The organism is Micromonospora sp. NPDC047812 (assembly GCF_040704175.1).
Classification (GTDB): Bacteria; Actinomycetota; Actinomycetes; order Mycobacteriales; family Micromonosporaceae; genus Micromonospora.
Genome location: NZ_JBEYRY010000002.1, coordinates 112936 through 168578, shown reverse-complemented (window position 1 = coordinate 168578; position 55643 = coordinate 112936). Strand labels below are relative to the sequence as shown.

Annotated in this window: 57 protein-coding genes (2 of these 57 only partly in view); 33 read left to right on the top strand and 24 right to left on the bottom strand. The window is 75.0% G+C overall.

Annotated features, from left to right (window positions below; genetic code table 11):
- A protein-coding gene (locus AB0883_RS08475; RefSeq protein ID WP_366640592.1) for an HNH endonuclease crosses the window boundary here: on the top strand, positions 1-666 show its end. The gene continues 1059 nt to the left of window position 1, outside the view; 666 of the gene's 1725 nt are visible here — the last part of the coding sequence; its start codon lies off the left edge, out of view; the stop codon is at positions 664-666.
- A 43-nt stretch (positions 667-709) separates the two neighbouring features.
- Here AB0883_RS08475 and AB0883_RS08470 read toward each other — a convergent pair whose 3' ends face one another.
- The 3 genes from AB0883_RS08470 to AB0883_RS08460 form a co-directional block, all read right to left on the bottom strand.
- Complete coding sequence (locus AB0883_RS08470; protein ID WP_366640591.1) at positions 710-1030, bottom strand: GYD domain-containing protein; 321 nt, start codon at positions 1028-1030, stop codon at positions 710-712.
- A 140-nt stretch (positions 1031-1170) separates the two neighbouring features.
- Positions 1171-1932, bottom strand: coding sequence for a hypothetical protein (locus AB0883_RS08465; protein WP_366640589.1), 762 nt, complete (start codon positions 1930-1932; stop codon positions 1171-1173).
- Positions 1914-4451 (bottom strand): hypothetical protein, encoded by a 2538-nt coding sequence (locus AB0883_RS08460; RefSeq protein ID WP_366640587.1) that lies wholly within the window; start codon positions 4449-4451, stop codon positions 1914-1916. The genes AB0883_RS08465 and AB0883_RS08460 overlap by 19 nt, the downstream gene beginning before the upstream one ends.
- A gap of 200 nt (positions 4452-4651) precedes the next feature.
- Here AB0883_RS08460 and AB0883_RS08455 point away from each other — a divergent pair, with 200 nt between their 5' ends.
- From AB0883_RS08455 to AB0883_RS08440, 4 genes are all read left to right on the top strand, one after another.
- Positions 4652-5491, top strand: coding sequence for a sugar phosphate isomerase/epimerase family protein (locus AB0883_RS08455; RefSeq protein ID WP_366640586.1), 840 nt, complete (start codon positions 4652-4654; stop codon positions 5489-5491).
- A gap of 32 nt (positions 5492-5523) precedes the next feature.
- Positions 5524-6870 (top strand): AAA family ATPase, encoded by a 1347-nt coding sequence (locus tag AB0883_RS08450; protein ID WP_366640584.1) that lies wholly within the window; start codon positions 5524-5526, stop codon positions 6868-6870.
- A gap of 116 nt (positions 6871-6986) precedes the next feature.
- Entirely contained in the window at positions 6987-7631 is a 645-nt protein-coding gene (locus AB0883_RS08445) for a hypothetical protein (RefSeq protein WP_366640583.1), read from the top strand.
- 186 nt (positions 7632-7817) lie between these two features.
- Positions 7818-8723 carry a hypothetical protein gene (locus tag AB0883_RS08440; protein WP_366640581.1) on the top strand — a complete coding sequence of 302 codons (906 nt, stop codon included), beginning with the start codon at positions 7818-7820 and terminating at the stop codon, positions 8721-8723.
- A gap of 77 nt (positions 8724-8800) precedes the next feature.
- On the opposite strand, the gene AB0883_RS08435 is transcribed toward AB0883_RS08440, so the two are convergent.
- Complete coding sequence (locus AB0883_RS08435; protein WP_366640579.1) at positions 8801-9694, bottom strand: cellulose binding domain-containing protein; 894 nt, start codon at positions 9692-9694, stop codon at positions 8801-8803.
- 468 nt (positions 9695-10162) lie between these two features.
- Here AB0883_RS08435 and AB0883_RS08430 point away from each other — a divergent pair, with 468 nt between their 5' ends.
- The 3 genes from AB0883_RS08430 to AB0883_RS08420 all read left to right on the top strand — a co-directional run bounded on the left by AB0883_RS08430 (position 10163) and on the right by AB0883_RS08420 (position 15540).
- Entirely contained in the window at positions 10163-13594 is a 3432-nt protein-coding gene (locus AB0883_RS08430; protein ID WP_366640578.1) for an AAA family ATPase, read from the top strand.
- A gap of 93 nt (positions 13595-13687) precedes the next feature.
- Positions 13688-14212 (top strand): SigE family RNA polymerase sigma factor, encoded by a 525-nt coding sequence (locus AB0883_RS08425; protein ID WP_366640577.1) that lies wholly within the window; start codon positions 13688-13690, stop codon positions 14210-14212.
- Entirely contained in the window at positions 14209-15540 is a 1332-nt protein-coding gene (locus AB0883_RS08420; RefSeq protein ID WP_366640576.1) for a hypothetical protein, read from the top strand. Before AB0883_RS08425 ends, AB0883_RS08420 begins: the two co-directional genes overlap by 4 nt.
- A 60-nt stretch (positions 15541-15600) precedes the next feature.
- Here AB0883_RS08420 and AB0883_RS08415 read toward each other — a convergent pair whose 3' ends face one another.
- From AB0883_RS08415 to AB0883_RS08405, 3 genes are read right to left on the bottom strand one after another with little or no spacing between them, the layout of a single operon-like run.
- On the bottom strand, positions 15601-16452 hold the full coding sequence (locus AB0883_RS08415) for an ABC transporter permease (RefSeq protein ID WP_366640575.1): 852 nt from the start codon (positions 16450-16452) through the stop codon (positions 15601-15603).
- Positions 16449-17459 (bottom strand): ATP-binding cassette domain-containing protein, encoded by a 1011-nt coding sequence (locus tag AB0883_RS08410; RefSeq protein ID WP_366640573.1) that lies wholly within the window; start codon positions 17457-17459, stop codon positions 16449-16451. The genes AB0883_RS08415 and AB0883_RS08410 overlap by 4 nt, the downstream gene beginning before the upstream one ends.
- Positions 17460-17488: 29 nt before the next feature.
- Positions 17489-18043 (bottom strand): NAD(P)H-dependent oxidoreductase, encoded by a 555-nt coding sequence (locus tag AB0883_RS08405; protein ID WP_366640571.1) that lies wholly within the window; start codon positions 18041-18043, stop codon positions 17489-17491.
- 130 nt (positions 18044-18173) lie between these two features.
- Between AB0883_RS08405 and AB0883_RS08400 the strand changes: the two genes are divergently transcribed.
- Positions 18174-18674: a GNAT family N-acetyltransferase gene (locus AB0883_RS08400; RefSeq protein WP_366640569.1), complete on the top strand. Its 501-nt coding sequence runs from the start codon at positions 18174-18176 to the stop codon at positions 18672-18674.
- A gap of 63 nt (positions 18675-18737) precedes the next feature.
- Here the strand turns inward: AB0883_RS08400 and AB0883_RS08395 are convergent, their stop codons facing one another.
- On the bottom strand, positions 18738-19694 hold the full coding sequence (locus AB0883_RS08395) for a LysR family transcriptional regulator (RefSeq protein ID WP_366640567.1): 957 nt from the start codon (positions 19692-19694) through the stop codon (positions 18738-18740).
- Positions 19695-19752: 58 nt separating this feature from the next.
- On the opposite strand from AB0883_RS08395, the gene AB0883_RS08390 reads away from it, so the two are divergent.
- Together AB0883_RS08390 and AB0883_RS08385 are read left to right on the top strand one after the other, a co-directional pair.
- On the top strand, positions 19753-20715 hold the full coding sequence (locus AB0883_RS08390) for a serine hydrolase (RefSeq protein ID WP_366640565.1): 963 nt from the start codon (positions 19753-19755) through the stop codon (positions 20713-20715).
- 154 nt (positions 20716-20869) lie between these two features.
- Positions 20870-21844: an MBL fold metallo-hydrolase gene (locus AB0883_RS08385; protein ID WP_366640563.1), complete on the top strand. Its 975-nt coding sequence runs from the start codon at positions 20870-20872 to the stop codon at positions 21842-21844.
- Positions 21845-21931: 87 nt separating this feature from the next.
- Here the strand turns inward: AB0883_RS08385 and AB0883_RS08380 are convergent, their stop codons facing one another.
- Positions 21932-22471, bottom strand: a complete 540-nt coding sequence (locus tag AB0883_RS08380) for a DUF1697 domain-containing protein (protein WP_366640562.1) — start codon at positions 22469-22471, stop codon at positions 21932-21934.
- Positions 22472-22738: 267 nt separating this feature from the next.
- Here AB0883_RS08380 and AB0883_RS08375 point away from each other — a divergent pair, with 267 nt between their 5' ends.
- The gene (locus AB0883_RS08375) at positions 22739-24730 is read left to right on the top strand and encodes an endo-1,4-beta-xylanase (RefSeq protein WP_366640560.1); all 1992 of its coding nucleotides are present in this window, start codon (positions 22739-22741) and stop codon (positions 24728-24730) included.
- Between the two features lie 281 nt (positions 24731-25011).
- On the opposite strand, the gene AB0883_RS08370 is transcribed toward AB0883_RS08375, so the two are convergent.
- Positions 25012-25467: a Rho termination factor N-terminal domain-containing protein gene (locus tag AB0883_RS08370; RefSeq protein ID WP_366640558.1), complete on the bottom strand. Its 456-nt coding sequence runs from the start codon at positions 25465-25467 to the stop codon at positions 25012-25014.
- Entirely contained in the window at positions 25464-26396 is a 933-nt protein-coding gene (locus tag AB0883_RS08365) for an AAA family ATPase (RefSeq protein ID WP_366640557.1), read from the bottom strand. The genes AB0883_RS08370 and AB0883_RS08365 overlap by 4 nt, the downstream gene beginning before the upstream one ends.
- Positions 26397-26501: 105 nt before the next feature.
- On the opposite strand from AB0883_RS08365, the gene AB0883_RS08360 reads away from it, so the two are divergent.
- The 7 genes from AB0883_RS08360 (at position 26502) to AB0883_RS08330 (ending at position 32632) form a co-directional block, all read left to right on the top strand.
- Positions 26502-27014, top strand: coding sequence for an ArsR family transcriptional regulator (locus AB0883_RS08360; protein WP_366640555.1), 513 nt, complete (start codon positions 26502-26504; stop codon positions 27012-27014).
- Between the two features lie 23 nt (positions 27015-27037).
- On the top strand, positions 27038-28507 hold the full coding sequence (locus AB0883_RS08355; protein WP_366640553.1) for a serine hydrolase domain-containing protein: 1470 nt from the start codon (positions 27038-27040) through the stop codon (positions 28505-28507).
- Positions 28508-28680: 173 nt separating this feature from the next.
- Positions 28681-30318 carry an AAA family ATPase gene (locus tag AB0883_RS08350; RefSeq protein ID WP_366640551.1) on the top strand — a complete coding sequence of 546 codons (1638 nt, stop codon included), beginning with the start codon at positions 28681-28683 and terminating at the stop codon, positions 30316-30318.
- Positions 30319-30348: 30 nt separating this feature from the next.
- A complete protein-coding gene (locus AB0883_RS08345) occupies positions 30349-30801 on the top strand; it encodes a hypothetical protein (RefSeq protein ID WP_121396379.1) in 453 nt (150 codons plus the stop codon).
- Positions 30801-31013 (top strand): DUF2997 domain-containing protein, encoded by a 213-nt coding sequence (locus AB0883_RS08340; protein WP_366640549.1) that lies wholly within the window; start codon positions 30801-30803, stop codon positions 31011-31013. Before AB0883_RS08345 ends, AB0883_RS08340 begins: the two co-directional genes overlap by 1 nt.
- On the top strand, positions 30997-31956 hold the full coding sequence (locus AB0883_RS08335; RefSeq protein WP_366640547.1) for a helix-hairpin-helix domain-containing protein: 960 nt from the start codon (positions 30997-30999) through the stop codon (positions 31954-31956). Before AB0883_RS08340 ends, AB0883_RS08335 begins: the two co-directional genes overlap by 17 nt.
- On the top strand, positions 31949-32632 hold the full coding sequence (locus tag AB0883_RS08330; RefSeq protein WP_366640545.1) for a 4Fe-4S cluster-binding domain-containing protein: 684 nt from the start codon (positions 31949-31951) through the stop codon (positions 32630-32632). The genes AB0883_RS08335 and AB0883_RS08330 overlap by 8 nt, the downstream gene beginning before the upstream one ends.
- On the opposite strand, the gene AB0883_RS08325 is transcribed toward AB0883_RS08330, so the two are convergent.
- From AB0883_RS08325 to AB0883_RS08305, 5 genes are all read right to left on the bottom strand, one after another.
- Entirely contained in the window at positions 32596-34017 is a 1422-nt protein-coding gene (locus AB0883_RS08325; RefSeq protein WP_366640543.1) for an amino acid permease, read from the bottom strand. The genes AB0883_RS08330 and AB0883_RS08325 overlap by 37 nt on opposite strands.
- A 125-nt stretch (positions 34018-34142) precedes the next feature.
- Entirely contained in the window at positions 34143-34685 is a 543-nt protein-coding gene (locus tag AB0883_RS08320) for a heme-binding protein (RefSeq protein ID WP_366640542.1), read from the bottom strand.
- Between the two features lie 39 nt (positions 34686-34724).
- Positions 34725-35468, bottom strand: a complete 744-nt coding sequence (locus tag AB0883_RS08315) for a hypothetical protein (RefSeq protein WP_366640540.1) — start codon at positions 35466-35468, stop codon at positions 34725-34727.
- 2 nt (positions 35469-35470) lie between these two features.
- Complete coding sequence (locus AB0883_RS08310; protein ID WP_366640538.1) at positions 35471-36268, bottom strand: ABC transporter permease; 798 nt, start codon at positions 36266-36268, stop codon at positions 35471-35473.
- On the bottom strand, positions 36265-37161 hold the full coding sequence (locus AB0883_RS08305; RefSeq protein WP_366640536.1) for an ATP-binding cassette domain-containing protein: 897 nt from the start codon (positions 37159-37161) through the stop codon (positions 36265-36267). The genes AB0883_RS08310 and AB0883_RS08305 overlap by 4 nt, the downstream gene beginning before the upstream one ends.
- Before the next feature lie 134 nt (positions 37162-37295).
- Between AB0883_RS08305 and AB0883_RS08300 the strand changes: the two genes are divergently transcribed.
- From AB0883_RS08300 to AB0883_RS08290, 3 genes are all read left to right on the top strand, one after another.
- A complete protein-coding gene (locus tag AB0883_RS08300; RefSeq protein WP_366640535.1) occupies positions 37296-38549 on the top strand; it encodes a histidine kinase in 1254 nt (417 codons plus the stop codon).
- On the top strand, positions 38528-39277 hold the full coding sequence (locus AB0883_RS08295) for a response regulator transcription factor (protein ID WP_366641680.1): 750 nt from the start codon (positions 38528-38530) through the stop codon (positions 39275-39277). The genes AB0883_RS08300 and AB0883_RS08295 overlap by 22 nt, the downstream gene beginning before the upstream one ends.
- A 99-nt stretch (positions 39278-39376) precedes the next feature.
- Positions 39377-39820 carry a hypothetical protein gene (locus AB0883_RS08290; protein WP_366640533.1) on the top strand — a complete coding sequence of 148 codons (444 nt, stop codon included), beginning with the start codon at positions 39377-39379 and terminating at the stop codon, positions 39818-39820.
- Positions 39821-39955: 135 nt separating this feature from the next.
- Here the strand turns inward: AB0883_RS08290 and AB0883_RS08285 are convergent, their stop codons facing one another.
- Positions 39956-40744, bottom strand: a complete 789-nt coding sequence (locus AB0883_RS08285; protein WP_366640531.1) for a D-Ala-D-Ala carboxypeptidase family metallohydrolase — start codon at positions 40742-40744, stop codon at positions 39956-39958.
- A 304-nt stretch (positions 40745-41048) separates the two neighbouring features.
- Between AB0883_RS08285 and AB0883_RS08280 the strand changes: the two genes are divergently transcribed.
- Together AB0883_RS08280 and AB0883_RS08275 are read left to right on the top strand one after the other, a co-directional pair.
- A complete protein-coding gene (locus AB0883_RS08280; RefSeq protein WP_366640529.1) occupies positions 41049-41690 on the top strand; it encodes a hypothetical protein in 642 nt (213 codons plus the stop codon).
- A gap of 77 nt (positions 41691-41767) precedes the next feature.
- Positions 41768-42232, top strand: a complete 465-nt coding sequence (locus tag AB0883_RS08275; RefSeq protein ID WP_366640527.1) for a PPOX class F420-dependent oxidoreductase — start codon at positions 41768-41770, stop codon at positions 42230-42232.
- 63 nt (positions 42233-42295) lie between these two features.
- Here AB0883_RS08275 and AB0883_RS08270 read toward each other — a convergent pair whose 3' ends face one another.
- Positions 42296-42937 (bottom strand): NAD(P)H-binding protein, encoded by a 642-nt coding sequence (locus tag AB0883_RS08270; RefSeq protein WP_366640526.1) that lies wholly within the window; start codon positions 42935-42937, stop codon positions 42296-42298.
- Between the two features lie 144 nt (positions 42938-43081).
- A complete protein-coding gene (locus tag AB0883_RS08265; RefSeq protein ID WP_366640524.1) occupies positions 43082-44314 on the bottom strand; it encodes a serine hydrolase domain-containing protein in 1233 nt (410 codons plus the stop codon).
- Between the two features lie 78 nt (positions 44315-44392).
- Here AB0883_RS08265 and AB0883_RS08260 point away from each other — a divergent pair, with 78 nt between their 5' ends.
- From AB0883_RS08260 to AB0883_RS08235, 6 genes are all read left to right on the top strand, one after another.
- Entirely contained in the window at positions 44393-44986 is a 594-nt protein-coding gene (locus AB0883_RS08260; protein ID WP_366640523.1) for a pentapeptide repeat-containing protein, read from the top strand.
- A gap of 46 nt (positions 44987-45032) precedes the next feature.
- Positions 45033-45482 (top strand): pyridoxamine 5'-phosphate oxidase family protein, encoded by a 450-nt coding sequence (locus AB0883_RS08255; protein WP_366640521.1) that lies wholly within the window; start codon positions 45033-45035, stop codon positions 45480-45482.
- Between the two features lie 170 nt (positions 45483-45652).
- A complete protein-coding gene (locus tag AB0883_RS08250; protein WP_366640519.1) occupies positions 45653-46624 on the top strand; it encodes a hypothetical protein in 972 nt (323 codons plus the stop codon).
- Positions 46625-46721: 97 nt separating this feature from the next.
- Positions 46722-47153, top strand: a complete 432-nt coding sequence (locus tag AB0883_RS08245; RefSeq protein WP_366640517.1) for a nitroreductase family deazaflavin-dependent oxidoreductase — start codon at positions 46722-46724, stop codon at positions 47151-47153.
- 118 nt (positions 47154-47271) lie between these two features.
- A complete protein-coding gene (locus AB0883_RS08240) occupies positions 47272-47616 on the top strand; it encodes a DUF1330 domain-containing protein (RefSeq protein ID WP_366640515.1) in 345 nt (114 codons plus the stop codon).
- 148 nt (positions 47617-47764) lie between these two features.
- Positions 47765-48091: a hypothetical protein gene (locus tag AB0883_RS08235; protein WP_366640514.1), complete on the top strand. Its 327-nt coding sequence runs from the start codon at positions 47765-47767 to the stop codon at positions 48089-48091.
- 37 nt (positions 48092-48128) lie between these two features.
- Here AB0883_RS08235 and dacB read toward each other — a convergent pair whose 3' ends face one another.
- A complete protein-coding gene (dacB, locus tag AB0883_RS08230; protein ID WP_366640513.1) occupies positions 48129-49712 on the bottom strand; it encodes a D-alanyl-D-alanine carboxypeptidase/D-alanyl-D-alanine-endopeptidase in 1584 nt (527 codons plus the stop codon).
- 135 nt (positions 49713-49847) lie between these two features.
- On the opposite strand from dacB, the gene AB0883_RS08225 reads away from it, so the two are divergent.
- Both AB0883_RS08225 and AB0883_RS08220 read left to right on the top strand, forming a co-directional pair.
- A complete protein-coding gene (locus tag AB0883_RS08225) occupies positions 49848-50921 on the top strand; it encodes an NAD(P)-binding domain-containing protein (protein ID WP_366640511.1) in 1074 nt (357 codons plus the stop codon).
- A gap of 181 nt (positions 50922-51102) precedes the next feature.
- On the top strand, positions 51103-51384 hold the full coding sequence (locus AB0883_RS08220) for an adhesin (protein WP_366640510.1): 282 nt from the start codon (positions 51103-51105) through the stop codon (positions 51382-51384).
- Between the two features lie 43 nt (positions 51385-51427).
- Here AB0883_RS08220 and AB0883_RS08215 read toward each other — a convergent pair whose 3' ends face one another.
- The 4 genes from AB0883_RS08215 to AB0883_RS08200 all read right to left on the bottom strand — a co-directional run bounded on the left by AB0883_RS08215 (position 51428) and on the right by AB0883_RS08200 (position 55287).
- Positions 51428-52531: a hypothetical protein gene (locus tag AB0883_RS08215; RefSeq protein WP_366640509.1), complete on the bottom strand. Its 1104-nt coding sequence runs from the start codon at positions 52529-52531 to the stop codon at positions 51428-51430.
- Positions 52532-52678: 147 nt separating this feature from the next.
- On the bottom strand, positions 52679-53203 hold the full coding sequence (locus AB0883_RS08210) for a PepSY domain-containing protein (RefSeq protein WP_366640507.1): 525 nt from the start codon (positions 53201-53203) through the stop codon (positions 52679-52681).
- Between the two features lie 114 nt (positions 53204-53317).
- Entirely contained in the window at positions 53318-54595 is a 1278-nt protein-coding gene (locus AB0883_RS08205; RefSeq protein ID WP_366640505.1) for a HAMP domain-containing sensor histidine kinase, read from the bottom strand.
- Positions 54592-55287 (bottom strand): response regulator transcription factor, encoded by a 696-nt coding sequence (locus AB0883_RS08200; RefSeq protein ID WP_366640503.1) that lies wholly within the window; start codon positions 55285-55287, stop codon positions 54592-54594. The genes AB0883_RS08205 and AB0883_RS08200 overlap by 4 nt, the downstream gene beginning before the upstream one ends.
- Positions 55288-55389: 102 nt before the next feature.
- Between AB0883_RS08200 and AB0883_RS08195 the strand changes: the two genes are divergently transcribed.
- Positions 55390-55643, top strand: the 5' portion of a protein-coding gene (locus AB0883_RS08195) for a septum formation initiator (RefSeq protein WP_366640501.1). It continues 232 nt past the right edge of the window; 254 of the gene's 486 nt are visible here — the first part of the coding sequence; the start codon lies at positions 55390-55392; its stop codon lies off the right edge, out of view.

Sequence of the window (55643 nt, the reverse complement as noted above, 5' to 3'; positions counted from 1 at the left end):
CGGATCTGGGCGTACGCCACCGAGCCGCCCGCCCGCCTCGTCGCGGCGGGCGTCGCCTGGGACGACCCGTACCAGCGGGCCACCGAGAGCGGGTTGGAGTGGCGGGTGGCGGTCCGGTGGGACGCCGACCTGACCCGGCATCTCCTCGACAGCGAGGAGGACGTGCCCGTATTGCCACCGGATTCGGCTCGTGGCGTGCGGGGGATGAGCGCGGCCGAGCGCGACCGACTCGTCGACGCGCTTGAGGCGAGCAGGGCGCCGGAGCCCGACGCCCTGCCGGAGGGGCGCCGCCGGCGGCTCGCGCAGGTCACCGCCCGCCAGGGGCAGGCCGACTTCCGGCGCAGGCTCGTCGAGGCGTACGGGGGGCGCTGTGCGATCACCGGGTGCGACACCGAGGCAGCCCTCCAGGCCGCCCACATCTCGCCGTACGACGGACCCGCCACGAACAGGGTGACCAACGGTCTGCTGCTCCGGGCCGACGTGCACAACCTCTTCGACCGTGGCCTGATCTGGGTCGACGGGCAGCTCCGCGTCCGGGTCAAGCCGGAGGCCGCGCACTACGCCGAATGGCACGGCCAGGAGCTGCGTCCCCCGGCCCGTACGGCGGACCGCCCGGACACCGCCGCGCTGCGCGCCCACCGCCAGGAGGTGGCCGGGATGCCGTGACACCCCGGCTCTCCGTCGGCCCTTTCGGCGAGCGGGTCGACGGTCAGGCCCCGGGCGGCTGGTACGCCACCTGCATTCCGAGCGCGTCGTCCACTTCCTCGGGGGCCAGCAGCGGGCTGATCCGGGTGTCCAGGCCGCCGGACGCCCGGATGGTGACGGCCAGGGCGGCGGCGGTCCGAAGGTCCGGAAGGTCGCACACCACGTACGTGTCGTACTGGCCGAACCCGAAGTACAGCGCCTCCATCCGGCCGCCGGCATTCTCGATCAACGCTCGGACCACCTCGGTGCGTCTCGTCCCGCCGTCCTGCCTCAACCCGTGGAGCCCCTCGACCGTGTAGGTCGACGTGAGCAGGAACTTCGCCATCCAGGCATCACCTCCACATTCCGGCGCGCGGGTACCCGGTGTGACGGTGACTAGTCCTGCCGCTCCTCGGCGAGGACTAGTCACCGTCGTTCCTGACGCCGATCCGGCCGGGTGATCGGAACGTCGGGGTGCTCGTAGGCTCACTTGCGCCAGGCAGGGGCCATCCGCTCGGACATCTCGTGCCAGAACGTGCGCAGGTCCTTGCGGTTGACCGCCTGCCAGTCCGCCCGCGCACCCGGCCGGAACCATGTTCCGACGAGGTCGATCTGGTGGGCGCAGAAGACCTCCTCCATCTGGTACGGCAACTCGTCGCCCTTCGGCGGCAGCGGGCACAGCCGGAACGGGCAGTCGTCGATGCAGGTGGAGCCCGGCTGGACGTCGTGGGCCTGGCGTCGGCCAAGGGTGACCCGCATGGCGGTGCGGTCGATGGTGAGGCACGGGGGCAGCTCGGGCCGGCTGGCCCGGGTGAGCCGGCGGGCCCGCTCGATGCTGTCCCGGCCCCGGTCGGCCAGGTTGAGCAGCAGCATCACGTCGGCCAGCAGCCGTTGAGCCCGCGGTTCCAGAACCGCCCAGCCGTGCGAGGCCGGCAGCCAGGAGTCCTGGACCCGGCGGATGCCGGGCTGTGGGCTGACCGTCCCGACCCGTCCGACGATCTCCCGCTCGTCGATCCAGCAGCGCCGCTCGGGGTGACGGTCGACGAGCGACTCGACGCACAGGTCCGCGACCTTGCGGACGAGTGGGTGATCCGTACCGCTGCGGCGGTGCGGGGCGCGGTCGCCGCCGCCGGCGATCGACGTCCAGAAGTCGACCAGCCCGCGCGGGTCCGATCCGTGGCCCCGCTCGCGCAGCGTCTCGCCGGGATCGCGGGGCAGGGCCAGCAGGGTCAGCGCCTGGATGAGCACCAGGTGGGAGTACCAGAACCGGGAGTGCCGCAGTGCCTTCTCGGCCTCCCGATCAGCAGGCTGCGGTGTGCCGGGTAGACCCGGCAGTTCGCCGCGAGGCGGAACCCCTGGGCGAGCGTGAGCTCGTAGACGCGGGCCCCTTCGGTGGCGTCGGTGGCCAGGCGGTGCACCCAGCGCTGCAGGGCCCGGTGGGCCTCCTGCTGCCAGTTGGGTTCGTCGGGGGCGTGCTCGTCGTCGGCGTAGAGGAACAGCGACGGCGTCATCCAGGTCCGCACCTCGTCGAGGCGCTCCTGGCCCGGTGACTCGTCCGCCCGCGGCGGCTCGAAGAGCCGGTCGCGCAGCGCGCGGACGGCCGCGTTGCCGCCAGCGGCGATCTCGCGGGCCGCGGCCAGCCGAGGAAGGTAGGACCCCTCGTCGGCCATCATCAGGAACAGCTGCTGGTACTGCGGGGTGGGCCGCTGCGACCGGAGCCCGGTGGGATCGGGTGGCCGGTCCACGAGTTGCCGGGCGGCGTCGCCGTACCGGTGCACGAGGGCGATCTTGGCGTCTTCGAGGGGGCGGTCGGTGACGGACCCGTCGCCCTGGTAGTGGCACCAGGCGCGGCAGATGGCGTCGGCCAGTCGCCGGTGTGACGTGTGCCCGATGGCGGAGTCCATTTCCAGCGCGGTCGCGAACATCTCCAGCGCCCGGGTGCGGTTGCGGGTGTGGGTCGCCTCGTCGCAGAGCCGCCGCAGGAGATCGACCGACCTCTTCCGGGTGGCCTTCGCGTCCCGGCTTTCCGCGGGCAGTCCCACTTTCTGCCGGACGGCGTCGCCGAGGCGGGGCAGGTTCACGGGCCGGACGGTCGGCTGTCGTCGCCCGTCCAGTTGCTCGAACGCGCCCGCGCTGTGGGTGTGCAGGGTGAGGGCGGCCAGCAGTTCCCGCCCCGGGCCGTGGTGATGGGCGAAGGCACGATCGAGGAAGCCGGGGTCGCGCATGGCGGCGGTGAGAAAGCGCGCGCCGAGGTACGCCTGGATCACCCCGTGCTGGAAGCGCACCCCGTCCTGCCGCTTCACCACGATGTTCAGCGCGTCTCCGGTGGTCTCGGCCAGCCCGACGTCCTGCGCGTTGTCGGCGTCGAGCTTCCGCAGCCGGTTCCGCAGCTCGGTCAGGATCCACCGCCGGCCGGCGTCGGTGGTGTCGTCGGCGCCGGTGAGTTCCGTCGTCCGCACTGCCAGCCGGTTGTCGCGTAGTCCGATGCAGGCGAGGGCGGAGAGCACCTCGATCGCGTCGGACCGTTCCACCTGCGGCAGACCGTAGTCCTCGTAGAGGTCGCCGGCGACGGTGGCGTCGCACCACTCCTCCAGCAGGCACCACCGCAGCGCGGCCCGGCCCGGACCCACCGGCTCGACGCGGTCCAGCCGGTCGACCTCGTGGAGCTGCCCGATGACCCGCAGGTAGAACGGCGAGTCCGCGACGTCGGCGGCCTTGACCAGCTCGGTGATGCGGTCCCACCGGTGGCCCGCATCCGAGCGGCGGCTGCGGGCCTGCACGTATTCGAGGGCGGGGCCCTGGGCGAGCGGCTCCAGTTGCAGCAGCAGCGCGTCCAGCCCACGCAGCGGATCGTCGGGTCGCGACGTGACCACCAGGGGGAGGCGCTCGCGGACCGCGGCACGGACGGCATCCCGCAGCACGCTGTCCCGGTCGGCGGCCCCGCCGGCGTCGGCGAGGCTCTCCTCCAGGCCGTCGGCGAGCACCACGAGGCGGTTCTCCAGCCAGAGTCTCCGCCAGATCCGGTCGGCCTCGCCCGCGGCGCGCAGCCGGGTGTCGATGGTGCGTTCGAACTGTTCGAGGGCGAGCTGGCGGAAGTTCAGCTTCTCCGGGTCGGTGACGCTCCGCAGGTCGACCCCGACCGGTACGACGTCGGCGGTCATCAGCATCTGCGCGAGTCGTGCCAGGGTGGCCGTCTTGCCGGTGCCGATGCCGCCCACCAGCAGCAGCGGGCGCCGGGTCGCCTGGTCGCGGAGCCGCTGGATCAGCAGCTCGCACAGCTCGTCGCGGCCGACCACGTCACCCGGGTCGAGGCCCCGCTCGGCGCTGGGCAGCACCATCCGGCTGTTGCGCATCACGTTGCGCCGGTACCAGCGGCGGACCGGGACGTACCGCCAGTAGTAGAAGAACGCGAGCCCCAGCGCCGCGACCATCAGGGGCTTGACGAAGCCCTGCACCTGCCCGCAGTAGTACACCCTCCGCTCGTTGCCCTCGCACCACCTGGTCACCCGCAGGAAGGGCGGCTCGGTGTCGAGGACCGTCAGGACCAGGGAGAGCAGGGTCCAGCCGAGGAACACCCAGGCGATGGCGACGATGGTCCACCGCAGCCAGCGGCGGTACCGCCACCGCACCCGGTTGCCGACCCGCTCGTCGGACCGCCGGCGGCGGTCCCGTTCCGTCCGGCGTTCCCGTCGGGTGCGCCACCGGCGCCGGCGCTGGCGTAGCCACAGTTGGGCCGCCCAGACCGGACCACGCTTCGGCCCGCGCACGGACACCCCCATGGTCGACATGGCCGGTTGCCGGACGGAGGCGTCACCGCCTCCCCCTCCCGTTCACGTTATGCCCGTTCCCGCAGGTGGGAGTTCAGTTCCGGCATTCTCGGCAGTCCGGCCACGCCCGGTGCCGCACCGGCGACGATCGGCCCTCTACAGTCGACGGTCTCATCGACACCGACGGCGAGAGGGCACAAGTGCGGATCGGCATCAACACGTGGGCGTGGGCGGCACCGCTGACCGACGAGGCGCTCGCCGAACTGGCCCCACGGATCAGGGCGTGGGGCTTCGACGCCGTCGAGCTGACCGTCCAGTCACCGGGGGACTGGGATCCCGCGCGGGCCGCCGACCTGCTCGCCGGGCTGGGCCTGGCCCCGGCCGTCTGCGCCGGCCTGCTGCCCGAGCACGACCTGCTCGCCGACGACGAGGAGGTCGTGCGGCGTACGGAGGAGTTCGTGCGGAACTGCGTGCGGGCCGCGAGCCGGGTGGGGGCCGCCGTGGTGGCGGGCCCGCTCTACGCCCCGGCCGGCCGTCGCTGGCTGCTCGACGCGGACGGCTGGCGGGCCGCCACCGCCCGCCTCGTGCAGCGGCTGCGGCCGCTCGCCGACGAGGCCGCCGGGCAGGGCGTGACGATCGCCCTCGAACCGCTCAACCGGTTCGAGACGAGCCTGCTCAACACCGTCGACCAGGCGCTGGAGGTGGTGGCCGGCGTCCCGGGCCTGGGCCTGGCGCTGGACACCTTCCATCTCAACATCGAGGAGCGCGACCTGCCGGCCGCCATCCGGCTGGCCGGCGACCACCTCGCTCACGTGCAGGTGTGCGGCAGCGACCGCGGGGTGCCCGGCGGCGACCACCTCGACTGGCCGGGGATGTTCGACGCCCTGGCCGGCATCGGCTACGCCGGTCAGGTGAACATCGAGTCGTTCACCGCCGAGGCCCTGGCCGTGCCGATGTCCGTGTGGCGGCCCCTCGCCGCCGACCCCGACGCCCTCGCCACGGAGGGGCTGGCCTTCCTGCGCGGCCTGACCAGGGCGTAGTGTCCCGTAGACCTCGCGGGGAGGGGGAATCGATGCGCTCCGGGCTGGAGGTGCCGCCGGCGGTCGAGGCGGAGCGGGTCATCGCCGCCGTACTGGCCGACCTGCGCTCCGGCGACCATCGCGGCGTGGTGGTCGACTCGCCGCCGGGGGCCGGCAAGTCGACCCTGGTGGTGCGCGCCGCCGTCGAGCTGGCCGCCGCCGGCGAGCCGTTGATCATCATCGCGCAGACCAACGAGCAGGTCGACGACCTCATCGACCGCCTGGCGCGCAAGGCGCCCGAGCTGCGCATCGGGCGGCTCTCCGCCGCCGACTACCGGCCGTCCGAGCGGGTCAGGGACCACGAGACGGTCAGGGTCGCCGCGAAGGTCGCCGACCTCGGCGGTCCGGCCGTCATCATCGGTACGGCCGCCAAGTGGGCCACGGTCGCCGAGGGCTCCTGGCCGTGGGCGATCGTCGACGAGGCGTACCAGATGCGCTCGGACGCCCTGCTGCGCGTGGCCGGGCGGTTCGAGCGGGCGCTGTTCGTCGGCGACCCCGGTCAGCTCGACCCGTTCTCGACGGTGGAGACGGGGCGCTGGACGGGGCTGACCTGGGACCCTATGCAGTCGGCGGTGGCGGTGCTGCTGCGGCACAACCCGGAGCTGCCGGTGCACCGGCTACCGGTGTCGTGGCGGCTGCCCGCCTCGGCGGCGCCGGTGGTCGCGGCGGCGTTCTACCCGTTCACCGGGTTCCGGGCCGGCACCGGCCCCGCCGACCGGGCGTTGCGCCTCGGCGAGCCCGGGGCGGGGGACGCCCTGGACCGGGCGGTGGACCTGGCGGCGGCCACCGGCTGGGCGCTGTACGAGCTGCCGGCGCGGCAGACCCTGCGTACCGATGCCGAGGCCGCCTCGGCCTGCGCGGCGCTGGCGCTGCGGGTGCTTGAACGCGGCGCGGTCGCGGTCTCCGAGCACGCGCCGTCGGGCGCGCCGGTCACCGCCGACCGGATCGCCGTCGGGGCCGCCCACCGCGACCAGGCCGCGGCCATCCGCGCGCGCCTGGGGCCGGCGGGGGCAGGCATCACCGTCGACACCGCCAACCGGCTCCAGGGCCGGGAGTACGACGTGACGATCGTGCTGCACCCGCTGTCGGGGCGGCGCGACGCGACCGCGTTCCACCTGGAGTCGGGGCGGCTCTGCGTGCTGGCGTCGCGGCACCGCCAGGCGTGCGTCGTGGTGGCGCGCGCCGGGATCGGCGAGCTGCTGGACGCCCACCCGTCGACGGAGACCGTGCACCTCGACGTGCCGGTCAAGTTCCCGGACGGCTGGGAGGCGAACCAGACGATCCTCGCCCTGCTCGCCGGCGCCGGCGTGCCGGCCGACGGTATCCGGCATCCCGGCTGACTCGCCTCTGGCGGGTCCGCCCGCCGTTGGAAGCGCAGTCGAGGGGCTTTCGGACCCATCGATCACCGTGAGATGGTGCTACCCAGGGTGTGTGGGCGAGCACATGAGGTGATGGTGTGGATGCTTCCGGCGGTCCATCCCGGTGGTCGGTCGAGAGGTTCGGCCACCCGCTGGCGGCGGCCCTGCGCCAGGAGATTCCGGCCGCCCTCCATCGGGCCGTCGAGCTGGCGCGAGGCGCGCGCGAGGCGTCGGCACTCGACACCGACCACGCGTTCGGGCCGGTGCGCTGGAAACAGCAGTACGAGGTACTGCACGAGCACCTGATGGAACTCCCCGGCGTGACGGACGTCCATCCTCCCCGCGCCCAGGTGCGCCTCACCATCTGCCGCGACCATCTCCTGTTGCCCTGGCGGTACGCGAAGCGCGGCGACGTCGACATGAGGGACGTCCGGCCGGGCAACGACCTCAGCCGGTTGATCCGGGACCTGCTGATCCTCTTCGGTCCCGAGCCGAGCCACCGGGAGGTGCCGTTGCCGCTGATGCCGCTGACGCCCGAGGAGGAGCGGGACCGCTCGGCCCTTCGGGAGGCCATCAAGAAACTGGCTCCCCGGCCGAGCGTGCTGCTGGTCGGCTTCGCGTGCAACTCCGACGCGGGCCTGCTCCGGGTGTCCTGGGGCGAGGCGGCGCTCATCGGGAATCGGGAGCTGGAGTGGGGTCACGTCGAGGACCTGCCGCTGCCCGGGAGGCGCGCCGGATCGTGAACCGTCGTCGTGTCGCCTGACGAGGAGCGCGCGCCGAGTCGGTTACCAGACGTAGTCGGTTTGGAGATAATGCCTGGTCAGCTGACTACATAGCGTGAGCGCATCATTCGGAGTGCCTCGGTGGCGCGTGCACCGCCCGTCGTGACGCGGGCCTTCGCCGGCCGGGGCGACAGACAGGAGAGTCAGATGTCAGCTCAGGCAACAGCCCGCCGGCTCGGCCCCCGCGCGCTTAGGATCGCCGTCGGCCTCGCCGTGGCGGTGGTGGTGGTCGTCCCCGCGACTCCCGCCTCGGCCGCCGTCCCCGGCCTCGTGCGCATCGCCGTGACGAGCGCCAGCAACTCGACCGACTTCCGCAGCGTCACGGCGACCTGCCCGGTGGGCAAGGTGCTGACCGGGACGGGCTACGAACTCAACGGGGCGACCGGCGAGGCGGTGGTCGACGACCTGCGCCCCAACGGCGGCCCGGCCGCCGCGCCGACCGCCGTCACCGTCGGGGCGTACGAGGCGGAGGCGTTCGCGGGCAACTGGTCCCTCACCGCGTACGCCGTCTGCGCCAACCCCGTCGCCGGTCTGGTGCGGGTGGCGGCGAGCAGCGCCAGCGACTCGACCGACTTCCGCAGCGTCGCGGCCGCCTGCCCGGTGGGCAAGGTGCTGACCGGGACGGGCTACGAACTCAACGGCGTGATGGGCGAGGGAGTCGTCGACGACTTCCGGCCCAACGGCGGCCCGGCCACCGCGCCGACCTCGGTCTTCGTGGGCGCGTACGAGGCCGACGCCTTCGCCGGCAACTGGTCCGCGACGGCGTACGCGATCTGCGCCAACCCCCTCGCCGGCCTGGTCCGCACCTCCGCGGTGAGCCCCAGCGACTCCAACGACTTCCACAGCGTCGCCGCGGCCTGCCCGGTCGGGAAGGTGCTGACCGGAGCCGGCTACGAGCTCAACGGCATCATGGGTGAGGGTGTCGTCGACGACTTCCGGCCCAACGGCGGCCCGGCCGCCGCACCGGCCACCGTCAACTCCGGCGCGTACGAGGAGGACACCTTCACCGGCAACTGGACCAACACCGCGTACGCCGTCTGCGCGACGGCGTAGTCACCGCGCGCCGGCCGGTGGTGCCGCCCCGACCCGGGGGCGGTGCCACCGGCCGGCCCCTGCGCGGTCGGCGTGTGTCAGGCGAACGTGTCGCCGAACTCGCGTACGCCGTCGACGTCGAGGGTGATGCGGCTGTTGTCGGTCCACCGGCCGGTGGCGGCGCGCCAGCTCAAGTCGTCGCGTTCGTCGATGTCGGTCCAGCCGGGCCGGTGGTGGCGCAGCTGGATCGGCCCGGACGACGCACCCGGGGCCAGGACGCCCTCGGTGAAGGTCAGCTCCACCCAGCCGGGGACCGGCGTGCCCGGCAGCGGATACCGGGTCGGCGTCGGGGTGGGCGTCGGCGGGCCACCGGGCGGCAGGGGCGGAGGGAAGTACGTCATGCTGCGGCGGACCCGGTCGCACCCCAACGCCGCCCAGTCGCAGTTCAGCACGAGTGAGGTGTCGCCGCCCTCGAACACCAGGTGGTAGCGCACCCGCACGGTGGCCAGGTCGAGCGGCGCGGTGCCGGTGTTGGTGACCTGGAGGACGTGCTGGATCTGGTTGTCCGTCGGTGACCAGTCGAGGTTGAGGTAGCTGACCTTGGCCCGCCCGTACGCCGTGCGGACACCGGTGACGGGGGAGGGGTCGGAGTAGCCGCCGAGGGTGTAGGCGCTGACGACGAGCCGGTACTCGCTGCCCGGCGCCAGGTTGGTCAGCGTCAGGGTGGTGCCGGTCGTGCTGCCGAGGCTCCGGTAGACGTACGGGCCCAGCTGCGCCCGCACCTCGTACGTGATCGGATCCTCGCCGCCCGGTTCGCCCACCCAGGTCGAGGGCGTCCAGGAGAGGGTGAGGCGGTGGGGCTCGTCGACCACGACGACGGGGCTGCCGGGCGTGGTGAGCGCCGGGGTGTCGTCCGCCCGCGCGGCGCCGACGGCGAACGGGCTCAGCAGTGCGGCGAGGACGGCGGCGATGGTGACGCGACGGACACGCATGACGGGGATGCTACGAGCATCGATGGATGCTTATCAATCGTTAGGCGCGCATCCGACCCGACGGCGGCGCGGCGGGTCGCCTACGTGACGCCCCCGCTCCCGGCCGGGGTCGCCCTCGCCCAGGCCGGCACGGACACGCCGGTCGAGTCGCGCTACCGGCTGGCCGGCCCGTGCGTGACCGCGAAGTGCGGCTTCTGGACGGGCGAGCACTGCGGCCTCGGCGAGCGGCTGGCGGCGTCCTTCCAGGAGGCCGCCGGTCCGGCGGAGACGACCTGGCGCGCTGCGCGATCCGCCGGACCTGCCGGTGGTACGCGGAGCAGGGCCGTGCCGCCTGCGCCGCCTGTTCCCGCGTGGTCACCGACGCCCGCTGAGCCCCCGCCCCACGGCGTCGTTCGCGCTCCGGAGGATCGCGCCGCCCGCCGGTAAAGGACTCGCGATGTCCCACCGTTCCGCTACGGTCTGTGCGTCATGGATCCGCGGTACGACGAGGACGTCATCGGGCGGGAGCATCCCGCGGGTCTGCTGCGCGCCGAGATCGACCGGGTGAGCACCAGCCACGGCGGTCTGGTCCTCGTCGCCGGGGAACCCGGCATCGGCAAGACGACGCTGGTCACGGCGGCGGCCGGCGAGGCCCGACGGCGGGGCGCGCTGGTGCTGGGCGCCGCCTGCTGGCACTCCGACAGCGCGCCCGGCTACTGGCCCTGGGTGCAGGTGCTGCGCGGCCTGCGCCGCTCGGCCGACGACTGGGCGCTGGCCAGGGAGTCGGCCGAGCCGGCCCTGGCGGCGCTGCTCGGCGAGGCGACGGGTGGCACCGCCGGGCAGCCGCCGGACGGCGACGCCGGGGCGGCCGACGGCGCCACCGGCGAGGTCGACGGCGAGGCGGCCGGCCGGCCGACCGGTGACGACCGCGTCGACCAGGAGGAGTTCGCGCTGCACGACGCGGTCACCACCGCGCTGGTCGCGGTGTCCCAGCGCCGGCCGGTCGTGGTCGTGCTCGACGACCTGCACTGGGCCGACCCCGCCTCGATGCGGCTGCTGCGCTTCGCCGCCCAGCACACCTGGTTCGAGCGGCTGCTGCTGATCGGCACCTACCGCGACGCCGAGGTCGAGTCCCCCGACCACCCGCTGCGCGGGCTGCTCATGCCGCTGGTGGCGAAGGCGACCACGCTCACCCTCACCGGCCTGTCCCGCGACGAGGTGGCCGCGCTGATGACCCGCGCGGCCGGCCGGGCGCCGGACGCCGCTCTCCTCGACGAGGTGCACCGGCGCACCGGCGGCAACCCGTTCTTCGTGGAGCAGACCGCCCGGATCTGGCGCGCCGACGGCCGGATCGGCACGGTCCCCCCGGGCGTACGGGAGGCGGTGCGGGGCCGTCTCGCCCAGCTGCCGGCGGCGGTCGTCGAGGCGCTCACCGCCGCCGCCGTGCTGGGCCGGGAGTTCCACCGTCCCGTCCTCGCCGCCTGCGCGGGCACGCCGGCGGCGCAGGTCGACCGGCTGCTCGACCGGGCGGTGACCGCCCGGCTCGTGGTGTCCCGTGGCGGCGGCCGGTTCGCCTTCGTCCACGACCTCGTGCGGGAGACCCTCTACGACGCGCTGCCCGACGACGACCGGCGCTCCCGGCACGCGGCGGTCGTCCGGGCCGTCGACGGCGCACCGGCGCTCGCCGAGCGGCTGATCCCCGCCGACCTGGCCCGGCACGCCCATCTCGCCGGCGCCCACCTCGACCCGTCCCGCGCCGCCGAGCTGCTGGTCGCCGCGGCCCGCGCCGCGTCCGGCCGGCTGGCCGTGGACGAGTCGGTGGTCCACTTCCGCCGGGCGCTCGAGGTCGCCGACGACCCGACCCGACGCGTGAAGATCATGATCGAGCTGGGCGAACTGCTGCACCACACGGGCGCGGGTGACGAGGCCCGGCGGCTGCTCGCCGAGGCCGCCACGCTGGCCGTGGCGGCCGACGACCCGGTGGTGCTGGCCCGGGTCGCCCTCGTCGTGCACCGCCGCCACACCGACGGCCCCGGGCGGCTCGCCGACCCGGAGGGCGTGCTGCGGGAGGCGCACCAGCGGCTGATCGGCGGGTCCGCGGGCGCCGTACCGGTCAGCACGATCGTCACCGACCTGATCGCCGCCACGGAGTCCCTGGCCCGGCGCGGGCACGACGACGAGGCGCTCACCTTCAGCCTGTGGGCCCGCCACGACACCACCTGGGGGCTGGGCTCGGCCCGCGACCGGGCCGCGATCACCGCCGAGATCCGCGACGTGGCGCGCCGCGGTGGCGACCGGGAGACCGTGCTCTGGGCGACCGCGCTGCGCTGGGTCGCCCTGCTGGAGCTGGGCGACCCCCGCTACCACGACGAGTTCACCACCTTCGCCGCCGGGGCCCGCCAGGGCGACGCCCGGCACCGGGCGGCCGCCACGATGGACGACGCCATCATCGCGGCCTTCCGTGGCGACTTCGCCCGGGCCGACGAACTGGTCGAGGAGCTGACCGGCCTCAGCGAGTGGGACCACTCCGACTTCGCCTTCATGGGCCACCACCTGCGCTGGTCCCGGCTGCACCTGCAGGGGCGGCCCGACGAGGTCGACGCCCTCCTCGACGAGCTGTCCTCGACCGGCTACCCCCACCCGGAACTCCTCCGGGGTGTCACCGCGGCCGAGCGTGGCGACGTCGAGGCGGCCCTACGGGTGGCCACCGGCATCGAGGCCGCCGGCACGACGTACCCGGGATCGGTGTCGCCGCTGTGGCTGCGGCTGCGCGCGGGGGTCGCCGCCGCGAGCCGTGACCCCCGGCGCTGCGCCGAGGCCCGGGACGCGCTGCGACCGCACCGCGGGCAGTGGATGTCGGCGATGTTCGGCTGCGACCTCAGCGGCCCCGTCGACCACTGGCTGGCCCTCGTCGACGCCGCGCAGGAACGCTGGGACGACGCGGTGGCCGGGTTCTCCGCCGCCCGCGACGCCGCCGACCGGCTGGGTGCCCGTCCGTGGTCGGTCCTGGCCCGCGCCGCGCTGGCCGACGCGCTGACCGGGCGGGACCGTCCGGGCGACGCGGCGACCGCCGCCGCGCTGCGCGTCACCACCGCCCGCGACGCCACCGACCTCGGCATGGACCGGACGGCCCGTCACCTCGCCGGCGGGCCGCCGACGGGGGCCGAGGCGTCGCCCACCGGCCGGCCGGGGGCCGTCGCCGCGCTCGCCGGTCCGCAGCCGGCGTCGGCCGGCGCTCCGGTCGCCGGCCCGGCTCCGGCACGGGCCGTCGCCGCCGGGCCACCCGGTCCGCAGCCGGTGCTGACCGGGTCGCCCGCCGCGCGGGCGGTCGCCGCCGGGCCGCACCCGTCCGCCGTGGGGGCGCAGCCTGACCAGGCGTACGGGTTCCGCCGCGACGGGCCGGTCTGGCAGCTCACCTACGCCGGCGTGGTGGTGCACCTGCCCGACGCGAAGGGGCTGCGCGACCTGCACGTGCTGCTGAGCCGGCAAGGCGTCGACGTCCCGGCGGTCGAGTTGCTCGACCCGGCCGCCGGGCCGGAACTCGTCGCGGCCCGCCGGATGGGCGGCGACCCGGTCCTCGACGACGAGGCCAAGGCCCGCTACCGGCGGCACCTCGAACGGCTCGACGACGAGATCGACCGGGCCGCCGAACGCGGCGACGGGCGGAGGCTCGCCGACCTCGACGCCGAGCGCGGCGCCCTGCTGGCCGAGCTGCGCGCCGCCGCCGGGCTGGCCGGCCGCAGCCGCCGCCTGGGCGACGAGGCCGAGCGGGCCCGCAAGACGGTCACCGCCCGCATCCGGGACGCGTTGCGCAAGCTCGACCAGCGTCACCCGGGCCTCGCCGCCCACCTGCGCGACACCGTCTCCACGGGCAGCACCTGCCGCTACCTGCCGCCCGAGCCGCTGCCCTGGCGCCTCTAGCCCCCGGGCACCGGCCGAGCGCCGGCATCGAGAGCCGGTAAACCCCGCAGCCCTCCGCGGTGTCTTGCTGACTGAGAGAGCGGGAGGGGCCAGATGCGAGACGCGCATGGTGCGGAGTTCGACGACTTCGTCCGTACCCGGTCCGTGGCGCTGTTGCGGGTGGCCTACCTGCTGACCGGCGACCGACACGCGGCCGAGGACCTGCTTCAGGAGGTACTGGAGCAGATGTACGTGCGCTGGCGCCGGGTGCGCACCTCCCCGGAGGCGTACGCCCGGCGGGCCCTGGTCAACCGGTCGATCAACCGGTGGCGGCGGCGGGCCCGGCGGCCGGAGCAGGCGTTGGGCGACAACGACGGGGTCGCCCGGGACCACGCCGACGACGTCGCGCTGCGCCAGGCGGTCGTCGCGGCGCTGCGTACCCTGCCGCCCCGGCAGCGCGCCGCCGTCGTGCTCCGCTACCTGGAGGACCTGTCGGTCGCCGACGTCGCCGGGGCGCTGCGCTGCTCCGAGGGCACCGTGAAGAGCCACGCCTCCCGGGGCCTCGCCCACCTCCGGGAGGCGCTGGCCGGGTCACATCTCGTCCTGTCCGTCCCGACCGACTCCGGGAGTGCGCGATGACCATCGAAGAGAGTGACGTGCGGGGCGTCCTGCGCCGGGTGACCGACGACCTCGTCGGCCGGCCGACTCTGCTCGACGACGTGCGACGGGGTGGGCGTCGCCGGTTGCGGCGACGTCGAGCGGTCCTGGCCGCGCTGTGCGCGGCCGTGGTGGCGGTACCCGTCGGTGGTGCGCTGCACCTCGCCGACGACCGGGCGGCGGTGGAGGTCGCCTCGCCGCTGTTCGACGAACCCACCCGCGGCGACCTGGCCGGCGACGAACGGTACCTGCGGCAGGTTCGCGAGGCGTGGTGGCAGCGGGCGAGGGACGCCGAGTTCGACGGTGACGATCCGCACGCGGTCTGGGCGGGCGATCCGCACGTGGTCTGGGCGGGGAAGACACCGGCCGGGCCCGCCGCCTACGTCGCGCACCGGGCCACCGCCGCCCACGAGGCGTCAGAGTCGGCCGGCGGTCGGACGATCGGCTATGCCGCGTTCGTCGAGCCCACCGCCGACGGGCCACGGGTCATGACGCTGGAGACCGTCACCGACGTCGGCACGGACGGCAATTCGTCGGCCGTGCTGCTCGGGCCCCGCCGCGACGTGCTGGTCGTGCTCGACGCCGGGCACCCGGTGGAGTTCTCACCGACGCTCCGGTACGCCGACGACGGCCGGATCGAGCGCACCTTCCAGCCGGTGGCCTTCCGGGACGGGGCCGCCGTGCTGTCGGTGCCGCCGCAGCGCGGCAGGGTGACCGTCGCCCTGGTCAGGAGGCCGGTCAGCGCGACGACCGCCGTCCACATCGCCAACGCGACCGACGTCCTCTTCGCCGACCGGAAGGCCAGTCCGCAGCCTCGGTCGGTCACCTACACGTTGCCCGGCGCGGACCGGGTCTGGGGCGACGCCCCCGCCGCGCAGGTCGGCAGGGACGTCTTCGCGACGGACGCGCTGGCCGCCTACGTCGATCCCGGCGGCACCCACCGGGCTGGGGGCTCTCCCAGCCTGACCGTCTACGGGGCGACCCCCGACGGCCGGCAGTTGCTGCTCCAGACCCTCCAGTACGACGACGACCCCGCCCGCGCGATCGCAATGCTCGCCCACGGCGGCGCGCCCTTCCAGCCGGTGGCCAGCGGGTTCGTCGACTGGGCCGCGCCGCTGCCGGTGCGGCTGCGGCTGCCAGGCGGGCAGGGCGTCCTCGTCGCCACCGAGGGCGCGGCGCTGAGCTACCGGACCGGCGCCGGGCGGTGGCACGACGCCGGGCGTGGCGCGGCGCTGCTACCCGCCGACGCCACCGAGGTACGCGTCACCGCCCCCGGCGGCACGGTGACCACCGTCCGCGTCGACTCCTAGCCGGCCACCGAACGACGACGGGCACCACCACGGAGGTGGCGGTGCCCGTCGTCGGCAGGATCAGCGGCGGTTGTAGCGATACATCGTGAGCGTGCCGAAGACCACCACGAAGCCGACGCTCCACAGCAGGGTCCACATGGTGGCCGACGCGTCCGACGTCCCCGACATCACCGCGCGCACCGAGGCCACCAGCTGCGTGATCGGGTTGACCTTGACGAAGGCCTGGAGCCAGCCGGGCATCGTGCCCGGGTCGACGAAGACGTTGCTGAGGAACGTCAGCGGGAAGAGCACCATCATGCTCACGCCCATCACGGACTTCTCGCTGCGCAGGACGAGGCCGAAGAACGTCCAGACCCAGGAGAACGCGAACGAGAAGACCACCAGCAGACCGATCCCGGCCAGCACGCCGGGCAGCCCGCCGTCGGGCCGGAAGCCCAGCACCAGCCCGACGCCGAGGATGACCACGGCCGCCAGCACGTACCGCAGCACGTCGCCGAAGATCATGCCGACCAGCGGGGCGGGCCGCCAGACCGACAGCGTCCGGAACCGGTCGAAGACGCCCTTCTCGATGTCGGTGTTCAGCCCGACGCCGGTGTACATGGTGATCATCACGACGCTCGTCACCATGATGCCCGGCAGGAAGAACTGGAGGTAGTCGCGCGGGCTGTCGGCGAGGGCACCGCCGAACAGGTACGTGAACATCAGCACCATGATGATCGGGAACGCCGTCACGTCGAACAGCTGCTCCGGCACGTGCTTGATCTTCAGCAGCGCGCGCCAGCCGAACGTCAGCGACGCCGACAGCGCGTTGGGCCGGGGCGGTCGCGCGCCCGGCGCGAGGACGGTGGAGAGCGCCTCCGCCGACGGTACGTAGACGGACGGGGCGCGCCCGGTCGTGGTGGCGTTGGTCATCGGGCTGCCTCCAGCTGGTCGTCCCGCTCGTCGGCCGCGACGGCGGGGTGGTCGGTCAGGGCCAGGAAGACCTCGTCCAGGCTCGGCTGACCGAGGGAGAAGTCGTCGACGACGATGCCGGCGCGGGCCAGGTCCCCGAGCGCGCGGGCCGCCTGCTCGCTGGCGTCGAGGTCGCTGCCGTCGCCGCCCACCCGCGCGGTCAGCGCGACCGGGTCGGGTGCGAGCTGCACCGGCACGCCGAGGGCCGCCCGGAGCAGCCTCTCCGCCTCCGGCCGCTGGCCCGGGTCGCGCAACCGCAGGTGGACGGTGCCGGAGCCGACCGACGACTTCAACTCGCCCGGGGTGCCCTCCGCGATCACCCGGCCGTGGTCCACCACCGCGATGCGGCCGGCGAGTTGGTCGGCCTCGTCCAGGTACTGCGTGGTCAGCAGCACGGTCGTGCCGTGCGCCACGACGGCCCGGACGATCTCCCACACCTGGTTGCGGCTGCGCGGGTCCAGGCCCGTCGTCGGCTCGTCGAGGAACAGCAGGTCGGGGGTGTTGAGGATGCTCGCCGCGATGTCGATGCGCCGGCGCATGCCGCCCGAGTACTTCTTGACCTGCCGGTCGCCCGCCTCGGTCAGGCCGAACGCGGCGAGCATCCCCTCCGCCCGTTCCCGGGCGGCCGGCTTTCCGTGCCCGAGCAGGCGGGCGAGGAGCATCAGGTTCTCCAGCCCGGTCAGGTCCTCGTCCACGGAGGCGTACTGGCCGGTCAGGCTCATCCGGGCGCGTACGGCGTCGGCCTCGGTGACGACGTCGTGGCCGAAGACGCGGGCCCGTCCGCCGTCGGGGCGCAGCAGCGTCGCCAGCACCCGTACCGCCGTGGTCTTGCCGGCGCCGTTGGGCCCGAGCAGCCCGTAGACGGTGCCGGCGGGAACCTGGAGATCGATGCCGGCGAGCGCCCGGGTTGCCCCGAACGACCGGGTCAGGCCCTCGGCCTCGATGGCCAGGCCGGTGGTGCGTGTCATGCTCCCTACCTTCCTCATGTGTCACACGTTCAGGAGACGTACGGGCGCGCGGCGCGACCGTCGCGCAGGGCCAGGCCCCACCAGTGGAGCTGGTCGAGCAGGACGTCGGCGGCGCGTTCGCACCGGTCGGCCGTCGGGGGTGACGGCGCGCCGTCGAGCAGGTCGACGCCGACGACGTCGCGCATCGTGACCGCGTGCAGCGCGGTGAAGACCGTCCGGAGCTGGTCGACAGCGTGCAGGCCGATGGAACCGCACCCGTACGACACGAAGCCGACCGGTTTGGCCTGCCACTCGTCGTACGCGTGGTCGATCGCCTGTTTCAACGAGCCCGGGAAGCTGTGGTTGTACTCGGGGGTGACCACGACGAACGCCTCCGCCCGCGCGACCTGCGCGACGAACGACCGGACGGCGGGGGTCGGCTCGGCCGGACAGCTCGCGGTGAGGTCGTGGTCGGCGAGGTCGACGACCGTCACCGCCAGTTCGTCGCGCCGCCGTGCCCGCTCGACGAACCAGCGGCCGATCCCCTCGCCGGCCCGTCCCTCCCGGGTGCTGCCGATGATCACGGCGAGGCCCAGCGGCGTCATGGCTCCCCCTCCCGGCTCCGGTCCCACCCGTCAGGCGCGAGACGGCGGCCAGCGCCCCGCCAGATCGGAACTGGCGGGACGCAGTGTCGGCGGCGGATGCTTCCATGGGCGTCGGAGGAAGGGGTGGCTCATGACCGACGTGCGGATCGAGCCGTGGTGCGGGGACGACCTCGACCTGCTGCGGCGGCTCAACGCGCCCGAGATCCGGGAGCACACGGGCGGCCCGGAGACCGACGCGCAGGTCGTCGCCCGGCACGAGCGCTACGTGCGGTTCGGCGGCACCGGGCAGGGGTGCATGTACTCCGTCGTGCTGCCCGACGGCAGCAAGGTGGGCAGCGTCGGCTACTGGGAACGCGAGTGGCGCGACCAGCGGGTCTACGAGCTGGGCTGGGCCGTGCTGCCGGGGCACCAGGGCAGAGGGCTGGCCACCGCCGCCGTCCGGGCCGCGGTGGCCGTCGTGCGTGCCCGGCGCAACCACCGCTGGGCGCACGCCTACCCGTCGGTCGACAACGCGCCGTCGAACGCGGTCTGCCGCAAGGCCGGCTTCACGCTGCTCGGCGAGACCGAGTTCGAATATCCGCCCGGTCGCCTGATGCGCGCCAACGACTGGCGCCTCGACCTGGCGGCCTGACCGGAGCCCGGCTCATCCCCGGGTCGGGTCCGGCGGGCTGAGCGAGCGCGCCGCCGTGGGGCGTCAGGCCGGCTCGTCGAAGAGCACCGGCCAGGGGCGGGGCGCCGGCCCGGGCGGCGGTGCCGGGGGCTCCGACCCGTCGGCCAGCACCTCCGCCGCGAGCTGCCCGAACATCGGCGCGGCCGGGTGCGCGGCCCGGCGCGGCCACGCCGCCGAGGTGCGCCGGACCAGCGGCGACCCGGCGATCGGCCGCCAGGCGATCCGGGGCTCCCGGCGCGCCGTCGCCGCCGGCTCGACGGCGACCCCGCCGCCCGCCAGCACCAACCCGAAGAGGAACTCCGGGTTCCGCGCCGGGCGGACCCGCACCGGCGTGAACCCGTGCCGGCGGCAGACCTCCAGCAGGTGGTCGTGCCAGCCGGGCGCGGTGGCCCGGGGCGCGGTCACCAGGTCCAGCCCGGCCAGCGCCGCCAGCTCGACCTCCCGGCCCCGGGCCAGCGCCGAGGCGCGCGGCAGCAGCACCCCCAGCGGTACGTCGACGGCGGCGCCGAGCCGCAGCCCGTCGTCGGTGACGGGGTGGTGGAGCAGGCCGACGTCCAGCCGTCCCTCGCCGAGCATCCGCTCCTGCTCGCCGCTGGTCAGCTCGTGCAGGTCCACGTCGAGCCCGGGGGCGCGCCCGGCCAGCCGGTCGAGCAGCTCGCGCAGGGTCACCGCGGGGGTCTCCGGCGGCACCCCCGCCCGGAGCACTCCCGACACCCCGTCGCGCACCTGCCGCATCAGGTTGCGCAGCCGGCCCTCCCCGGCCAGCAGTTCCTCGGCCTCGCCGAGGAGCAACTGGCCGGCGGCGGTCAGCCGCACCTGCCGCCGGGAGCGGTCGAACAGTTCGACCGCCAGCTCCCGCTCCAGGCGCTGCACCGACTGGCTCAGCGGCGGCTGGGCCATGCCGAGCCGCTCGGCGGCCCGCCCGAAGTGCAGCTCGTCGGCGACCACCACGAAGTGCCGCAGGTGCCGGAGCAGGTCCACGGCCGGACCCTACGCCAGTGCCCCGACGCCGGCCGGGGACGGCGGCTACCGTGCCCAGGTGACGACGGAGCGCATCGGCGAGATCTTCGAACGGGTCGGGGTCACCGGCTGCCTGCACGTGGTCGACCTCGACGCGGTCGACGACGGCGCGGCCCCCGGGTGGCCCGGCGGTGCCGGGCCGGGAGGACCGGGCGGCGCGGCGCCGGGGCGCTCGGGCGGCCGGCGGGAGGTGGCGGTACGGGCGGACGAGCAGGTGGTGATCGCCTCGATCTTCAAGGTGCTGCTGGTGCTGGAGTTCGCCCGGCAGGTCGTCGCCGGCCAGCTCGACCCCCGGGAACGGGTCCTCGTCACCGCCGACGACCGGCTCGGCGGGTGGGGGATCGCCGGCTGCGCCGACGACGCCGAGGTGTCGCTGCGGGACCTGGCCTACTTCGCCATGTCGGTCAGCGACAACACCGCCGCCGACCTGCTGCTGCGCCGGGTCGGGGCGGACGTGCTGCCGATGCTCGCCGCCGAGCTGGGGCTGCCGCGGACCCGGATCGTCGGCGGCCCCCGGCACCTGGTCGAGACGATGCTCGCCGACGTCGGCGCGCGTACCGAGGCGGACTTCGCCCGGATCTTCCCCACCCTGCCGCCCGAGCGGGTCCGCGCGATGCGGATGTTCGATCCCGCGCACACCACGTCGAGCACCGCCCGGGAGATCACCCGGCTGCTCGGCCTGGTCTGGCGCGACGAGGCCGGCCCGCCCGAGGCGTGCGCGATGGTCCGGGGCTGGATGGCGCGGCAGCTCTTCTGGACCCGGCTGGCGGCCGGCTTCCCGCCCGGCGTGCGGGTGGCCGGCAAGACCGGCAGCCTGCCGGGTCTGCACCTGGAGGCAGGCGTGGCCGAGTACCCCGACGGCGGGCGGTACGCCATCGCGGTCTTCGTCCGCGCCACGCAGCTCGCCACCCGCCGCATCGACGTGGACCTGGCGATGGGCCAGGCCGCCCGCGCCGCCGTCGAGGCGCTGCGCGCCGGCTGAGTCTTCGCGCCGCACGCGGCGTCGACAACCCCGCTGAGCTGGCCCGATATTCGCCAGGATATCGACCGTGTCGGGCATGGATCTTGGACCTGGCGGGGGTCGTGCTGATTGGCTCGGTGCCGACCGATCAGCACCACGACGGGGAGAGTTCCGCATGCCCAACCTCGACCGCCGCCGCTTCCTGCGCGACGCCGCCGCCAGCACCGCGCTGGTCACCGCCGGCGGGCTCGCCGGCACCGCACGCACCGCGCCGGCGCACGCCGCGCCGGTCGCCGCCGCCCCGGCCGGCCGCCGCGGCGGCCCGGTCAGCTTCCGCTGGTGGGGTACGTCGGCCTGGCGCATCGACGTCGGCGACCGGACCGTCCTGGTCGACCCCTTCCTCAGCCGGATCGACACGGGGCTGTTCAGGGGCGCCTTCGACCCGGCCAGGAAGCTGGAGGTCCGCACCGACGTCGTGGACTCCCTGGTGGACCGGGCCGAGACGGTGCTCGTCACGCACACCCACTGGGACCACTACATGGACGTGCCGCACATCGCCGGCCGCACCGGCGCCCGGGTCTTCGGCACGCTGACCGCCTACCACCTCGGGCTGGCGTACGGGCTGCCGTCCGGGCAGCTCAGCCCGGTGCGGGGCGGGGAGGTGCTGGACTTCGGCGCCTACACCGTGGAGGTGGTCAGCTCCCTGCACAGCCGCAACAGGTCGTACTCGATGGCCTTCCCCGGCGTGCGGGTCAGCCCGCCGGCGAAGCCGGAGACCGTCGCCGACCTGCCCGAGGGCGACACCCTCGCCTACCAGCTGCGGGTGGCCGGCGGCCCGTCGGTCTTCTTCATGGGCGCCAGCGACTTCAACCAGCGGAACCTGACCGGGCTGGCCCCCGACGTGGCCATGGTGGCGCTGCCGAGCAGCACCGCCACCGCCGACTACGCCGAGCGGCTGCTCGACGCGCTGGACCGGCCGAGGATCGTGGTGCCGGTGCACTTCGACAACTTCGAGACCGAGCTGCGCAACCCCGTGCCCGTCGCGCCGACGGACCGCGAGCGGCTGGACGCGCTCCTCGCCGCCGTCCGCCGGGTCTCCCCGCGCAGCCGGGTCGTCGTGCCCGAGTACCACACGGCGTACCACTTCTGAGTAAACGGCACGACGGGCCGCGGGCAGAAGCCCGCGGCCCGTCGTCGCGTTCCGGTCGGCGGCCGGGCGCGACCGGGCGCCGGGGGCTCAGCTCGTCGACATCTCGGCCAGCGCCTGCACCGAGCGCCAGTTGCGGGTGGTCGCCACCACGCCGAGCTTCTTCTCCAGGTGGTTGTTGGTGAACTTCGACCGGCCGTAGCCGCCGTCGGGATAGTGCAGGTAGACCTCCCGACCGGCGACCGTGAACGCCAGGTTCTCGCCGCCGGGCACGGCCAGGGCGTCCACGGCGGACCGGCCGGGCGCGGTCGCGAGGAAGACCACCAGCAGCCGCGTCGGGTCGTCCTCCCGGTCGGCGTACGGGTTGCCGCCGGCCACCGCCGTGAGTTCCCGGCCGCTGCGCACCAGCACCGGCACCGTCAGCCCCAGCTCGTCGGCGACGGCCCGCTCGATGCCCCGCGCCAGCGCGTCGGCGTCGCGCACCGTGCTCCCGAAGACCACGTTCCCGCTCTGCAGGTACGTCCGCACGTCTTCGTGGCCGAGGCCGGCGACCAGCCGGCGCAGGTCGGCCATGGCGACCTTCGCGCCGCCGACGTTGACCCCGCGCAGCAGCGCGACCCACCTGTCCACCCGACCTCCTCGACCCGCGGTACGGGTCAGCCTAGGGGTGGGCGACGCCGGGCGGGGCGCGCCGCCCACCACGCCGCGCTGGAGCGACGCGTCCGTGATCCGTACCATCAGTGCTCGACAGCGGCGCCCGCCACGGGTGCCGCGAGCGGAGCGGGACCACCGACCACCGGCATGCGGGCTCATGCCGGTCGACCGGCGTGCGACCGCCTCCGCGAGAACCTCGCCCAGCGGTCCGCGCGCATCCATCCGTACCGGAAGGACACTCCTATGCGCGCTCCCTGGACGCGCCGTCACCGCCTCCTGCCGGGCCTGTTGGCCCTGGCCTGCCTCGCCACCGTCGCCGTGGCCGCCGCCGTCCCGCTGACCACCCCGCCCGCCCGCGCCGCCGACCCCGTCCTGGTGCTCGACGCCACCTTCGAGGACGGCACCACCCAGGGCTTCCGGTCCCGGGCCGGTGAGACCGTCGCGGTCAGCACCGCCGTCGCCCACGGCGGTACCCACAGCCTGCTCGCCTCCGGCCGTACCGCGAGTTGGCAGGGCCCCGCCCTCGACCTGCTCGACGAGATGGTCAAGGGAACCCGCTACACGCTGACGGTGTGGGTGCGGCTCGCCGCCGGCCAGTCGCCCGGCCAGGTCCGGCTCAGCGTGCAACGCGACTCCGGCGGCACCTCCGCCTACGACCAGGTGGTGGGTGACACCGCGGTCACCGCCGACGCCTGGGTCCGGCTCAGCGGCACGTACGTGCTCGCGCACGACGTGGACGGGCTGTCGGCGTACGTGGAGACCGCCAGCGGCACCGCCGACCTGCACATCGACGACTTCACCATGGCGTACCAGCCGACCAAGCCGGTGCAGACCGACATCCCGGCCCTGCGCGAGGTGCTGGCTGCCGACTTCCCGATCGGGGCGGCGATCGGCAACCGGCAGGTCATCGGCGACCAGGCGGTCCTGCTGCGGCGGCACTTCGACACGGTGACCCCGGGCAACGCGCTCAAGTGGGACGCGACCCAGCCGACCGAGGGCGCCTTCCGGTGGGCCGACGCCGACACGCAGGTCGGTTTCGCCACCGACAACGGCCTGGCGGTACGCGGACACACCCTCGTCTGGCACCAGCAGACCCCGGCCTGGGTCTTCACCGACACCGACGGCACCCCGCTGACCTCGGAGCCGGCCGACAAGGCCCTGCTGCTGTCCCGGCTGGAGGCGCACATCCGCGCGGTCGTCGGCCGCTACGGCGACGCGATCGGGGTGTGGGACGTCGCCAACGAGGTGATCGACGAGAACCAGTCCGACGGGCTGCGGCGCAGCCGCTGGTACGAGATCAGCGGAGTGGACTACCTGCGGACCGCGTTCCGGGTGGCCCGGGAGGTCGCGCCGACGGCCAAGCTCTACGTCAACGACTACAACACCAACGTGCCGGCCAAGCGCGACAAGCTGCGTGACCTGGTGAGTCGACTGCGCGCCGAAGGGGTGCCGATCGACGGCGTCGGGCACCAGATGCACGTCAACGTCCAGTGGCCCTCGATCGCCGAGACCGAGGCGATGCTCCGGGCGTTCATCCCGCTCGGCGTGGAGCAGCAGGTCACCGAGATGGACGTCAGCATCTACGTCGACAACGGCGAGTCCTTCCCCACCCCGCCGGCCGACCGGCTGCTGACCCAGGCGTACCGGTACCGGGACCTGTTCGCCCTGTACCGCCGCTACGCCGACGAGCTGACCTCGGTGACCCTGTGGGGGCTTGCGGACGACGACACCTGGCTGGATACCTTCCCGGTGGCCCGCAAGGACGCGCCGCTGCTGTTCGACACGGAACTCCAGGCGAAGCCGGCGTACTGGGGGATCGTCGACCCGACCCGGATCAACCCGACCCCGACGCCGACCGTCTCCCCGACGGCCGGTCCGACGGTTTCCCCGACGGTCACGCCGACCACGGGGCCGGACTCCTGCCGGGCGGCGTACACCGTCACCAACCAGTGGCCGGGCGGCTTCCAGGCGAGCCTCAAGGTCACCAATACCGGGGTGCGGGCGCGCGACGGCTGGACGGTGCGCTGGCGGTTCCCGGACGGGCAGCTCATCAGCCAACTCTGGAACGGCACGGTTCGGCAGGACGGCCCGGACGTGGCGGTCACCCCCACGTCCTGGAACTCCGCCCTGCCCGCCGGCGGGACGGTCGAGTTCGGGTTCCTCGGCAGCTGGTCCACGAGCAACAGCCGCCCGGTCGGCTTCACCCTCGACGGGCTGGCCTGCGCGACCGGCTGACCCCGCTGGCCCGTCGTACCGCCACGCGGCATGCCCGCCTCCGGTCGGTGGTCAGCCGCCGTGCCAGCGCGAGGCCCGGTCGATCGGCGTGCGACGGGAAGACCCCTGCCGTACCGAGGCGTCAGCCGGGGGAGGGTGGGCGATGGCCGGGCCGGGCAGGCCCGGCCATCGCCGTCGCCGGTGCCCGGGCGTCGCGCCGGAGCCGGATGCCGGGGGCGCCGGCGCGCGTCGACACCGAGGCGAGCCTCCTCGCCGGGACGGGCGTCCGGTCTGCTCCGGCATCAGAGCCGGCGGATGGCGGCGGAGGCGAGCCGGAAGCCGATGGTGCGGTCGACGATGCGGGCGACCAGGTCCGCCTTCCGCAGCCCGGCGACGCCGCGCAGCTCCAGGCTCGCGGCGAGCACCCGCAGGTCGCGGGCGGTCCAGCCGGAGAGGTACGCCGTACCGTCGTCGCGGCGGGACATGGTCGCCAGCGCGGCCCTGGCCGCCACCGGGTCCGGCGCGGGCGCCGCCCGCCGGGCCGACGGGCGCGCGGGGACGACGCCCCGGTCGGCGGGCGCGACGGCGGGGTGCCCGGCGGAGGTGGTCCGGTCGGCAGGTGGGCCGGGTGGGGCCGGGTCGACCGGCACCACGGCGAGCCGGGCCCGCCCCTCCGCCAGGGCGGCGAGATCGGCGGCGGGCAGCTCCCGGAGCAGCGCGGTCACCAGGTCGGCGACGTCGCGGGTCGGGTCGGTCACGCCCCGGCCCGCTCGGGCTGGAGGTGGTCGAGGAACTCGGTGGCGAGCTGGCGCAGCTCGTCGCGGACCGCCGGGGTGGCGATCCGGTCGCGGAGCACCACGGGCACGCCGCGCGGGGTGTTCGTGGCGAACGCGGTGACGTTCTCCCGCAGGGAAGTGGGAAAGACCGGCAGGCCGAGCGCCCGGACCTGGTCCATGTAGCCCTGGTGGGCGGCGATCGGCCGCTGCGCCATGAGCTGGATCATCGTGAAGACCACGCCGGCGACGTCGGGGGCGACCTTGTGGTGCCGGCGGGTGGTGGCGAACCGGCGGGCGTCGGCGTTGTACTGGTCGACCAGTTCCCGGACGTTGCCGTGCAGGTAGTCGATGCCCAACGTGGACAGGTAGTCGGCCTTCGCCGGGATGAGCAGGTGGTCGCTGGCGATGATGGCCGACTGGGTGACCACGTTGAAGTTCGGCGGGCAGTCGATGAGCACCATGTCGTAGCCGCCGAGCGCGTCGTCGTGCAGCCCCTCGGCCAGGGAGCCGCGCACCCGGAACAGCTCGGCGTCGTACTCGTCGCCGTCGGCCACGGCCCGGGCCAGCGCCAGGTCGATGTCGACGAGCTGGAGGTGGGACGCGATCAGGTCGAGCCGGCCCGCGCCGCTGAGCCGCGCGTTCGCCGGGCCGGGGGAGACGACCAGCTCGCCCAGCGTCGTCGCGGGGGTGTCCCCGCGCAGGCCGTCGTACCAGCGCTTCACCGTCCGGCCGTCGCGCAGCCGGACCCGCCAGTCGTCGGGGTCGTAGAAGCCGAAGGTGAGGCTGGCCTGCGGATCGAGGTCGATGAGCAGCACCTTCATCCCGCGGTTGGCCAGCTCGGCACCGAGGTTGGCGGTCACGGTGGTCTTGCCGACCCCGCCCTTGTAGTTGATCACCGATACGACGTACACCGGCACCTCCCAGACCGGGAACGGTAGCGGGCCGGCGGACCGGTGCGGCACCCCCTCCGGCGGTCCGCCTTTGCACGTAACTACGTAAGTTCGTATTATCGAACCGTGGCAGAGATCGAGGAACGGCTCAGCGCGCTGGAGGCGCAGGTCGCCGCGCTGACGGAGCGCCTCGGGGCGGAACCGCCCCCGGCCGAGGCGCCCACGGCGACCGGCGACGTCTTCTGGGCGCTCGACGGGCTGAAGCAGCGGATCCCGTCCGACGGCGGCGGCGCGGTGCTCTACACCGGCACCGTCCGCCTCGACGACCAGCACTACGACTGGCAGTACGGCCGCACGGTCGACGACGTGCTCGCGGGCGACTGGACGGAGCTGGCCGGCGTGCTGACCGCCCTGGCGCATCCGGTGCGGCTGCGCCTGCTGCGCGAGATCCTCGGCGGCCGGCACGGCACCGGCGAGCTGGCCGAGATCGAGGGCCTGGGCACCACCGGCCAGCTGCACCACCACCTGCGCCAGCTCACCGCCGCCGGCTGGCTGCGCAGCGCCGGCCGGGGTCACTACGCCGTCCCGGCCGAACGGGTCGTGCCGCTGCTGGCCATCCTCACCGCCGCCCGCCGCTGACCCACCCCGACGGAGGGAGCACCATGCGCAAGCCAACCGTCCTCGCCCTGGTCGTCGGTCTCGTCGCCGCGGTCGCGGCCGTCGGGATCATGCCGCGCGCACCCCGGCTGACCGGGCAGAGCACCGGCGACACCGCGCTGGCCGCCGACGTCCGCGCGGCGGTGCCCGACCCCGAGGGCCACCGCGGCCTCGCCGTCGCCGTGCTGGAGAACGGCCAGGTCCGGGCCGCCGGCCTCGGTGACCGCGACGCGGCCGGCCGGCCGGTGGAACCGGGCACCCCCTTCGAGATCGGCTCGATCACCAAGGCGATGACCGGGATGCTCCTCGCCCGGCAGGCCGCGACCGGCGCGGTACGCCCCGACGAGCCGGTCGGCACCGTGCTGCCCGCGCTGACCGGGCCCGCCCGCGAGGTCCCCCTCGCCGAGCTGGCCAGCCACCGCTCCGGCCTGCCCCGCCTCGCGGTCACCTCGGCCGGGGACCTGGTCGGGACCTGGTGGGCGAACGTCACCGGCGGCAACCCCTACGCCGGTCGGGACGCCCGGTGGCTGCTCGACGCCGCCGGCGGGGAGGAGCCCGGCGACGGGCGCGGGCAGGTCCACTACTCGAACCTCGGCGTGGCGCTGCTCGGGCAGGCGCTCGCCACCCGGGCCGGCACGTCGTACCCGGAACTGCTCGACCGTGAGCTGCTGCGACCGCTCGGCATGACGGCGACCGTGGTGGCGACCGACGCCGGCGCCCTGCCGGCCGGGCGCGCCGAGGGCTCCACGGCCGGCGGCCGCGCGGTCGACGCCTGGGTCGGCGGCGGCTACGCGCCGGCCGGAGTCGGCCCCTGGTCGACCGCCGAGGATCTGGCCCGGCTGCTCGGCGCGACGCTCGCCGGCACCGCCCCCGGCGCCGACGCGGCCACCCCGCGCTTCACCGAGGACGACCGCAACCGGGTCGGCTACGGCTGGTTCACCACCCGCTACGGCGACCGCGAGATCGTCTGGCACAACGGCGCCACCGGCGGCTTCCACGCCTACCTGGGCTTCGAGCGGGCCACCGGGCGGGGCGTGGTGGTGCTCGGCAACACCGACAAGGGCGTCGAGCCGATCGGGCTGCGGCTGCTCGGCGTGCCGGCGCGGGACGCCGACGGCGACGGGCCGCCGCTGCCCGTCTGGATCGGCGCCGGGCTCGCGATGGTGCTCACCCTCCTCGGCGGGCTGAGCCTGCTCGGCGCCACCCGCCGGGCCCCCGACCGGCTGACCCTCGCGCCCGCCGTCGCCTGGGCGGTGCTCTACCTCGCCCTGGGCCACCGGCTGGGCGACTGGTCGGTGGTCCCCGGCTGGCTCTGGCCGGTCGGCGCCGGCCTCTCGGCGGCCGGGATCGTCCTGGCCGCGTACCGCTGGCGGGGGTTGCCCACGCTGGCCGGCGCCCCGCCCTGGCGGCGACTGACCTCGGCGACGTTCTCCGCCCTCCTGGCGGCCCTGGCCCTCGCGATCCTCACCCCCTGACCCCCACCCACCCCGCCCCACCCACCCAGCGCCCGGTGATCATGAGGTTGGCGGGAGGAGATGCCGGGAGCCGCGCCGCCAACCTCATGATCGACGCCGGGTCGGGGGTGGGTGCGGGCTGTTAGAGTTCCGCTGCTCGTGGGTCGGGTGGGTCGGAGGGGGCGACGGTGGTGGTGCCGTTTCGTGACGCGCTGTCGCAGATGCTCAAGGCGCGCTTCCCGGTCCTCTACGTCGAGTCGTCCGAGGAACAGCGGGTGGTCGCCGAGGTCTGCGCCGTCGCCCAGGACGCCACCCTCGTCCGCACGCCCCGGGCGGTGTGGACCTGGTCGCTGACGACGGGGCTCGTGCAGCCCGACGGCGTCGCCCGCAAGGGCACCACCGACCCGGACGACGCGCTGGCCGCCGCGCTGCGCCTCGACCACCCCAGCGTGCTGATCTTCAAGGACCTGCACCCGGCGCACGGCAGCAGCGACCGGCCGGGCACCCCCGGCGTGGTCCGCCGGCTGCGGGACGTGGTGGCGGCGTTCAAGGCCGGCCCGGTGCCGCGCACCCTGGTCCTGGTCTCGCCGGTGCTGCACATCCCGGTGGAACTGGAGAAGGACGTGACCATCGTCGACTTCCCGCTGCCCACCGAGACGGAGATCCGGCGGGTGCTCGACGGCATGATCGCCGCCAACTCCGCCAGCGGCCGGATCCGGATCGCGCTGGACGACCTCGGCCGGGAACGGCTCGCCAAGGCGGCCCTCGGGCTCACCCTGCACGAGGCGGAGAACGCGTTCGCCCGCGCCATGGTCAACGACGGCGTGCTCGACGGCAGCGACCTCGCCGTCGTGCACGAGGAGAAGCGGCAGACCGTACGCAAGTCGGGGCTGCTGGAGTTCGTCGACGCCCCGGTCGACCTCGCCGACGTCGGCGGGCTGGAGAACCTGAAGCGGTGGCTGGCCAAGCGGGACGGTTCCTGGCTGGCCGAGGCGGCGGCGTACGGGCTGCCCGCGCCCCGGGGCGTCCTGATCACCGGGGTGCCCGGCTGCGGCAAGTCGCTGACCGCGAAGGCGGTCGCCTCGGCCTGGGGCCTGCCGCTGCTGCGGCTGGACGTCGGCCGGGTCTTCGCCGGGCTCGTCGGGTCGAGCGAGCAGAACATGCGTACCGCCATCCGGACCGCCGAGGCGACCGCGCCCTGCGTGCTGTGGGTCGACGAGATCGAGAAGGGCTTCGTCGGCGGGGCCGGCGACTCCGGCACCTCCGCCCGGGTCTTCGGCTCCTTCCTGACCTGGATGCAGGAGAAGGCCCAGCCCGTCTTCGTCATCGCGACCGCCAACGACTTCGAGCGGCTGCCCCCGGAACTGCTCCGCAAGGGACGCTTCGACGAGATCTTCTTCGTCGACCTGCCGACCCGCGCGGAGCGGGCGTCGATCTGGCGGGTCCACCTCGCCCGGCGGCTGCGCAACCCGGCCGTCGCCGGCGCCCTGACGCCCGACGACGCCCTGCTCGGCGAACTCGCCGGGCTCAGCGAGGGCTACTCGGGGGCCGAGATCGAGCAGGCCGTCGTCGGCGGGCTCTTCGACGCCTTCGCCGAACGACGTCCGCTGCGCCGCGACGACCTGGTGCGGGCCCTGGTCGGCATGGTGCCGCTCAGCGTCACCCAGGCCGAACGCATCGACGCCGTACGCTCCTGGGCCGATGCCCGCGCCGTCGCCGCCACCGCCGCCGAGGACTGGGACCTCGGCGGTCGCCCCGCCGGGCCGGGCGGCTCCCGCCCCGGCGGTCCGGGGCAGCAACGGGGACAGGGCGGGCGAGCGGTCGAGTTCTAGTCTGTGGGTCGACACCGAGGAAGGGCCCCGATGAGCGTCTCACTGATACTCCTGCCGCTGGCCGTCGCCGCCGTCGCCGCGACCCACGCGGCCACCGCCGGGCGGGACGGGGAGGGCCGCGTCGTCTGCGAGGTGCAGACCCGGATGCGGGACGAGACGCTGCTCGTCGCCGCGTTGGGCGACACCGGCGCGGTGGTCACCACCGAGCCGGACGCGATCATCGCGGACTGGGCCGAGGTGCGGGCCGGCTTCCGGCGCGGCGAGGACGGCATCTGGTCGGCGCACTTCACGGGCGAGGTCGACGAGCAGCGGGCCGTCGAGGCGGTCCGGGCCATCGACGCCGCGTACGGGCGGCAGGTCCAGCGGGCGGTGCTGGAGCGGCTGCGCGAGCAGGCCCCCGCCGCCGGGCTGCGGCTGGAGTCCGAACAGGTCACCGAGGACGCGAGCGTCCGCCTGGTGTTCGCCGTCGAGGGCAGGTCGTGATGGGCGACCAGCCGCGGATCGTGGTCACCGTGACCAGCGAGGGCGTCGTGAGCGCCGAGACCAGGGACGTGCTCGGCGACGGCTGCCTCGACTACATCGCCGTGCTGGAGGACCTGCTGGCGGCCCGCACGGTACGCAGCGCGTACACCGCCGACCACGACCGCGCCGCCGCGCCCGCGCGGCAGGAGGAGCGCGATGTCGAACGCGCCTAGCCCTGGCTGGCCGCCCCCGGCCGTGCCCCGGCCGAGCGCGATGTGGCAGGTGTTGCAGAGCTGGTGGCTGCTGCTGCCCGTCCTCGGATGCAGCTGCCTCGGCGGCTTCGGGTTCATCTACGTGGGCGCGCGGGCCCGGCGCGCGGCCTGGTGGATCCCCGGCATCGTCTACGCCGTGGTGGGCTGGGCGGCGTTCATCCTCGTCGGCGAGTCGGACAAGGAGAGCGCCGTCAGCGACTGGGCGGTCGGTGTGCTCCTGGCCGTCTGGGCCTCCAGCATCCTGCACGCCGCGCTGATCAACCCGGCGTGGCTGCGCTGGCTCGCCCACCGCCAGGCCAGGTCGGCGGCGTGGCAGGCCGGGGCGTACCCGTTGGCCCCGCTGCCCCGGGCGGCTCCCGCCGGCCCGGTGCCCGCCCCCTACCCGGGCATGACGCCGACGTACCCGCCCAGCTCGCCGGCGGGGTACCCGTCCCCGTACCCGCCGGCCGCCTACCCGCCACCGTCGGCCGGCTACCCGCACGCCGCGTCGGCGTACCCGCCCCAGCCGCCCGGGTCGCCGGTGGGCCGGCCGCCCGCGCCGGCCGGGTATCCGTCGCCGGCGGCCGATCCGACGATGATGCCGTACCAGCCGGTCGACCCCTTCGGGTCCGAGCCGCTCACGCCGCCGTCGGACCCGTGGGCCAACGGGGAGTCCGGAAGGGTCGACGTCAACACGGTCAGCCCGGAGGCCCTCGCCGCGCTGCCCGGCTTCGATCCGCAGCGCGCCCGGCAGGTGCTGGCCGAGCGGGAGCGGCGCGGGTTCTTCGGCAGCCTCGCCGAGTTCGCCGCCGCCGCCGACCTGGCCCCCCACGAGTACGCCCGCCTGCGCGACGCCTTGGACTGCGTACCGCCCGCCGGGCCGGCACCCGGGCCGCCGCCGACCGGACGGGTCCTCGATGTCTGACGATGGTCCCGGGCCCCGCCCGACGGCCGGGGCGGCGGCGGTGTCGGTGGCCCGCTTCCTGGCCGCCACCCGCGCCGAGGGGCCGGGCGAGCGGACGGCTGTCTGGGTGCAGGGCTGCGCCATCCGCTGCCCCGGTTGCTTCAACCCGCACCTGTGGACCTTCCGGGGCGGGGAACGCGTCGCCCCCACCGACCTGGTGCGCCGGGTGCTCGACGCCGGCACCGAGGGGCTGACGCTGCTGGGCGGCGAGCCCTTCGACCAGGCCGCCCCGCTGGCCGCCGTCGCCGCCGGGGTACGCGCCGCCGGTCGCTCGGTGATGACCTTCACCGGGTACACCACGGCCCAGCTGCGCCGGGCGGTCGACGCGGGCCGGGACGACGTCGCGGCGCTGCTGGCGGCGACCGACCTTCTCGTCGCCGGGCCGTTCCTGGCCGACCGGGTCGACACCCGGCGGCCCTGGGTGGGTTCCACCAACCAGGAGTTCGTGCTGCTCGGCGACCGCTTCCCGGGCCTGCTCGACGAGGTGTCGCGCAGCCCGGACCGGGTCGAGGTGACCGTCGACGCCGCCGGCCGGATCGCGGTGAACGGCTGGGCCGAGGTCGACGCCCTCGACGAGCTGCTGGCGTCGGTGACCCGCCCTCAGCCCCGGCGGCGGGCCAGCGCCGAGCGCCGGTAGCCGTAGAGGGCGTAGATGACCGCGCCGATCAGGAACCAGACGGCGAAGCGCAGCCACGTCTCCGGGGCCAGGTAGGTGATCAGCCAGAGGGAGAAGGCCGCGCCCAGCGCCGGCACCACGGGCATGCCCGGCAGCCGGAAGGTGCGCGGTGCGTCGGGGCGGCGGTAGCGCAGCACGATCACCGCGACGCAGACCACCACGAAGGCCAGCAGGATGCCGATGTTGGTCAGCTCGGCCGCCTCCCGGATCGGCAGGAAGCCGGCGATCAGGGCCGAGCCCACGCCGACGATCCAGGTGACCCGGCTCGGCACCCGGCGGACCGGGTGCAGCTTGGCGAACCACCCCGGCAGCAGCCCGTCCCGGCTCATCGAGAACCACACCCGCGTGACGCCGAGCATGAAGGTGAACATCACGGTCAGGATGCCGATGATCGCGCCGACCGCGATCACGCTGGCCAGGCCGGAGAGCCCCACGGAGGCGAACGCGGAGGAGAAGCCGCTCTCCGGGTCGATGTCCCGGTAGTTCTGCATGCCGGTCAGCACCAGGGTGGCCAGCACGTAGAGGACCATCGAGATCGCCAGCGAGTAGATGATCGCCTTGGGCATGTGCCGGCGGGCGTCCTTCGACTCCTCGGCGGCGGTGCTCATCGCGTCGTAGCCGAACACGGCGAAGAAGACCGTGGCCGCGCCGGTGAACGCCCCGCCCAGCCCGAAGGGGAAGAACGGCGAGTAGTTCTCGGTGCGGATGTGGAAGAAGCCGACCACGACGACCAGCAGCACCACGGCGATCTTCAAGCCGACGACGACCGTCTCGAAGCGGGCGGCGGACTTGATCCCGAGGTTCAGCAGGAACGCGATGAACAGGCAGAGGACCACCGCGAACAGGTCGACCACCCGTCCCTCGCCGGTGCCCGGGGCGCCGAGCATCCAGGCCGGCAGGTCCACCCCCAGCTCGCCCACCAGGAACGAGAAGTAGCCGGAGATGCCGATCGCCACCACGGCCACGATCGCGGTGTACTCCAACAGCAGGTCCCAGCCGATGAACCAGCCCACCGCCTCGCCGAGCACCGCGTACCCGTAGGTGTAGGCCGAGCCGGCCTTCGGGATCATGCCGGCGAACTCGGCGTACGACAGGGCCGCCGCCGCGCTGGCGAGCCCCGCGATCAGGAACGAGACCAGCACGGCCGGGCCGGCGGTCTCGCTCGCCACCGCACCGGCCAGGGCGAAGATGCCCGCGCCGATGATGCCGCCCACCCCGATGGCGGTGAGCTGCCAGAGCCCGAGGGAACGCGCGAGCCCGTCCCCGGTCTCGTCGGCGATCTCCTCGACCGGCTTGCGGCGGAAGATGCCCGTGCCGCCGCCTGCCGTCCGTCCCGTGGAGGTCATCGTCGTCCCCCTTCCCGACCCGCCCGGCGTGCCCGACCCGCCGGCTGCGATGCCCGTGCGGGTACCCGCGAACGACGCCGGTAAATCTCCAACGAGGACGCCGGGGCCGGGATGCGGCAGCGGGCTCACTCGGCGATCGGCAGCACGACCTCGTTGTGGCGCAGGAACCACGGCTTCCACGGCGGATCGAAGCGCGCGTACCGGACCGCGCCGGTGGGACGCAGCCCGGCCGCGGTGACCGCGCGGCCCAGCGCGGTCGCCCGCCGGTCGAACGCCCGCGCCGTCCAGCGGCCCGCGAAGCGCGTCGCGGCGGCGAGCTGTTCCGGGACCATCCGGGTACGCACCCGGGGGTCCGTCGGCTCGGGCAGCGTGTCGGGGGTGAGGCCCGCCGGCATCACGAGCCACACCAGCCAGTGGCCCGGTCGGTCCCCCTCCTCCTGCACGAACGGGACCGTCAGGGCGACCGGCTCCGGGCCCGTCTCCCGGGCGGTCGCCCGCCGGGTGCGGTTGGCGCCGCGCAGGTACGCGCCGAGCGGCGCGAAGGCGTCCCGGGCGGCCTGCTCGAACGCGCCCTCCGCCCGCACCTCGGCGACCAGGTGGGCCGGGTAGCGGCGCAGCTCGAAGCCGGGGTGCCGGGCCACCACCCGGTACGGCTGCTGCTCGGTCATCGCGCGCTCCCCGTGCCCCGGGCCCCGTCGGGAGCAACGCTACCGGCCCTCGACCTCCGGCTCAGCCGAAGTCGCGTCCTGCGGCCGGGGGCGCGGGGCGGCCCGGGTCAGCCGCCAGTACTGCCGCCGGCCGTCGTCGCGGACCACCACCCCGGTGCGGCCGAGTTCGCCGCGCAGCTCCCGGGCCTCGCCGCCCCGGTCGGCGTCGAGGGCCCGCTGCCGGGCCCGCAGCAGCGCGTCCGCGCCGGTCGGCAGCCCGGGCAGGCCCGGCACCCACCGCCGGTACGCGTCCCGGTGCGGGTCGCCGTCGGTCCACGGCCAGCCGTGCGCGCGGAAGGCGTCGCGCAGCCGGTCGACGGCCAGGTCCGACCGCTCCCGGACCAGCTCCTCGTCGTCCGCGCCGAGCAGCACCAGGTCCTTGCCGTCGACGAAGACGGCGCGCACCGGTCGCCGGTCGACCTGCCGGTCCGTGCGGTCGCGGCGCAGCCGGACCCGTGCGGTGTCGACGGTGACGGCGAGCCGCTCGGCGGTGCCGACGGCGGCGACCAGCAGGCCGCCCAGCGTGCCGAGAGCCAGCCCGCCGATGCCGGCCTGCGGGTCCGGCAGCCGGGCCACCAGCTCGAACACGTCCCGCGCGGGGGCCCAGGGCAGCCCGGCGACCCACTCCGCGCCCGCGACGAGCAGCCACCCGGCGCCCGCGCCGAGCGCCGGGATGCCGCCCCAGAGGACCGCCAGTTCCGCCGCGCCACCGTCGACGACGGTGGGAGCGCCGTAGCCGTCCACCGTCAGGACACCTCGCGCCGCAGCGTGCGGACCAGCCCCGCGACCAGCGGCACGGCCAGCCAGACCAGCAACGACACGGCGAACCGTCCCCACTGCCCGGCGGTCACGTCCGGGGTGAGCAGCGGCTCCATGGTCCGGCCCGTGTCGAGCCAGCCCGCCGGGCCGCGCAGCGGCCGGATCATCTCGCCGAGGATCGACCAGAGGGTCGGCAGCAGCAGGAAGCCGACGATCGCCACCGGGGTGTTGAGCAGCAGCAGGCCGAAGCCGGCCCCCATCAGCACGTTGGCCACCTGGAGCACCACGGCGTGCAGCACCAGGGCCCACTCCATGCGCCAGGTGCCGGCGCCGCCGGTGGCCCCCGCGACCAGCGTGCCGGCGGCGGCCACGCCGAGGCTCACCAGCACCGACGCCAGGGCCGCCAGCACCACCGCGGCCAGCTTCGCGACGATCACCCGGCCCCGCCGGGGCACCAGGGCGAACGTGGTGAGCGCCGTGCGCTGCGACCACTCCCCGGTGATCGACAGGATGCCCAGCACGGGCAGCAGCAGCCCGATGGGCAGCAGCGAGGAGAGGAAGAAGTTGGCGAAGGTCTGCGTGTCGTCGTCCGTCCAGATCAACTGGACCACCACGAGGACGGCGGCGAGCAGCCCGATGGTGATCAGCAGCCAGAGCCCGGCCCGGGTGTCGACGAGCTTGCGCAGCTCCACGCCGGTGAGCCGGAGCAGCGACGGCCGGCGTACGTCGGAATGACGCACAGGTGCGGCGGCGGTGGGCGGGCTGGCGGTGGTGGCGGTGGTCATCGGACGGCCTCCTGGGTCGACGCGCCGGCGGTCAGGGTGAGGAAGAGCTGTTCGAGGCCGCCGCTGCCGGCCGACCGCAGTTCGGTGAGGGCGACGCCGGCGTCGGCCGCGGCCTGCCCGACCGCCTCGGCGTCGGCGTGGACCAGCAGCCCCTCGGTGCCCTCGGTGACGGGCAGCCCGGCCCGCTCCAACGCGCCGCGCAGCGCCACGGCGTCCCGGGCCCGCACCAGCGTCCCGCCGCCGGCCAGCAACTCGGTCTTGTCGCCCTGGGCCACGATCCGGCCGCCCCCGATGACCACCAGCCGGTCCGCGACCGCCTCCACCTCGCGCAGCAGGTGGGAGGAGAGCAGCACGGTGCCGCCCCGGTCGGCGAAGTCGCGCAGCAGGCCGCGCATCCAGAAGATCCCCTCCGGGTCCAGGCCGTTGGCCGGCTCGTCGAGGATCAGCACCCGGGGGTCGCCCAGCAGGGCGTGCGCCAGGCCGAGCCGCTGCCGCATCCCCAGCGAGTACGCCCGGAGGCGGCGCTTCGCCGCGACCTCGTTCAGCCCGACCAGGTCGAGCTTGGTGGCGACCTGCCGGCGGTCCACGCCCATGGTCGCCGCGGCCACGGTGAGCGCCTCCCGCCCGGTGCGCCCGGCGTGCTGGGCGGAGGCGTCCAGCAGCACGCCCACCTCCCGCCCGGGGTTGGGCAGTTCCCGGTACGGCCGGCCGCCGACCGTCGCGCCGCCGCCGCTGGGCGGCGTGAGCCCGCAGATCATCCGCATGGTGGTGGACTTGCCGGCGCCGTTCGGCCCCAGGAAGCCGGTGACGGTGCCCGGCTCGCAACGGAACGACACGTCGTCGACGGCGGTGTGCCGCCCGTACCGTTTGGTGAGGTGTTCCACGCTGATCATGCCGGTCACGCTGCCGGAGCCACCCGGTCGCCCGCTGCGGCCGACGGTCTCGTCCGGCGGCGACCTTGGTCGACGCCAGGGTCTCGACTTTGGTAGCTGGTCGGCCCGCCGGGCGGCTGCCTAGCATGGGTCGCGTGACCAGTGCCGCCGTACCGGAGCACCCCTGGCTGCTGCCGGGGGCGCTGAGCGTCGACCCGGCGGCGCGGGTGGGGCGGGGGCCGCGTCGCACCACCCGCGACTGGGTGGTGGACGGCCTCTGCTTCCTGCTCTCCCTCGGCTGGGTGCTGCTGGCCACGGCCGACGCGGCCTCGTCCGACCCCGAGTTCGCCGCCCCGCTGCCGCAGCGCTGGATGGTCCCGGCCGACGCCCTGCTGGGGCTCGTCTGCTGCGCGCTGCTCTGGGTGCGGCGCCGGTGGCCGGTGGGGCTCGCCGTCGCGACGGTGCCGCTGACCCTGTTCTCGATGGCGGCGGCGGTGCCGCTGCTGATCATCTACTTCACCGTGGTGGTGCACCGTCGCACGGGCGTCGCGCTGGCGGTGACCGCCGCCGGTCTGATCACCAACTTCGCCTTCAGCTACCTGCGCCCGGATCCGCAGATGCCGTACTGGGTCACGGTCGTCTGGGGGGTGGTGCTCAGCCTCTGCGTGCTGGCGTGGGGGATGTTCGTCCGGGCCCGGCGGCAGCTCGTCGTGTCGCTGCGCGAGCGCGCCGAGCGGGCCGAGGCGGAGCAGCAGTTGCGGGTGGCGCAGGCCCGGCACCTGGAGCGCACCCGGATCGCCCGCGAGATGCACGACGTGCTGGCACACCGGATCTCGCTGCTCAGCCTGCACGCCGGCGCGCTGGAGTTCCGGCCGGACGCGCCGCCGGAGGAGGTGGCGCGGGCGGCCGGGGTGATCCGGGGCAGCGCCCACGCCGCATTGCAGGACCTGCGCGAGGTGATCGGGGTGCTCCGCGCGGAGGCCACCGCCGAGGCGGATCCCGAGCGCCCGCAGCCCACCCTGGGCGACCTGCCCGCGCTCGTCGAGGAGTCCCGGTCGGCCGGGGCGCGGATCGGCGTCCGCGAGGTGGTCACCTCGGCGGAGCGGGTACCCGCGGCGGTGGGGCGCAGCGTCTACCGGATCGTGCAGGAGGGGCTCACCAACGCCCGCAAGCACGCGGCCGGCGCGGCGGTCACCGTCGACGTGGCCGGCGCCCCCGGCGACGGGCTGACCGTGGAGATCCGCAACCGGTGGCCGGTCGGCGGCATCGCCGGACCGGAGATCCCCGGCGCGGGCACCGGTCTGGTCGGCATCGCGGAGCGGGTGAGCCTGGCCGGTGGGCGGCTGGAGTACGGGCGGGACGACGCGGGCGACTTCCGGCTGGCCGCCTGGCTGCCGTGGCCGGCGTGACCGGCCCGGCGGTGACCGGCCCGGCGGTGGGCGGGCCGGCGGTGGGCGGGACCGACCCCGACCGGCCGGTGCGGGTGCTGATCGTCGACGACGACGCGCTGGTCCGGGCCGGCCTGTCGATGATCCTCGGCGGGGTGCCGGACCTGCTCGTGGTCGGGGAGGCTGCCGACGGCAGCGAGGTGCCCACCGCCGTGGCCGCCTGCGCGCCGGACGTGGTGCTGATGGACATCCGGATGCCCCGGCTCGACGGTCTCGCGGCCACCGAGGCGCTGCGCGCGTCGCCCGACCCGCCGGAGGTGCTGGTGCTGACCACCTTCGACGCCGACGAGCAGGTGCTCCGGGCGCTGCGGGCCGGGGCCGGCGGCTTCCTGCTCAAGGACACCCCGCCGGCCGAGATCGTGCGGGCGGTGCGCCGGGTGGCGGCGGGCGAGGCGACGCTCTCCCCGGCGGTGACCCGCCGGCTGATCGACCACGTCACCGCGCCGGGCGCGGCGGGCGGCCCCGACCCGCGCCGGGAGCGGGCACTGCGGCAGCTCGCCGGGCTCAGCGAGCGGGAGCACGCGGTCGCGGTGGCGCTCGGGCGGGGCCGGACGAACGCGGAGATCGCCGCCGAGCTGTTCATGAGCGTCGCGACCGTCAAGGCGTACGTGTCGCGGCTGCTGGTGAAGCTCGGCCTGAACAACCGGGTCCAGGTCGCCCTGCTGGTGCACGACGCCGGCCTCGTCTGAGACGGGATTGAACCTTCCGGGGCCGGGGGCCGTACCAGTCGCCGAGGATGCGGTGCGGCGGGCCAGCCGCACCGCTGCCGGAGCCGCGGGAGGCCTGCCGTGCGGGTTGGTGAGCAGTCGACGGATCCCATCGACCAGATCCTGGGCGAGGTGCCGGTACCGGCGCCGCTGACCCCCGAGGACGTCCGGCTCGCGGTCCGGGCGGTGGTGGTGCACGCCGCCGAGGAGTGGCCGGCCGGCCCGCTGTGCCGCAACGACGGCGCGACGTACCCGTGCCGGCTGCACCGCTGGGGTCGGCGGGTGCTGGAGCGGCACGGGCTCAACGAGCGGCAGATCGACGCCCTGGTGCGGCACGGCAATCCCTTCGTGCACGTGCCGTTCCCGTTCACGGCGACCGGCCCCGCGCCGACCACCCACGCACCACGCACCACCGCCGGGCACCCGGGCGGGCCGCGTGCGGTCGCGCCCGGCGCCCGTCCCGCCGGCCCCGGCCGGCCGGTGGCTCCCCCCGCCGCCGCGCCACGCTGGCCCCGGGCGAGCTGAGCGGGGGTACGCCGGCGCGACCGCCGGCCCGCCGGGCGGAGGTACGCCTGCCGGCGGGGACCGGGGGAGACGACGCCGGCCCGGTGCGCGGGGTTCCCACCCGCGCACCGGGACGGTCGTCGTCGTCCGGCCGGCTCAGTCGTTGCCGGCGCCGATCCCGCAGTCCGGCGCGGACCAACTGGTGGTGTTCGAGGTGTCGTCGCTGTTGTTCTCCCGCCGCGAGTCCACGTGCACGTGGTCGTCGTGGTCCGGGTAACCGGGACCGTAGATCCCGCTGAAGCCCCGGTTGCGGGCGTCGCGGGCGATCTGGCACAGCGAGCTGGTGCGCGACACCACGTCGGCGGCGTTGCCGTAGAGGTGCTGGCTGTCGGACGCCCCGCCGACCTGGTCGTTGCAGGCGCGGCTGCGGAAGCCGCTGCTGACGCGCAGCGGCTTGTCGCCGAGGCTGCGCCGCATCGCCTCCAGCTTCCACATCGTGCGCAGCGCGTTCTGCCGGGTCTGCGCGGCGGAGAGCGGGCCGCCGGTCCAGCCGCCACGACCGCAGCCGTCGTCCATCTCGCCGTAGCTGAAGTGCCGCGGCGTGCAGTCGTCGTCCTGGAGGGCGTAGAGCTTGCCGTACGTCTGCGGTCCGGCGACGCCGTCGGCGCGCAGCCCGTACGCGGCCTGGAAGCGCTTGACGGCGGCGGCGGTCTTCGGTCCGTAGCGGCCGTCGTTCTCCACGATGTCCCGGTTGCCGGCCCACCCGGCCACCCGGATCTGCAACTGGCGGACGTCGTTGCCGGAGCGCCCCTGGTAGAGGTTGCGCTGCCACGTGTAGCAGCCGTCGGCATGGGCCGCTGGCGCGGCGACCACCGTGGCGACAGCGGCTGCCGGCAACGCCAGGGCGAATGCGACAGCCGCCCGTTTCAGGGTGTTAACGCGCACAGAAGTCCTCCCGATAGGAGTGGGAATGGGGTGGCATCCGGGACATCGGCCTGGCCGTCCCGCATTTCCACAGTGGCAGGCCCCCGGGCGGTTCGCGGCGATTAACAAGAATTGTCCTCACGATTCGCCGTTCCTGGGCGTTGCCTGGGCATTACGCGAATTGCGAACCACCCATTGATCGGCAACGGACCACAGCAGAGCGCGAACGGGGCGCAAAGGCGCAGTACGGCACACGCGGGGTGATGTTCTCCCGCCGGTCCGACCCGGTAACGTCAGCGCCGGCGGGACCGGGGGAGGGGGCGACATGGCACGTGGTGGCGTCTTCTGCATCGAGGGCCAGTGGCACCGCGACCTCAACGAGCGCGGCTCCGTCCTGCCCACCCTGGAACTGCTCGAACGGCTCGGAAAGATCCGTTTCATCCACAAGGACGCGGCCACCCGCGACGAGCTGTTCTACTTCCTCGACCGCTGGCTGCTCAAGCAGTACGCCGACCACCGCGTCGGCTTCTTCGCCATGCACGGCGAGCCGAGCCGGCTCTGCCTCACCGACTGGGAATCGGTGGCGCTCGCCGACGTCGCCGAGCTGATGGCGGGCCGCTGCGAGGGCCGACGGCTCTATTTCGGCAGCTGTTCGGTGCTGCGGGCCTCCGACGCCGTGCTGCGGGACTTCCTCGACGCCACCGGAGCGGCCCTGATCTGCGGATACACCCGGGAGGTGGACTGGGTCGAATCGGCCGCCTTCGAAACCGTCCTGCTCGACGTGCTGGCCAACGGGCAGCGGCACAACGCCGCCGAGCTGCGGATGGGCTCCGCGCACTGGGCGCCCCTCGCCTCGTACCTCGGATTCCGGGTGATCTACGCCAACGGCCGCGCCTGGCGGCCCTCGGTCCGCCCCCGGGTGCCGGCCCAGCCCGCCGCCGGCCGCGCCGCCCCGCGCCCCCGCTGAGGCCGCCGGGGCACGGCGTGGCGCCTGTTCCGCCCGGTGCGGTCGCCGGGCGGCGGGCGCCCTGGTAGGAACGAACGATGGCACGCAGCATCGCGACGAACACCCGGGTCGACCGGGCCGAGCTGACCGAGTTCCTCCGGCCACGGCACCGGGTGGTGCTGATCACCACCCGCGCCGACGGTCGGCCGCAGTCGTCCCCGGTCTCGGCCGGGGTGGACGGCGACGGGCGGTTGGTGATCTCCACCTATCCCGAGCGGGCCAAGGTGGCCAACGTCCGCCGCGACCCGCGGGTGTCGGCCTGCGTGCTCTCCGACGACTGGAACGGCCCGTGGGTGCAGGTCGACGGCACCGCCGAGGTGCTGGACCTGCCGGAGGCGCTGGAGCCGCTGGTGGACTACTTCCGCTGCATCTCCGGCGAGCACCCGGACTGGGACGAGTACCGGGCGGCGATGCTCCGGCAGGGCAAGTCGCTGATCCGGGTCACCATCGAGGCGTGGGGCCCGATCGCCACCGGCGGCTTCCCCGCCCGCCTCGCCGACTGACGACCCGCCCGCCGACCCGCTGTCCCGCGCCGCCGTGGGCCACCGCGAGTGCCCGGGCCGCCCTCAGTACGCGGCGGTGAAGCGGGCGTTCTCGTGGCGCGGCTGTTCGATCTCGTCCACGATCGCCACCGCCAGGTCCTCGTAGCTGAGCACCGAGCGGCCCTCGTGGTCGGTCACCGGCTGGTCGCCGCCGGTGCGGTAGTGCCCGGTGCGCTCGCCCGGATGGAACTCCAGCGGCGGCGGGGAGACGTACGTCCAGGTCACCCCGTCGGCCGAGGAGCGGTAGAAGTCGAGCGCGTCGGCCTGCCCCATGGCCGCGTCGCGGTACTCCTCGGGGAAGTCCGGCTCGTCGAGGTAGCGGGTGCCCTTCGGGGTGAGCAGCGTCGACCCGCCGCCCACGTGGATGATCCGGGGCGCGGCCGGCATGCCGCGCAGCACGCCGACCAGGTTCCGCGCCGCGTCGAGCCACAAATCGTGTTCGCCGCCGCCGATCGCCACCACCATGGCGTCCGTGTCGGGCGCCAGTTCCCGTACGCTCCGCTCGCTGGTGGCGTCCCCGGTGACCACCGTGACCGCCGGCGGCAGGTACGAGGTGGCCTCCGGCCGGCGTACCGCCGCGGTGACCCGGTGCCCCCGGCCGACCGCCTCGGCGGTGATCCGCGACCCCGCGGTGCCACCCGCGCCGAACACGACGATGTTGCTCATATCGCCTCCCGCCCTGCCCGACCTGGTCCGCCTCCAGGCTATTGACCAGGTCGACCGGCCGGTGCCGTTACCGCGATCCCGGCCGTCGCGAGCGACCGGCACGGTGGTCGTCCCGCCTGGAGGCGTAAGGTACGGCGCCCGGGCTCAGTCGACCAGGGCGGAGTAGACGAGCTGCCGCAGCTGCGGCCGGATCGGGTAGGTGCTCGACGGCATGAGCTGGGTGAAGAACAGGGCCGTGACCTCCTCGGCCGGGTCGACCCAGAACGCCGTGCTCGCCATGCCGCCCCAGTAGTACTCGCCGGGGCTGCTCGGCACCCGGCTCGGCACGGGGTCGTCGACCACGGCGAAGCCGAGCCCGAAGCCGATCCCGTCGAGGGTGGTCTCGGCGAAGCCACCGGCGGAGAGCGTCTCCAGGTCCCGCCCGCCGGGCAGGTGGTTGCGGGTCATGAAGCGCACCGTGCGCGGCCCCAGCAGGCGTGCCCCGTCCAGCTCGCCGCCGCGCAACAGCATCTGGGTGAACCGGTGGTAGTCGGCGGCGCTGGAGATCAGGCCGCCGCCGCCGGAGAGCAGCAGCGGCTTCTCGTACGCCAGGGCGCCCAGCTTGTCGTAGCGGAACGCGCGACCGGTGCGCGGATCGGGCGCGTAGAGGGCGGCGAGCCGGTCGGCGGTGTCGCCCCCGGCCCACCAGTGCGTGTCGGTCATGCCCAGCGGGCGGAAGATCCGGTCGGCGAAGAAGGCGTCCAGGCTCTGCCCGGAGACCACCTCGACCAGCCGGCCGAGCACGTCGGTGGCGACCGAGTAGCCCCACGCGGTGCCGGGCTGGAACAGCAGCGGCAGCTCGCCGAAGGCCTGGCAGGCCGTCGCCAGGTCGACGTCCGCCGGCGGGTACAGGTCGTAGCCGGCGGCCCGGTAGATGGTGTCGACCACCGAGGTCTGCATGAAGCCGTACGTCAGGCCGGCGGTGTGGGTGAGCAGGTGCCAGACCCGGATCGGTTCGACCGCCGGCACCGTGTGCGGCTTGAGGGCCGAGCCCTTGGAATAGACCCGCAGGTCCGCGAACTCGGGCAGCCACCGGCTGATCTCGTCGGTCAGCTCGAAGCGGCCCTCCTCCCACAGGATCATCGCGGCGACGGAGGTGACGGGCTTGGTCATCGAGTAGATGCGCCAGAGCGTGTCCGCCTCGACGGGCCTGCCCGCCTCCGCGTCGCGCAGCCCGTACGTCGAGGAATGGGCGATCTCGCCGCGGCGGGTGACCAGCACCTGCCAGCCGGCGAGGCGACCGTCGTCGACGTACCTGCCGAAGTGCTCGTCGATGCGCGCCAACCGCGCCGGGTCGAAGCCGATCTGGTCCGGGTCGATGCTGCGTGCCACACTCACGTCGCCGAAACTACTAGCCGGTACGCCCCGGTGGAAGGGCCCCCGGCCGTTGTCCCACCTGCTCGGTAGCCTGGTCCGATGCCCGAGCTGACCGAGGACGAGAGCTTCCGCAACGAGGACTGGTACGGCGAGGAACTGGTGGACCGCCGCTTCGTCCGCTGCGAGTTCTTCCACGTCGACCTGACCGAGGCGGTGAGCCGGGGCGCGGTCTTCGACGGCTGCACCTTCGGCAACGTGAAGTTCAACGCCTCCCGGCACACCGACTCGGCCTTCACCCGCTGCACCTTCCAGCGGTGCAACTTCTTCGAGGCGGAGTTCACCGGCTGCAAGCTCGTGGGCAGCACCTTCGCCCAGTGCGACCTGCGGCCGCTGACGGTCGCCGGTGGCGACTGGTCGTTCGTCGCGCTGCCCGGCGCCGACCTGCGCGGGGTCCACATCACCGACGTCCGGATGCGGGAGGTGGATCTGACCGGGGCCAACCTCACCGGGGCCACGGTCACCGGCGTCGACCTCTCCGCCGCGCAGCTGCACAGCTCCCGGCTGTCCGGGGCCGACCTGCGCGGCAGCGACCTGACCGCGCTCGACCCGACGGTGGTGGAACGGGCCGGGGCGATCGTCGACCCCGCGCAGACCCTGGTGATCGCGCAGGCGCTCGGCTTCGAGATCCGCTGAGGAAAGCCGACGCGGGTTGTCCGGATTGCCTGCCAGGCTTGGCGTCATGGCATGGTGGTCAGATCTCGTCCGGGACGAGCCCGGCTTCGCCGAGCGCGTCCGGGCGCGCTTCGCGGTACGCAAACACGGCACGATGGCGACGCTGCGCCGGGACGGCTCCCCCCGGATCAGCGGCACCGAGTTCGACTTCGACGGCGGGCACCTGCGGCTGGGCAGCCTGCCCGGCGCGGTCAAGGCGCTCGACCTGCGCCGCGACCCACGGGTGGCGCTGCACTGCCCGACCGAGGACACTCCGGCCGACGACCCGGGAGCCTGGGGCGGCGACGCGAAGATCGCCGGGCGGGCGCACGAGGAACCGCCGGGCGAGGACGGCTCGCACCGGTTCCGGATCGAGCTGACCGAGGTGGTGCTGACCCGGGTGGGCGACCCGCCGGACCACCTGGTGATCGAGAGCTGGCATCCCGGCCGGGGTCTGCGCCGCCGCCGGCGGGACTGAGCCGACCGCCGCAGGACCCGCGACCGTCGTACTGATCGATGTCCGCTACCGTCCGGTGACGAGCTGGACACGCCCGTCCCGTCCGGCGCGACGGACGAGGCGGTGCGGGCGCGGGACGCCGACGACGGACGCCCGCCTCCGCGCCGGGGCCGGTGGGGAGTGGAGGGTCGGTGGCGGAGGAAGACCTCACCCGACAGCACGTCCGGCCGTCGCGGTACGGCCGCCGGGACGGCGCGCCGGCAGCCCCGCCCGGGGCGCCGCACCCGCCCCCGCCGCAGGCCGGGCACACCCGCACCGACCTGCGGCGGCTGGCCCGGGCGCGGCAGCGCCGCCGGTGGGCCGTCGAGGGGATCGCCGTGCTCGCCTGCCTGGTCGCCCTCGTGTCGTACCTGACCGCCGGCGACCCCGAGCCGGACGGCGAAGACGCCGGCGGCGTGCCGGCGGGCGCCGGCCGGCCGAGCGGCTTCCCCGCTCTGGAGGGGCGCGACCTCGACGCCGGCCTGGTCTCGCCCGGGCTGCGGCCCCGGCAGCGTCCGCCGAGCCCGTCTCCAATGCCACCGACGCCGTCGACGCCACCGACGTCCGCGCCGCCGGTGCGGGCGGTGCTCGCCGCCAGCATGGCCGAGGTGCCGGGCGAGGTGGACCTGACCACGGTGGGCCGCCGCGACTGGGTCCACTGGGGCCTGCGCGGCGCGGAGTCGGCGGTCCGCAAGCGCGGCGGCTCCGGCGAGATCCGCGACGAGGGCGGCACCGGCCGCCGGGGCGGCTGGGACGACAACCAGGAGAGCTTCAGCTGGCGCGACGGCAGCCCGGTGGCGTCGGTGAGCGGCTCGCCCCACGGGATCTACCGGTGCGGCGCCGGCAGCGGCTTCACGCTCGCGGTGGTCGCCGACGGCCGGGCGCGCACCGTCCGGCTGTACGGCGGGGTGTGGATGGCCCGGGGACGGCTGGACGCCCGCCTCTCCGTCGGCGGTCCGAGCCGGACCCTGCGGATCGAGGACCGGCACACCAGCCGGTCCACCGAGTTCACCATCCGGTTCCAGGCGCCGAAGGGCAGCCGGCTGGTGCTGACCTGGACGGTGGAGCAGGCGTTCAGCGACGACTGCGGCAACGTCGGCGTCCAGGCGGTCGCGCTGCGCTGACCCGGCGTCCGGGCGGCCTCGTTCGTCCGGCGACCGGCCGCTGCCCGGAGTAGCGTGGTCGCGACGACCGGGTGCGCGAGGGCGAACGGGAGGGCCGATGGGCGAGCAGGTGCTGGACAGTCCGCAGGGCTGGGTGGCCGACCACATCCGGCGGTACGTCGAGACCGGCGGCGCCGAGGGGCACGAGTGGCAGCCCGGGGTCTTCACCCTGCTGCTGACCACCCGGGGCCGGCGCAGCGGCAAGCTGCGGCGCACCGCGCTGATCTACGGCCGCGACGGCGACGCCTACCTGGTCGTCGCCTCGCAGGGCGGCGACCCGAAGCACCCGGCCTGGTACCTCAACCTGCTCGACGAGCCGCTGGTCGAGGTGCAGGTGGGCGCCGAGCGGTTCACCGCGCGGGCGCGGACCGCGACGGCGGAGGAGAAGCCGCGCATGTGGTCCACGATGGCCGCCATCTGGCCGGCGTACGACGAGTACCAGGCGAAGACCGACCGGGAGATCCCCGTCGTCGTGCTCGAACGCGCCTGAGCGGGAGCGACCCGCCGTCGTTACCTGACGGGTAATCGACGCCGGGGGCGTGCCGGCGGAAGACTCGGCGTACCGCCCCGGTCCGTCCGGCCGGGCGGACCGGCTCCCGGGAGGCACCATGCCCGCGTTCGCGCTCGCCCACCTGCACCACACCCCGCTCAACGAGGACATCCTCACCTACATCGAGCGGATCCAGGCCACGCTGGACCCGTTCGGCGGCCGGTTCCGGGTGCACGGCGCCGAGGTGGAGGTCAGGGAGGGCGACTGGCCGGGCACCGTGGTCGTCATCGAGTTCCCCGACCTCGACCGGGCCCGCGCCTGGTACGACTCGCCGGCGTACCAGGAGATCCTGCCGCTGCGCACCCGGCACATCCCGGGCGCGGCGCTGATCGTCGACGGCGTCGCCCCCGACTACGACCCCCGCCGGACGGCCGCCCGCCTGCGGACGCGGGCGGCCGGCTGACCGGCGGCTCCGCCCCGAGGGCGGTCCCGCCGCCGGGCGCCGGGCCATCCGTGTCCACGTTGCGGGACAGTTTGTCCGTCGCGCTGCGTCGTGCCTGCCGTAACTTTCTGCTGTCCATCTCCGACAATCCCCTGTGGAGGTTTGACCGATGAGCAGCGTCACCACCCGCACCGTCCGCCCGGCCGCCCCCCGGGGCGCCGGGGAACCGTCCGGGGAGGTGCTCCGGGACATCCCGCTGCCGCCGTACGTGACCGTCGAGGACGCCCAGTTCGCCGTGCGGGCGGTCGTGGTGCACGCGCCCCGGCCCTGGTCCGGCGGGACGGTCTGCCGCAACGACGCCAGCCCGCACCCGTGCCGGCTGCACCGCTGGGGCACGCGCGTGCTGGCGCAGCGTGGCCTGCGTCCCGCCGAGATCGCCGCGCTGATCGAGCGCGGCGACCCGGCGGCCGAGGTTCCGCACCGCCCCGGCGCCTAGCGCCGGCGGGGCCCCCGCACCGGGCCCCGCCGGCCCGTCAGCAGGCGTTCGGCTTGACCCAGGCGCACTCCAGGCCCTCCGGGACCCGGGGGGCGTCGGGCGCCGCCGGGGCCGAGACCCGCGCGCCGGTCACGCCCTTGGCCGTGTACGAGGCCAGGGCGATCGCGATCTGGTCCTCCAGCGTCTTCACCGAGGCGGCCAGGTAGTTGTTGAGCAGGATCGAGAACGCCAGCACCCGCCCGTCGGCGTCGGTGACGTAGCCGGAGAGGCCGGAGACGCCGGTCAGGCTGCCGGTCTTGGCGTGCACGTTGCCCGCCGCCGCCGTGCCCCGCATCCGGCTGCGCAGCGTCCCGCCGACGAACCGGTCCGCCTCGCCGGCGACCGGCAGGGCCGCGTACCAGGTGTCGAACCAGGGCTCGTCGCGTACGGCGGTGAGCAGGTCCACGAACTCGTCGGCGGGGATGAGGTTGCGCCGGGAGAGCCCCGAGCCGTCCCGCTGGCGCAGCGTGCCGGTGTCCATCCCGGTGTCGGCCACGTACTCGCTGATCGCGGCCAGCCCGGCCGACCAGGTGCCGGAGCCGGAGAGCACCCGGCCGATCTCCTTGGTCAGCACCTCGGCGTGCCCGTTGTTGGACAGCTTGAGGAACGGCACCATCAGCTCGGCCAGGGGCATCGAGCGGTGCCGCGCCAGCTCGGCCGCGCCCTCCGGGGTGGCCTGGCCGGGCACCGTCCGGCCGAGCACCCGTACGCCGTGCTTACGCAGCGCCGAGCGGAAGACGTCGGCGGCGTAGCCGGTGGGCTCCCAGACGCTGACCCAGTCGCTCGCCGGCGCGGCGCCGAGCGCGATCTGCCCGGTCACCACGACCGTGTTGCTGCCGTGCGCGCGCTCGAAGGAGACCGACGTCTCCCCGCCGGCGATCGTCTCGGCCCGGTTGTCGATCTTCAGGTACCGGGTGGCCGGGGTGGTGGTGACGACCGGACGCGCGCCGGCGGCCGCGCCGGGGGCGGCGTGGACGATGACGGTGCCCGCGTCGTAGTCGGTGTCCGGTGCCACGGTCAGGGCGGAGACCTGCGCGGCGTAGTAGTACGGCTCGTCGTCCCAGGTCCAGTCGGGGCCGAGGCGGGTGCTGTCGTAACGGGTGTCGTCGGCCACCAGGTTGCCGGTGACCACCCGGACGCCCGCGGCGGCGACCTGCGCGGCCAGCGCGTCGTAGTCGGCGGCCAGCATGGTCGGGTCGCCGCCGCCGCGCAGGTAGAGGTTGCCGGAGACCAGGCCCGCCCGGCGGGCGCCGCTGGCCCGCACCTCGGTGCTGAAGCGGTGGCCCGGCCCGAGCAGTTCCAGCGCCGCCGCCGAGGTCAGCAGCTTGGTGTTGGAGGCGGGCACCAGGCGGCGGTCGCCGTTGCGGTGGTAGACCGTCTCTCCGGTCGTCGCGTCCTTGACCACCACCGAGGCCTGCGCCCCGGCCAGCCGGCTGTCGGCGAGGATCGCGTCGATGGTGGCGTTCAGCCGGGTCGCCGCGGGCGTCGGGGACTCGGCGGTGGCGGTGGGCGCGCCCGCCGTGGCGGCGGCGGCGACCAGCGCCACCAGCGCGAGCGTCCGGGGGAAGAGACGACGATGCATGGGGTGATGCTGCCATGCAGGTATCTGCCAGAAAAGACCGTCGATGGAAAGAAATCTTCCGTGGGCCCGGCGGGCTGTGACCGGCGAGACGCTTCCGGCGGGCAGCCGGGCGGGCCCGCCGGTGTTGTACCCGGCATGGACGAGCGCTCCGTCGACGTGCTGGTGATCGGGGCCGGGCAGGCCGGCCTCTCCGCCGGCCACCACCTGGGTCGCGCCGGGTTCACCCCCGGGGACGGCTTCGTGATCCTCGACGGGGGCGACGGGCCGGGCGGGGCGTGGCGGCACCGCTGGCCCACGCTGCGGCTCGACCGGGTGCACGGCTTCCACGACCTGCCCGGCCTGCCCTTCCCGGTGGCCGGGCCCGACCGGCCGGCGGCCGAGGTGGTCAGCGCCTACTTCGCCGCGTACGAGCGGGAGTTCGACCTGCCGGTGCGGCGCCCGGTGCGGGTCCGGGAGGTGCGCGACCGGCCCGACGGCCGGCTGGCCGTGCACACCGACCACGGTTCCTGGACCACCCGTGCCCTGGTCAACGCCACCGGCACCTGGACGCGGCCGTTCTGGCCGCACTACCCCGGCCGGTCGACCTTCCGGGGCCGGCAACTGCACACGGCCGACTACCGGGGACCGGCGGAGTTCGCCGGCCGGCGGGTCGTGGTGGTTGGCGGCGGGACGTCGGCCGTCCAACTGCTCGCCGAGGTCTCGACCGTGGCCGCCGGCACCACCTGGGTGACCCGGCGCCCGCCCGACTTCCGCGACGAGGAGTTCACCCCCGAGCGGGGGCGCGCGGCGGTGGCCCTGGTCGACGCGGCGGTACGCGCGGGCCGGCCGCCGGCCAGCGTGGTCGGGGTGACCGGGCTGCCGCTCACGCCGGAACTGCGCCGGCTGCGCGAGCGCGGCGTGCTCGACCGGTTACCCGTCTTCGACCGGATGACGCCCGACGGGGTGGCCTGGGACGACGGGCGGTTCGTGCCCGCGGACGTGATCCTGTGGTGCACCGGCTTCCGGGCCGCGCTGGACCATCTCGCGCCGTTGCGCCTGCGCGCGCCGGGCGGCGGTATCACGATGGACGGCACCCGCGTGGTCGCCGACGAGCGCATTCACCTGATCGGGTACGGCCCGTCGGCGAGCACGATCGGCGCCAACCGGGCGGGCCGCGCGGCGGTACGCGACATCCGCGCCCGACTCGCCCCGGCCGGCGCCGTGCACTGACCCCGCTCTATTTGACGGATCCCCCGGCAGGGGGCACCGTAGGCCGTGGAGGGGCCCTGAGCTGCCCCGAAGCGCGACGGCGATGTGCGTGTCGCCCATCCGTCGCCTCCCACGTGTGCTCGCCCGCGGGCCGAAGCCCGGTCCCGCACCGCGAATCCGAGAATCCACGAGGAGTCCCGCCATGCTCACCATGACCGACAACGCCGTGCTGGTCATCCGCGACCTCGCCAACCAGCAGGACGTCGCCGAGGACGGCGGAGTGCGGATCGCCGCCGACACCGACGCGGGCTCGCTCACCGTCGAACTGGTCGCCGAACCGGCCGAGGGCGACCACGTGGTCGACAACCAGGGCGCCCGCATCTTCCTGGACTCCGACGCCGCCGAGCTGCTCGGCGACGCGTCGGTGGACGCGAGCGTCGACGACGAGGGCATCGTGCAGTTCGGGTTCACCGAGAAGCAGTGAGGGCGGGGCACCGCCTCCCCACCGGTGCCCGGCGGGGAGGCGCTCAGCCGGCCCGGCGGGTCTCCCCGTTGCGGTGCCCTCGGGCGGGTCGGCCCCGCTCCGGCGGCGCCTGATCGGAGCGCCACGGCCCCGGCCGGGACTCCCGCCCCGGCTGCGGCAGCGCGGCCAGCACGTGCGCCAGGTGGTGCGACGTGCTCCACGCCGCCCAGTTGCTGGCGGACCCGGCGCCGGCGCCCCGGCGGGCGCGCCGCAGGATCTCGTGGTCACCCCAGGAGAAGGCCGCGCCCGTGGCCGGCCAGTGCGGCGCCGAGACGACGGTGCGGCACAGGTCCGCGAACCGGTCGTCGCCGCGTCCGCCCCGCCGCGACCAGCGGTACACCCACCAGGCGCCGTCGGTGGTGTAGCGGACGGTGGGCAGCCGGTCGCCCGACCGGTCGGCACCGGGCACCGCGGTGCCGACGCCGTAGTCGCCGTACCCGACGCCGAGGTCGGCCAGCCGCTGCCAGAGCTGCCAGTCCCAGCGGTCGAGGCGCACCGGTTCGTCGGTGGGCAGGGCGGACACCGCCGGGGGCATCCCGCCCGCCGCCACGCTCACGGAGCACCAGGCGTGCCGGCGGGCCCACTCCAGCAGCCGGCGGACCCGGGGCTCGGCCACCCGCACGTCGGCCCGGCAGCACACGTCGCCCGCGTCGATGAGCAGGTCGCACTGCTCGGGCACCAGGCCGGTGAACCGCCAGACCCGCTCCGCCGCCGCCGTGGCCGCGTCCGGGCCGGCCCGGTCGTGGCCGACCCGCAGCCGGACGACCGCCCGCTGGGCGTGGGCCCGGGCCGCGGCACCGTGCGCCACCAGGCGCCGGTCACTGTCCGCGAGCCCGATCACCGGCACCAGCGGTACGCCCCAGCGGACCAGTTCGGCCTCCGGCGCGTCGGGCAGGTCGGTGACGTCGACGGCCGTGAGCAGGCCGTCGGGCAGCCGACGGAGCACGTCCAGCGTGAAGCGGTCGAGGGCGGACACCTGGAGGACCGGGGCGAGCAGGGGGGCGACGACGTCGTCGAGATGACCGAGCGCCTCCAGCTCACCCCGCCGGTTGGCGAGGATGGGGCGGTAGACCGGTTCCGCCGCCCGGCCCCGGTGGGCGGGCACCATACCCCAATGTAGCCAGACATCGGTGTCGGTCACAGGGCCGACCGGCCCGTCCCGCGGCCGGCAACGGTGTCGCCGCCGTCCCGCGTGCCCGCAACGACGACGCCGCCGCCCCGCACACGGCGGGACGGCGGCGGTACCGGCAACGGATCAGTCGTCGTCGCCGTCGTCGTCCGAGTTGTCGTCATCGTCGTCGTCCCGGTCGTCGTCATCGTCGTCAACCGGCTCCTGCTCGGCCTTGACCACCGTGCCGTCGCCCCGGTCGACGTCGATCTCGTGCTCGGTCTGCCCGGCCACGATCTCGACGCTCCACACGGCGCGGCCGTCCTCGTCCTCGCGCTCGACCTCGACGATCTTGCCGCCGCCCGCCCGGGCCAGCGCGATCTCGCCGGCCCGCTGCTCGGTCACCGCGTCGTCGCCGGTGGCCGGCGCACCACTGCCCGACGGGGCCGGGGTGCCGCCGGTGGTCGGCGCGCCGCTCGTCGCCGGGGCGCTGCTCCCGGTGCCGCTCGGGGCGCCCGGCGTGGCCGGGGCCGTCGGGGCGGTGGTGGCGGCGGCCAGGGTGGTCGCCCGGGCCGTGCCGTTGTCGGCCGCCGCGACGCCGAAGGTCGCGCCGGTCACGACCAGCACGGCCGCGCCGCCGAGCGACGCCAGCATCAGGGACTTGCGCTTCATCTCGTTCACCCTTCCTCGGTTGCTGGTTCCCAGGATCGCGCCGGTCCGGATAGCGCCACGCTGCCCGAACGCTAAGGCCGGGTTAAGCCTGTCCGGGCGCGGCCGGAGGGCGGGTCAGGACGGGGGCGGGCCGAGTTCGAGGCGTACCTCGGCGCCACCGGAGGGCGCGGTGTGCAGGGTGAGGCGGCCACCGCTGGACTGGGCGGCGCGGCGGGCGATGTCCAGGCCCAGGCCGGTCGAGCCGGCGGTGCTCGCGCCCCGGTCGATAGTGCCGGGCGGCATCCCCGGCCCCTCGTCCGCCACGGTCAGCGCCGCCCGGCCCGCCTCCGCCGCCACCAGCCGGACGGCGAACGCGGTGCCGTCCGGGGTGTGCGCGAAGACGTTGCCGAGCAGGGCGTCCACGGCCGCCGCCAGCTCGTCGGCGGGCACGCCCACCGGCAGCGGTCCCGGTGCCAGGTCGAGCGTCACGGCCCGCCCGGTGTCCTCGGCCAGCACCGACCAGAACGCCACCCGCTCGGCCACCACGGCCGCCGCGTCGGCGCTGGCCGCCCCGGCCGTCGGCACCCGCCACCGGGCCTGTCGGATCAGGCCGGTCACCGCCCGCTCCAGCCCGTCCACGGCCGCGGTCACCCGGGCCGCGTCCTCCGGGTCGCGCAGCGACTCGGCCTCCAGGCGCAGCGCCGTCAGCGGGGTGCGCAGGCGGTGCGAGAGGTCGGCGACCTCCTCCCGCTCCTGCACCAGCAGCACCTGGATCCGGCCGGCGAGGTGGTTGAGGGCGCCGGCCACCTCACGCAGCTCGCGCGGCCCGGCGGGCGTGACGCGCGCGGCCAGCTCCGCGTTCGCCAGCCGGTGCGACACCGCGGAAAGCTCACCGATCGGCCGGACGAGGGTGCGGGCCAGCCGGTCGGCGACAGCCAGCCCGATCAGCACCAGCAGCACGCCGAGCAGGGCCAGGGCCAGCCAGGACCGGTTCACCCCGGCGGTCAGCTCGGCGGGCGGGACCACCGTCCGGATCACGGCGGTGCCGTCCGGCCGGCCCTGCACCGCGATCACCACCTCCCGCCCCCGCCCGGACTCGGCGGTGAGGCTCTGACCCCGGGCGGCCAGCGCCACGGCGGCCGTACGCGGGGCGGGGGCGCCGAGGACCGTGTCGTCGGGCAGGAACACCGTGACCGGCCGCGCGGACTCCGTGGCCAGCTGGTCGACGGTCAGCCGGATCGTCGCGGTGTCGGCGGTACCGACGACGGTGACGAGGCTCTGCGCGTCGGCCGTGGCCCGCACGGTGGCCCGGTCGGCCGCGACGGTACGCACCAGCAGCGCCAGCGGCACCAGGAAGGCGACCAATGTGAGCACGCTGACCGCGGCGACCAGCAGCGCCAGCCGGGCCCTCATCCGGCGCTCCCCGGCGCTTCGAGCCGGACCCCGACGCCCCGTACGGTGTGCAGGTAGCGGGGCGCCTGCGCGCTCTCCCCGAGCTTGCGCCGCAGCCAGGACAGGTGCACGTCCACGGTCTTGTCGGCGCCGCCGTACGGCACCCGCCACACCTCGGCGAGCAGCTCCCGCTTGGTGACCACCTGGCCGGGCCGGCCCGCGAGGTGGTGCAGCAGGTCGAACTCGCGCGGGGTCAGCTCGACGGGCGCACCGTCCAGGGTGACCTGCCGCGACCGCGGGTCGACCCGCAGCCCGCCCACCACCAGCGCCGGGTCCTCCTCCGGGGCGGAGCCGGCCCCGCGACGGAGCACCGCCCGGATCCGCGCGTCGAGCTGCGCGGCCGTGAACGGCTTCACCACGTAGTCGTCCGCCCCGGCGTCGAGCACCCGGACGATCTCGGTCTCGTCGTCGCGGGCGGTGGCGACGATGACCGGCACGGCGCTGACCGCGCGGAGCATCCGCAGCAGCTCGCGGCCGTCCAGGTCGGGCAGTCCCAGGTCCAGCACCACCAGGTCGGGCCGGTCGTCCAGCGCGTCGCGCAGGCCGGTCATCGCCGTCGAGGCGGCGGCCACCGCGTGCCCCCGTTCGCGCAGTGCCCGCAGCAGCGGCGTACGGATCGTCAGGTCGTCCTCGATGAGCAGCAGGCGGGCCACAGGTGGCAGGCTAGCCGCCAGCCGACGCGCCGGCCCGGACGTTAACCCTCCCTTAGCCTCGTGCGGGGCTCGTCCCAACCTCGGATCGGGAAGACTCGGGGGATGCGTCGCCGTTCGTTCCTCGCCGTCGCCGGGTGGCTGGCCACCGCCGTGGTCGCCACCCTGATCGGGGTGGCCGCGATCCGGTGGGTGGGGGAGAGCATCGCCGGTACCCCCGGCGGAGTGCTCAGCCAGGAGGAGATCGAGCGTGCCCTGGCCTCGCCCGGGCCCACCGCCCCCGGAGTCGGCGGGCCGTCGTCGCCGTCGGCGAGCGGGACCGGCGGGCCGCCGTCGCCGGGAGCGACCGGCTCGGCCCC

Coding starts and splice junctions, on each gene's coding strand:
- AB0883_RS08220 (WP_366640510.1), top strand. CDS start 51,103: ATGCTCACCATGACCGACAACGCCGTGCTGGTCATCCGCGACCTCGCC.
- AB0883_RS08245 (WP_366640517.1), top strand. CDS start 46,722: ATGGGCGAGCAGGTGCTGGACAGTCCGCAGGGCTGGGTGGCCGACCAC.
- AB0883_RS08410 (WP_366640573.1), bottom strand. CDS start 17,459: ATGACACGCACCACCGGCCTGGCCATCGAGGCCGAGGGCCTGACCCGG.
- AB0883_RS08355 (WP_366640553.1), top strand. CDS start 27,038: ATGCGCAAGCCAACCGTCCTCGCCCTGGTCGTCGGTCTCGTCGCCGCG.
- AB0883_RS08235 (WP_366640514.1), top strand. CDS start 47,765: ATGAGCAGCGTCACCACCCGCACCGTCCGCCCGGCCGCCCCCCGGGGC.
- AB0883_RS08275 (WP_366640527.1), top strand. CDS start 41,768: ATGGCACGCAGCATCGCGACGAACACCCGGGTCGACCGGGCCGAGCTG.
- AB0883_RS08270 (WP_366640526.1), bottom strand. CDS start 42,937: ATGAGCAACATCGTCGTGTTCGGCGCGGGTGGCACCGCGGGGTCGCGG.
- AB0883_RS08210 (WP_366640507.1), bottom strand. CDS start 53,203: ATGAAGCGCAAGTCCCTGATGCTGGCGTCGCTCGGCGGCGCGGCCGTG.
- AB0883_RS08430 (WP_366640578.1), top strand. CDS start 10,163: ATGGATCCGCGGTACGACGAGGACGTCATCGGGCGGGAGCATCCCGCG.
- AB0883_RS08255 (WP_366640521.1), top strand. CDS start 45,033: ATGGCATGGTGGTCAGATCTCGTCCGGGACGAGCCCGGCTTCGCCGAG.
- AB0883_RS08240 (WP_366640515.1), top strand. CDS start 47,272: ATGCCCGCGTTCGCGCTCGCCCACCTGCACCACACCCCGCTCAACGAG.
- AB0883_RS08405 (WP_366640571.1), bottom strand. CDS start 18,043: ATGACGCCGCTGGGCCTCGCCGTGATCATCGGCAGCACCCGGGAGGGA.
- AB0883_RS08425 (WP_366640577.1), top strand. CDS start 13,688: ATGCGAGACGCGCATGGTGCGGAGTTCGACGACTTCGTCCGTACCCGG.
- AB0883_RS08260 (WP_366640523.1), top strand. CDS start 44,393: ATGCCCGAGCTGACCGAGGACGAGAGCTTCCGCAACGAGGACTGGTAC.
- AB0883_RS08435 (WP_366640579.1), bottom strand. CDS start 9,694: ATGCGTGTCCGTCGCGTCACCATCGCCGCCGTCCTCGCCGCACTGCTG.
- AB0883_RS08320 (WP_366640542.1), bottom strand. CDS start 34,685: ATGACCGAGCAGCAGCCGTACCGGGTGGTGGCCCGGCACCCCGGCTTC.
- AB0883_RS08305 (WP_366640536.1), bottom strand. CDS start 37,161: ATGATCAGCGTGGAACACCTCACCAAACGGTACGGGCGGCACACCGCC.
- dacB (WP_366640513.1), bottom strand. CDS start 49,712: ATGCATCGTCGTCTCTTCCCCCGGACGCTCGCGCTGGTGGCGCTGGTC.
- AB0883_RS08280 (WP_366640529.1), top strand. CDS start 41,049: ATGGCACGTGGTGGCGTCTTCTGCATCGAGGGCCAGTGGCACCGCGAC.
- AB0883_RS08470 (WP_366640591.1), bottom strand. CDS start 1,030: ATGGCGAAGTTCCTGCTCACGTCGACCTACACGGTCGAGGGGCTCCAC.
- AB0883_RS08375 (WP_366640560.1), top strand. CDS start 22,739: ATGCGCGCTCCCTGGACGCGCCGTCACCGCCTCCTGCCGGGCCTGTTG.
- AB0883_RS08335 (WP_366640547.1), top strand. CDS start 30,997: ATGTCGAACGCGCCTAGCCCTGGCTGGCCGCCCCCGGCCGTGCCCCGG.
- AB0883_RS08450 (WP_366640584.1), top strand. CDS start 5,524: ATGCGCTCCGGGCTGGAGGTGCCGCCGGCGGTCGAGGCGGAGCGGGTC.
- AB0883_RS08225 (WP_366640511.1), top strand. CDS start 49,848: ATGGACGAGCGCTCCGTCGACGTGCTGGTGATCGGGGCCGGGCAGGCC.
- AB0883_RS08205 (WP_366640505.1), bottom strand. CDS start 54,595: ATGAGGGCCCGGCTGGCGCTGCTGGTCGCCGCGGTCAGCGTGCTCACA.
- AB0883_RS08345 (WP_121396379.1), top strand. CDS start 30,349: ATGAGCGTCTCACTGATACTCCTGCCGCTGGCCGTCGCCGCCGTCGCC.
- AB0883_RS08215 (WP_366640509.1), bottom strand. CDS start 52,531: ATGGTGCCCGCCCACCGGGGCCGGGCGGCGGAACCGGTCTACCGCCCC.
- AB0883_RS08325 (WP_366640543.1), bottom strand. CDS start 34,017: ATGACCTCCACGGGACGGACGGCAGGCGGCGGCACGGGCATCTTCCGC.
- AB0883_RS08400 (WP_366640569.1), top strand. CDS start 18,174: ATGACCGACGTGCGGATCGAGCCGTGGTGCGGGGACGACCTCGACCTG.
- AB0883_RS08415 (WP_366640575.1), bottom strand. CDS start 16,452: ATGACCAACGCCACCACGACCGGGCGCGCCCCGTCCGTCTACGTACCG.
- AB0883_RS08330 (WP_366640545.1), top strand. CDS start 31,949: ATGTCTGACGATGGTCCCGGGCCCCGCCCGACGGCCGGGGCGGCGGCG.
- AB0883_RS08340 (WP_366640549.1), top strand. CDS start 30,801: ATGGGCGACCAGCCGCGGATCGTGGTCACCGTGACCAGCGAGGGCGTC.
- AB0883_RS08420 (WP_366640576.1), top strand. CDS start 14,209: ATGACCATCGAAGAGAGTGACGTGCGGGGCGTCCTGCGCCGGGTGACC.
- AB0883_RS08440 (WP_366640581.1), top strand. CDS start 7,818: ATGTCAGCTCAGGCAACAGCCCGCCGGCTCGGCCCCCGCGCGCTTAGG.
- AB0883_RS08310 (WP_366640538.1), bottom strand. CDS start 36,268: ATGACCACCGCCACCACCGCCAGCCCGCCCACCGCCGCCGCACCTGTG.
- AB0883_RS08385 (WP_366640563.1), top strand. CDS start 20,870: ATGCCCAACCTCGACCGCCGCCGCTTCCTGCGCGACGCCGCCGCCAGC.